General features: G+C 49.9%; 39 protein-coding genes (2 of these 39 running past the window's edge). 7 read left to right on the forward strand and 32 right to left on the reverse strand.

Features of this window, described 5'->3' with window-relative positions:
- From AC1DLI_RS09495 to AC1DLI_RS09525, 7 genes are all read right to left on the reverse strand, one after another.
- A protein-coding gene (locus AC1DLI_RS09495; RefSeq protein ID WP_477601827.1) for a zinc-dependent alcohol dehydrogenase crosses the window boundary here: on the reverse strand, positions 1–298 show its 5' end (the start). 710 nt of this gene lie to the left of the window's left edge; only the first 298 of its 1,008 coding nucleotides appear in the window; the start codon lies at positions 296–298; the stop codon falls past the left edge of the window.
- A gap of 19 nt (positions 299–317) precedes the next feature.
- Positions 318–1,202 (reverse strand): AraC family transcriptional regulator, encoded by an 885-nt coding sequence (locus tag AC1DLI_RS09500; protein ID WP_477601829.1) that lies wholly within the window; start codon positions 1,200–1,202, stop codon positions 318–320.
- 114 nt (positions 1,203–1,316) lie between these two features.
- Positions 1,317–2,180: a sugar phosphate isomerase/epimerase family protein gene (locus AC1DLI_RS09505; RefSeq protein ID WP_477602357.1), complete on the reverse strand. Its 864-nt coding sequence runs from the start codon at positions 2,178–2,180 to the stop codon at positions 1,317–1,319.
- A gap of 392 nt (positions 2,181–2,572) precedes the next feature.
- Positions 2,573–3,820, reverse strand: coding sequence for an MFS transporter (locus AC1DLI_RS09510; protein ID WP_477601831.1), 1,248 nt, complete (start codon positions 3,818–3,820; stop codon positions 2,573–2,575).
- 516 nt (positions 3,821–4,336) lie between these two features.
- Positions 4,337–5,761, reverse strand: a complete 1,425-nt coding sequence (araA, locus tag AC1DLI_RS09515) for an L-arabinose isomerase (protein ID WP_477601833.1) — start codon at positions 5,759–5,761, stop codon at positions 4,337–4,339.
- A 42-nt stretch (positions 5,762–5,803) separates the two neighbouring features.
- A complete protein-coding gene (locus tag AC1DLI_RS09520; protein ID WP_477601835.1) occupies positions 5,804–6,499 on the reverse strand; it encodes an L-ribulose-5-phosphate 4-epimerase in 696 nt (231 codons plus the stop codon).
- 2 nt (positions 6,500–6,501) lie between these two features.
- Positions 6,502–8,118 (reverse strand): xylulokinase, encoded by a 1,617-nt coding sequence (locus tag AC1DLI_RS09525; protein WP_477601837.1) that lies wholly within the window; start codon positions 8,116–8,118, stop codon positions 6,502–6,504.
- 420 nt (positions 8,119–8,538) lie between these two features.
- Here AC1DLI_RS09525 and AC1DLI_RS09530 point away from each other — a divergent pair, with 420 nt between their 5' ends.
- On the forward strand, positions 8,539–9,630 hold the full coding sequence (locus AC1DLI_RS09530; protein ID WP_477601839.1) for a substrate-binding domain-containing protein: 1,092 nt from the start codon (positions 8,539–8,541) through the stop codon (positions 9,628–9,630).
- 756 nt (positions 9,631–10,386) lie between these two features.
- On the opposite strand, the gene AC1DLI_RS09535 is transcribed toward AC1DLI_RS09530, so the two are convergent.
- The 9 genes from AC1DLI_RS09535 to AC1DLI_RS09575 all read right to left on the reverse strand — a co-directional run bounded on the left by AC1DLI_RS09535 (position 10,387) and on the right by AC1DLI_RS09575 (position 30,236).
- Positions 10,387–11,592: a hypothetical protein gene (locus AC1DLI_RS09535; protein ID WP_477601841.1), complete on the reverse strand. Its 1,206-nt coding sequence runs from the start codon at positions 11,590–11,592 to the stop codon at positions 10,387–10,389.
- A 544-nt stretch (positions 11,593–12,136) separates the two neighbouring features.
- The gene (locus AC1DLI_RS09540; protein WP_477601843.1) at positions 12,137–13,003 is read right to left on the reverse strand and encodes a sulfurtransferase; all 867 of its coding nucleotides are present in this window, start codon (positions 13,001–13,003) and stop codon (positions 12,137–12,139) included.
- A 30-nt stretch (positions 13,004–13,033) separates the two neighbouring features.
- Complete coding sequence (locus tag AC1DLI_RS09545) at positions 13,034–13,897, reverse strand: alpha/beta hydrolase family protein (protein WP_477601845.1); 864 nt, start codon at positions 13,895–13,897, stop codon at positions 13,034–13,036.
- 123 nt (positions 13,898–14,020) lie between these two features.
- Positions 14,021–15,265 carry a molybdopterin-dependent oxidoreductase gene (locus AC1DLI_RS09550; RefSeq protein ID WP_477601847.1) on the reverse strand — a complete coding sequence of 415 codons (1,245 nt, stop codon included), beginning with the start codon at positions 15,263–15,265 and terminating at the stop codon, positions 14,021–14,023.
- 1,423 nt (positions 15,266–16,688) lie between these two features.
- A complete protein-coding gene (locus AC1DLI_RS09555) occupies positions 16,689–24,158 on the reverse strand; it encodes an immunoglobulin-like domain-containing protein (protein WP_477601849.1) in 7,470 nt (2,489 codons plus the stop codon).
- A 173-nt stretch (positions 24,159–24,331) separates the two neighbouring features.
- Positions 24,332–25,936 (reverse strand): extracellular solute-binding protein, encoded by a 1,605-nt coding sequence (locus tag AC1DLI_RS09560; protein ID WP_477602359.1) that lies wholly within the window; start codon positions 25,934–25,936, stop codon positions 24,332–24,334.
- Positions 25,937–26,000: 64 nt separating this feature from the next.
- Positions 26,001–26,894 carry a carbohydrate ABC transporter permease gene (locus tag AC1DLI_RS09565; protein ID WP_477601851.1) on the reverse strand — a complete coding sequence of 298 codons (894 nt, stop codon included), beginning with the start codon at positions 26,892–26,894 and terminating at the stop codon, positions 26,001–26,003.
- Between the two features lie 48 nt (positions 26,895–26,942).
- Positions 26,943–27,866, reverse strand: coding sequence for an ABC transporter permease (locus tag AC1DLI_RS09570; protein WP_308997325.1), 924 nt, complete (start codon positions 27,864–27,866; stop codon positions 26,943–26,945).
- A gap of 354 nt (positions 27,867–28,220) precedes the next feature.
- A complete protein-coding gene (locus AC1DLI_RS09575; protein WP_477601854.1) occupies positions 28,221–30,236 on the reverse strand; it encodes a beta-galactosidase in 2,016 nt (671 codons plus the stop codon).
- Between the two features lie 345 nt (positions 30,237–30,581).
- Here AC1DLI_RS09575 and AC1DLI_RS09580 point away from each other — a divergent pair, with 345 nt between their 5' ends.
- The gene (locus AC1DLI_RS09580) at positions 30,582–32,825 is read left to right on the forward strand and encodes an AraC family transcriptional regulator (protein ID WP_477601856.1); all 2,244 of its coding nucleotides are present in this window, start codon (positions 30,582–30,584) and stop codon (positions 32,823–32,825) included.
- Between the two features lie 93 nt (positions 32,826–32,918).
- Here the strand turns inward: AC1DLI_RS09580 and map are convergent, their stop codons facing one another.
- Positions 32,919–33,671 carry a type I methionyl aminopeptidase gene (map, locus tag AC1DLI_RS09585; protein WP_477601858.1) on the reverse strand — a complete coding sequence of 251 codons (753 nt, stop codon included), beginning with the start codon at positions 33,669–33,671 and terminating at the stop codon, positions 32,919–32,921.
- Positions 33,672–34,638: 967 nt separating this feature from the next.
- Between map and AC1DLI_RS09590 the strand changes: the two genes are divergently transcribed.
- Complete coding sequence (locus tag AC1DLI_RS09590; protein ID WP_477601860.1) at positions 34,639–35,121, forward strand: hypothetical protein; 483 nt, start codon at positions 34,639–34,641, stop codon at positions 35,119–35,121.
- Positions 35,122–35,187: 66 nt separating this feature from the next.
- Here the strand turns inward: AC1DLI_RS09590 and AC1DLI_RS09595 are convergent, their stop codons facing one another.
- The 8 genes from AC1DLI_RS09595 to AC1DLI_RS09630 form a co-directional block, all read right to left on the reverse strand.
- Positions 35,188–35,376 (reverse strand): hypothetical protein, encoded by a 189-nt coding sequence (locus tag AC1DLI_RS09595; protein ID WP_054026245.1) that lies wholly within the window; start codon positions 35,374–35,376, stop codon positions 35,188–35,190.
- Between the two features lie 181 nt (positions 35,377–35,557).
- Positions 35,558–35,779 (reverse strand): hypothetical protein, encoded by a 222-nt coding sequence (locus AC1DLI_RS09600; protein WP_477601865.1) that lies wholly within the window; start codon positions 35,777–35,779, stop codon positions 35,558–35,560.
- A 144-nt stretch (positions 35,780–35,923) separates the two neighbouring features.
- Entirely contained in the window at positions 35,924–36,352 is a 429-nt protein-coding gene (locus AC1DLI_RS09605) for a PaaI family thioesterase (protein ID WP_477602361.1), read from the reverse strand.
- Positions 36,353–36,357: 5 nt separating this feature from the next.
- Positions 36,358–38,148 (reverse strand): long-chain-fatty-acid--CoA ligase, encoded by a 1,791-nt coding sequence (locus AC1DLI_RS09610; RefSeq protein ID WP_477601867.1) that lies wholly within the window; start codon positions 38,146–38,148, stop codon positions 36,358–36,360.
- A 15-nt stretch (positions 38,149–38,163) separates the two neighbouring features.
- Complete coding sequence (locus AC1DLI_RS09615) at positions 38,164–39,954, reverse strand: acyl-CoA dehydrogenase family protein (RefSeq protein ID WP_477601869.1); 1,791 nt, start codon at positions 39,952–39,954, stop codon at positions 38,164–38,166.
- Between the two features lie 89 nt (positions 39,955–40,043).
- Positions 40,044–41,258, reverse strand: coding sequence for an acetyl-CoA C-acyltransferase (locus AC1DLI_RS09620; protein WP_477601871.1), 1,215 nt, complete (start codon positions 41,256–41,258; stop codon positions 40,044–40,046).
- Positions 41,259–41,289: 31 nt separating this feature from the next.
- The gene (locus tag AC1DLI_RS09625; protein ID WP_477601873.1) at positions 41,290–43,731 is read right to left on the reverse strand and encodes a 3-hydroxyacyl-CoA dehydrogenase/enoyl-CoA hydratase family protein; all 2,442 of its coding nucleotides are present in this window, start codon (positions 43,729–43,731) and stop codon (positions 41,290–41,292) included.
- A gap of 96 nt (positions 43,732–43,827) precedes the next feature.
- On the reverse strand, positions 43,828–46,071 hold the full coding sequence (locus AC1DLI_RS09630; RefSeq protein ID WP_477601875.1) for a (Fe-S)-binding protein: 2,244 nt from the start codon (positions 46,069–46,071) through the stop codon (positions 43,828–43,830).
- A gap of 249 nt (positions 46,072–46,320) precedes the next feature.
- On the opposite strand from AC1DLI_RS09630, the gene AC1DLI_RS09635 reads away from it, so the two are divergent.
- Positions 46,321–47,169, forward strand: a complete 849-nt coding sequence (locus AC1DLI_RS09635) for an electron transfer flavoprotein subunit beta/FixA family protein (RefSeq protein ID WP_477602363.1) — start codon at positions 46,321–46,323, stop codon at positions 47,167–47,169.
- A gap of 1,468 nt (positions 47,170–48,637) precedes the next feature.
- Positions 48,638–49,630, forward strand: coding sequence for an electron transfer flavoprotein subunit alpha/FixB family protein (locus AC1DLI_RS09640; protein ID WP_477601877.1), 993 nt, complete (start codon positions 48,638–48,640; stop codon positions 49,628–49,630).
- A 158-nt stretch (positions 49,631–49,788) separates the two neighbouring features.
- On the opposite strand, the gene AC1DLI_RS09645 is transcribed toward AC1DLI_RS09640, so the two are convergent.
- The 6 genes from AC1DLI_RS09645 to AC1DLI_RS09670 form a co-directional block, all read right to left on the reverse strand.
- On the reverse strand, positions 49,789–50,460 hold the full coding sequence (locus AC1DLI_RS09645) for an SOS response-associated peptidase (RefSeq protein WP_308997316.1): 672 nt from the start codon (positions 50,458–50,460) through the stop codon (positions 49,789–49,791).
- A gap of 137 nt (positions 50,461–50,597) precedes the next feature.
- Positions 50,598–51,449, reverse strand: a complete 852-nt coding sequence (locus AC1DLI_RS09650; RefSeq protein ID WP_308997315.1) for an AraC family transcriptional regulator — start codon at positions 51,447–51,449, stop codon at positions 50,598–50,600.
- A 343-nt stretch (positions 51,450–51,792) separates the two neighbouring features.
- Positions 51,793–52,506, reverse strand: a complete 714-nt coding sequence (locus AC1DLI_RS09655) for a hypothetical protein (RefSeq protein ID WP_477601880.1) — start codon at positions 52,504–52,506, stop codon at positions 51,793–51,795.
- Positions 52,507–52,531: 25 nt separating this feature from the next.
- Positions 52,532–52,984: a flavodoxin gene (locus AC1DLI_RS09660; RefSeq protein WP_477601882.1), complete on the reverse strand. Its 453-nt coding sequence runs from the start codon at positions 52,982–52,984 to the stop codon at positions 52,532–52,534.
- Positions 52,985–53,016: 32 nt separating this feature from the next.
- On the reverse strand, positions 53,017–53,817 hold the full coding sequence (locus tag AC1DLI_RS09665) for a hypothetical protein (protein ID WP_477601884.1): 801 nt from the start codon (positions 53,815–53,817) through the stop codon (positions 53,017–53,019).
- A 587-nt stretch (positions 53,818–54,404) separates the two neighbouring features.
- Positions 54,405–54,995 (reverse strand): hypothetical protein, encoded by a 591-nt coding sequence (locus AC1DLI_RS09670; RefSeq protein WP_477601886.1) that lies wholly within the window; start codon positions 54,993–54,995, stop codon positions 54,405–54,407.
- A 121-nt stretch (positions 54,996–55,116) separates the two neighbouring features.
- On the opposite strand from AC1DLI_RS09670, the gene ilvA reads away from it, so the two are divergent.
- Positions 55,117–56,385 carry a threonine ammonia-lyase IlvA gene (gene ilvA / locus AC1DLI_RS09675; protein WP_477601888.1) on the forward strand — a complete coding sequence of 423 codons (1,269 nt, stop codon included), beginning with the start codon at positions 55,117–55,119 and terminating at the stop codon, positions 56,383–56,385.
- Positions 56,386–56,442: 57 nt separating this feature from the next.
- On the opposite strand, the gene AC1DLI_RS09680 is transcribed toward ilvA, so the two are convergent.
- Positions 56,443–57,420 (reverse strand): aldo/keto reductase, encoded by a 978-nt coding sequence (locus tag AC1DLI_RS09680; protein ID WP_477601890.1) that lies wholly within the window; start codon positions 57,418–57,420, stop codon positions 56,443–56,445.
- Positions 57,421–57,553: 133 nt separating this feature from the next.
- Here AC1DLI_RS09680 and AC1DLI_RS09685 point away from each other — a divergent pair, with 133 nt between their 5' ends.
- Positions 57,554–57,671: the beginning of an MGDG synthase family glycosyltransferase gene (locus AC1DLI_RS09685; RefSeq protein ID WP_477601892.1), read on the forward strand. It continues 1,046 nt past the right edge of the window; only the first 118 of its 1,164 coding nucleotides appear in the window; it begins with the start codon at positions 57,554–57,556; the stop codon falls past the right edge of the window.

Genomic DNA, 57,671 nt, shown 5'->3' on the forward strand with positions numbered 1-57,671 from the left:
TCGGAACGATTTGATAAGCGGAATGATCGCCGTAATGGAAAACAAGATCGCCGGGACTGAACTGCCGGGTGCCTTTGCCTACTTCTATAATTTCGCTCACCGAGGCGTACCCGGGCACCCCGGGCATGCCAAACCACCCTTCGTTTCCGGACAAGCATGCAAGCTCCGTACCCGGGCTGATTAATGTATATCTTTTTTTAACTAACGCCTCATGATCTCCAATGTGGGAAATGAATAACGGTGTATCATGCACCTCAACCTGCCATGGCGCCGCGAATACGATCTGTTTATTTTGCAATAGTAAAATGCTCCTCTTCTTATACGTCTTTGCGGATCGTGGAGTGGGCGGCGAAAAACTGACTAGGCGTAATGCCAACCGTCGTCTTGAAGGAACGGCTGAACAAATGAATGCTGGAGAAGCCTACCTCTTCCGCAATGGCCGTTAACGTTTTGTGTCCTTCGATAATTTTTGCTTTGGCTTGCTCGATCCGCACATGGGTTAAATATTTATGAATCGTTATATTCAATTGCTCCTTGAATAAAAAGGATAAATGATTGGTCGAGACACCGGCATGCTCGCTGATCGTCACATTATCGAGCCCCGTATCGGCGTAATGCTCATTGATGAAGTTGATTGATTTCTCAAGCACACCCCATCCTTTGGTCATCTTGCCTTCCTGCTCGTTGCTGCCGCTTTGTCCCTTGAGGAAAAAGTAAAGCAGCTCAATGCCTATCGCCTTGGCCATTAAATCGCGGTTGGACTTCTCGTCCAAGAAAATTTTTTGCATCAGCAGAAATCTTCTCTTCAAGTCGATACGGTCCACCTTACGCAAATGAGCGACAGGAAAAACGGCGTCCAAAGCTTTTTCCCTCTCGGGAACTTGTCTGGTCTGCTCATTGATGAGCCCCGTTTCCTTCCAGCCGCTCCGGATTTCGTCGTAATGAAGATCGAAATGCACAATGTATTGAATCAAGGGAACGTCTGACGTCGTTCGAATGATATGCGGAAGCAAGGGGGGCATCAGAAAGAGATCTCCTTCTTTTGCCAGATACTTTACCCCGTTTAAGACAAAATCCGCTTCTCCTTGCTCGATATAGGTAAAGACATGGTCAAAATCAATCCACTCGCCGGAGAGGGAAGAAGATTTTACGATTTTGACGACTCTCACATGTGGAGAAATGGTATTCATCCATGCTTCCATCATTCGTCCCCCAAATTTCCTTTATCGTCATCCGACACGAGCGCTTACAGCTTACTGCATGCCCGTTGGATTATGCACTAAATATAATCCATTATCGGCAACGATTACAGTCCCCTATCCACATCCTCTTACCGGTATACGAAGCCGTTGCTCCACGAAGTCTCTGCAAATTTCCAAACTGCGATAGGGCGTGCTTGTGGACCGGTCGATCTCGACTGTCACCCAGCCCTGATATTGAACCTCGTTCAACGCTTCGATAATAGAGTCGAAATCGATTTTACCAAGCCCCAGCTCGCAAAAGATCGGCACCTCGTTTCCGTCAAGCATCGGAAAATCTTCCGCAACGGCGCCGTCTTTCGTAACATCCTTCAGATGCACGTAAGCGACTCTATCTTTGTAGCGACGAATCAACTCGGCGGGATTCATTCCGGCTCCAGTCAATTGGGCCGTGTCCGGCGCAAAGAAAACGACATCGGAATCGCATAGTTCCATTATGGCATCCAGCTCATTCTCGTTCTGCACTTCAGTCCATAAATGCGGATGAAGGCAGGCTTTGACGCCTAGCTCGAAAGTGCGTTTCGCCGTCTCGATGATGGTTGCAGACGCCGTCTTCAGCTCATCCAAACTGGCCGGCCTTTGCCGGGGACCACCAGGGCCAAGCACCAAATGCCCTGCTCCGCATTGCGAAACAATTCGAGCCAGCCGCACATTATAATCCACAATCTCCTGCCTTTTGGACGGATCTGTAAATTTGCTGGACACCGCTCCCGTAACGCCTCCGTAGAGCGCCGCCAATTCCAAGTTGTACTGAGCCAGCAATTCTTTAAACTGCGCGATATTTTGTTCATATTGAAGCGCAAAAGAAGGCCATGGCTCGATCGCCCGATAACCGAGCTTGGAAGCTTCCTTAAGCGCCTGCAGATGGTTGTCGCCCCATGTTATGGCGTGTACCGCTATCTTCCCTTTAAATGCATTTATACGGTTTCACCCCCATAACAGAATAAAAAAATCCGGATATAACCCGATTATAGGGTTGTATCCGGATTTAATCTTTAGCTTAAACCATTAATTTTTATCTAAAACACGGCTAAGGGCCTTCGCTATGCCATCTCCCATAAATTAAAGAATTTATCTTGTCTGCTTCGAATACGAGCGTTCATCCAACTCAACCGCTCACGAAAGTATTTTCTGAGAGCGGATGTTGACTCCCTGTTGATTAGAGCGCCTTTTGATCGTCAAAGTCACTTGCCTCACACAGTGCTGCATCCGAACCTCGCATACTACCATGTTAATCTAAGACTTTTCCTCACCCGTAGCAACCGGGTTGCTTGGGCTGGAAATCCAATCGCTCCAGCTGCAAAATTCATCACTCACTCTTGCAATGCTTCCTTGGTTGCAGGCATTCCGGCTTCAATTAAGCGTTTGTTACCAGCGAAGAATATGGCCAGAATAACGATTAACAATCCGGTCCCAACAAGCAGCCATTCAATCTCAATCATATCCGCAAGCGGGCCAAAAATCAGCATGCCAATTGGCATCATCGAAGTCGATATCATACCGAATACGCCGAAAATGCGCCCCATATAATTCGGATCCACCTTTTCCTGCAGCAAGACGGTCGTTGGCGTATTCGCCAATGGTATTGCAACGCCGAATACAGCCATCACCATTAAGTAAATCCAGAATATCGGAACAATGCCCAAAACTAACGTGCATACGCCCATAATCAGGTTACCGAAAGTCATCGTATAAACTTTGTTGCGGAAGCCGCCCCATGATGCGATTATGGCTCCACCGGCCATCATCCCGATTGAAAACGCAATTTCAATGGCCGTCAATCGCCAATAGTCATCTCCGAAGCTGCGAGTGACTTGCAGCGGCGTTAAAAACGCGGCCGGAGCCATTAATACAAAGAAAAAGGCGAAAAAAATAAAAAAGGTTTTCAGAAAGCTATGATTCTTAATATAGTTTATTCCCTGCTTGAAGTCATCCAAATAACTTGTCGTTTGTTTATCCGACGCCTTTTGGTGCAAAGGTATTTTCAGAAAGAAAAATAACGTAAGGGTCGCGATCGCCGCCGTGATAACATCGATAAAGAAAATAACTTCGATGGTTGCCATGGAAAGCAGCGTTGCGCTGACAATAGGCGCAACGAACATCATCAGCGCCTGAAGTGTTCCGTTTGTTCCATTGATCTTTGTCAGCTTATCCTCAGGCACAATTTGCGGTAATATCGCTCCCACTGCAGGCGTTTGAATACCTGCTCCGAGCGCGCGGACGGCGGCAATGACAAACAACAACCAGGGCGCGTCATATCCCAGTAAAAATGTGAGAGCGAGCAGCAGCGTAACAATAGCGATCATGGCATCCGATATTATAATCAGATATTTTCGGTTGTATCGGTCCGCCCACACACCGGCAAACGGCGATAACAGAAAAGTAGGAATGAACCCGCAGACGATAAATAGCGCCATCATAAGACCTGATTTTGTAGTAAGCGTCACATGCCACATAATCGCATATTGAACTAATGCAGAACCAAATAACGATATGGTTTGACTGCTTAAAAAAAGAATAATATCCCTTTTCCATTTTTTTGTTTCTTTGGCATTTGTCATTTCTTACACCTTTCTGGAGCCAAATGGATTCATCATTGATTTCTCGGCTTCCTATAGTAAGTCATTGCCATATTCCGTGCAACTAATTCTATCCGCAGGCACAGATTAATTGCAAATATCGCTTTCTATACAACTTACTTCTCCCAGTAAATCAAATATGGTTCGCCCACTCTTATTATGACATGAACAAAAACGGTCGGTTTCTTATGGATTGCTGGTTTCACCTTTCCAATCATCTGACTATCACTATCAGGTCGCAGAGCATAACAAATACATCGCCCAGGGCAAGCTGCCCACATGGCAATGTATTCAGATCTTAGATACTTTAATATGTCTTTCGGCCTTTACTCATCCCCGCCGCAACCGGATTCATGAGGTTATTCTGAAAAACAAAAAAACCGTTTCTTGGTAAATAGAATTACCCATTTACGAAAGAAACGGTTTTTTACATTTGGCTCAAAGAAGCGGCCCCACGATTGTGTCCTGAGTCCGCATTCTTTTCACCTTAATAATGGATTACTTAATGACGACGTATTCCAAGTTAACCAGCTTAGCGTAGGTCACGATTTGGTCTGTCGTCAGGTTCAAAGAAACGACAGTATGGTGGCCGCCGCCATTCTCGATCCAAGCTTTCACTCCATCCTGGAAGTTCGGCTTCACAGCCCAGAGGACGCGAGCAACAGGAAGATTAGGAGCAGGAACCGTCGGCTCGAATGCGGAAACCTCGTTGATCAGCAATTTATAATGAGTGCCGAAGTCAGCCATGGATACAACGACGCCTTCGCCGGCTTTTCCGTCGAATACCAGACGCGCCGGATCTTCTTTACCGCCGATTCCGAGCGGGGAAACAATAATTTTCGGCTTGTTGCTTGCCAAGGACGGATCTACCTCGAGCATATGGGATTGCAGTATGGCTTCCTGACCGGCCGCCATCTCGTAGGTGTAATCCTCCATAAAGCCCGTGTTTTGATTGCGGCTCATCACTTTCAGCAAGCGATCGAGCGCGGCCGTCTTCCAGTCGCCCTCGCCAGCAAAACCGTAGCCTTGCGCCATCAGACGTTGGACAGAAAGACCAGGAAGCTGCTTCATTCCATGCAAATCTTCGAAGTTCGTCGTGAAGGCATTATAACCTTTCTCGTCCAAGAAACGTTTGATGGCAATTTCATAGCTCGCTTGGACTCTGACGCTTGCTTCCCAGGATTCTTTGCTGTTCGTGCCGTAATCGAATTCGTAGAGCTCCGCATATTGGCCTATCAGATCATCGATTTCTTGCTCTGTAACGGCATTCACGTATTGCACGAGGTCGCCGATGCCGTAATAGTCCACGGTCCATCCGAATTGAATTTGAGCCTCGACCTTGTCCCCGTCCGTTACGCCAACATTGCGCATGTTGTCGCCGAAACGGGCGACTTTGATATTGAAGCTTTCGTTATAGGCAACCGCTACGTCCATCCAATCCGCAATCTGCTGCTGCACTTCTGGACGTTCCCAGTAGCCTACGACGATTTTATTTTGTTTCTTCAGACGGGCATTGATGAAGCCGTATTCGCGGTCGCCGTGAGCGGCCTGATTCAGGTTCATGAAGTCCATATCGATCGTTGCCCAAGGAATGCTTTCATTGAACTGGGTTGCCAAGTGAAGCAGTGGCTTCTGCAGTAATTTCGTACCGCGAATCCACATTTTCGCAGGTGAGAACGTATGCATCCATGTGATGACACCCGCCACTTCGTCGCGAAAGTTGACCTCTTTCATGATGCTTGTAATTTTATCTGCGCTTATAGCAAGGTCCTGCAAGACAACCGGGTAAGGGAGGACACCGCTATTATTCAAGGCATCAGTCATCGTCTGCGCGTGAGCTTTTACTTCAGCCAACGCTTCTGCCCCGTACAAATGCTGCGAACCTACGACGAACCAAAACTGTTTATCTGCTGTTATTGACATCTTAATCATCCTCTTTTCTGTATTTTATAATGGCTAAGGCTATTACTTCTGCCCGTAGTAGGCATCTTTCCCGTGTTTCCGAAGGTAGTGCTTATCCAGAATGCCTTGCGGCAGTTCTTTGGCAAAATTGTTCAATTGCCGCGCGTACAGATTCATTTTGCACACTTCTTCCAGCACGACGCTGTTCACGACCGCCGACTTCACGTCTTTTCCCCAAGTAAAAGGCGCATGTCCCTGGAGCAGAACCGCCGGGATTGCCATGACATCCAATCCGCGTTTCTCGAAGGTTTCGATAATAACGTGACCCGTCTCTGCTTCGTAACCCCGGTCAACCTCCTCTTGGTTCAAGAACCGTGCGCAAGGCACGGCGCCGTAGAAGGTGTCCGCATGCGTCGTTCCCATGACGGGTACATCGAGTCCCGCTTGCGCCCAGATGGTTGCCCAGGTCGAATGAGTATGCACGATGCCGCCGATTTGTGGATAGTGCTTGTACAACACGGCGTGAGTCGCGGTATCGGAGGAAGGTCTCATCTCACCCTCGACCACCTTACCGTCTAAATCCACAACGACCATGTCGCTCGGTTTCATCTTCTCATAGCTAACGCCGCTCGGTTTGATCACGAACAGACCGCTTTCCCGATCCATGGCGCTCGCATTACCCCAAGTGAATTTCACGAGTCCGTGCTTCGGCAAATCTAAATTCGCTTGATATACCTCTTCTTTCAGTTGTTCTAACAACGTTAGTCCCTCCCGTTCTCTAGCAGATGGTCTACAGCGGCTTGTTCGATGGCTAGCCCTGCTTGGTATCGTTTGATGAATGCTTGGAACCCTTGGACATCCGTTGCATCCGGAGCAATCTCCTGTCCTTCGGCATCTTTAAAGACTTTCTGCTCGAGGAACTCCTCCAGACTCTCTTCTTGATCCTTGCCCGTCATGTACGAAGCCAGAAGCGCCATGCCCCATGCCCCGCCTTCGCCAGCCGTCGACATGACCGAGATCGGTACGTTCAGCGCAGCGGCTAAAGCTTTTTGTCCAACGACAGGGGTTTTGAAGAGGCCGCCATGACCCAAGATGCTGTCGATAGCCACCTGTTCGTTTTCGGTCAAAATGTCCATGCCAAGCTTCAACGCTCCGAAAGCCGTGAATAGATGCGTTCGCATGAAGTTAGCCAGATTAAAGTTGCTTTCAGGCGAGCGAACGAACAATGGTCGGCCTTTATCTATTCCCGTTATATTCTCGCCCGAAAGATAGCCGTAGCTAAGCAAGCCGCCGCCATCCGGGTCTGCTTCAAGAGACTTGCCCAGCAGCACGCTGAACAATTTGCCGGAATCCGCATTGAATCCCATCGCTTCGGAGAATTCACGGAACAGTCCCATCCAGGCGTTAAGATCGCTAGAGCAGTTGTTGGCATGCACCATGCCGACCGGACTGCCGTCCGGCGTAGTGACCATATCGATCTCCGGATAAACCTTGGACAATTCTTTCTCCAACACAATCATGGCAAAAACGGAAGTTCCCACGGATATATTTCCCGTCCGCTTCTTGACGCTATTCGTCGCAACCATGCCTGTGCCGGCATCGCCTTCCGGAGGACAGAGCGGAATTCCGGACTGCAGATCTCCGGCCGGGTCCAGAATAGCGGCTCCCGCCGCCGTTAGCTCGCCGGCTTGCTTGCCGGAGAGATATACCTTGGGAAGAATATCCTCAAGCTTCCACGCAAAGCCTTTGGCCGCGATTAATTCATCGAATTGCTTGACCATCGATGGATGGTAATTATGGGTTGATTCATCAATAGGGAAGATGCCGGAAGCATCCCCGATGCCGATCACTTTATTGCCGGTCAACAGCCAGTGGATGTATCCAGCCAGTGTCGTAACAAAATCAATGCGAGGCACATGCTCCTCTTGGTTCAATATCGCTTGGTACAAATGGGCGATACTCCAGCGCTCGGGGATATTAAATTGGAACAAGTCCGTTAATTCCCTAGCTGCCGCGCCGGTTGTTGCGTTGCGCCAATTCCGAAACGGCACTAGCAGGTCGCCCGTGCTGTCGAACGCCATATATCCGTGCATCATAGCGGAAAAACCGATCGAACCGACGGACCGAAGGGTGATTCCGTAATTCCGTTCCACTTCCTGCTTCAGTTCACGATACGCGGTTTGGAGGCCTCTTATAATATCCTCCTGGTTGTACGTCCAATATCCGTCTTTCAACAGATTCTCCCACTCAAAGCTTCCCGATGCGATGGTCTCGAAACGACGATCGATCAGTACCGCTTTGATCCGCGTAGAACCAAATTCGATACCCAGCGAAGTTTCTCCATTGGTTATCGCTTCCTTCAAGTCTACATGATTCATGATCACGTATATCCCCTCTCTGTTCGTGGTTTGCACAAAAATTAAATCGCTCCTATTGCAATCTAACTTCGTGATTTAACCCAACCGATGACGATTCCTATACTAGCTGCTTCCGATCGAATCGGTCACTCGGGTGAGACAACCGGAAGATTTCGACCGAAAGAAGACGCTTTCTTTCTCTTACTGACAGCCTTAGTATATTTTCTGTACGTACATTTGTCAATATAGTCTAATAGTTATACGAACATAAGTTGTTGTACTGTCCTTTTTCGTCTGATCACGGAGTTTTTCTAAGGAAAAACATGGAACTTGTACCATTTGGAATCGCAAATGATGTTACTACATTTGCATTTCATGCAATTCATGCTAAGATGTGTACGTACAACTTTATTTTGAACAACGATGAAAGAAGTGGACTGCATGAAGCCAAAGTACCAGCTCATTATTGAAGATATCAAAAGTTATATCCTCTCTGGAACGTACAAAGCAGGCGAGAAAATCCCTTCGGAGAACGTTTTGCAGGAAAGCTACAACGTTAGCCGGCAGACGGTTCGAAAGGCCATTCTAGAGTTATCGAACGAGGGGTTCCTGCGAAGCGAGAGGGGATCCGGCACGTACGTCAGCAGCCAATACCGGTCCAGAACGGGTACAAAAACCACGAATAAGACGATCGGCGTCATTACAACCTATATCTCGGATTACATCTTCCCCTCCATTATCCGCGGCATTGAAAGCCGATTAAATGAAGATAACTATTCATTACTGTTAGCCAGTACAAATAATGATATCTCCCAGGAAAAAAAGGCGTTGGAAATGATGCTATCCTACGGCGTGGATGGACTGATTATAGAACCGACCAGAAGCAGTGTATACAACCCCAATATCGCTTACTACCTATCTTTTAAGGAACAGGAGGTTCCGTTCGCGATGATCAATGCCTATTATGAAGAGTTGGAAGTTCCTTTCTTCTGTCTGGATGACGTGCAGTCCAGCTATCTCGCAACCCGGGAGCTGATTACCAAAGGACATACCCAGATCGGCATCATCGCGAAAATGGATGATTTGCAAGGGAAGTATAGAATGAAGGGATTTATCAAGGCTCTAGGGGAAGCCAAATTACGGTTCCAGCAAGAGCATGTGCTTTCTTTCGATACATCCACAAAGCCGGACCTGTCAGCTAACTTGGAAGTGTATCTGAACGACAATCGGGATGAATTGACTGCGCTTGTGTGTTACAACGACGAGGTAGGCTTGGAAGTCGTACATGTCTGCAGAAAACTGGGAATCTCCATTCCGGACGAACTATCTATAATTGGCCAGGACAATTCCTATATCGCCAAAAACGCCAATATTAAACTAACGACACTGACGCACCCCCAAGAACAAATGGGACGCGACGCAGCGGACTGGGTCATTAAAAATTTACAAGGCAAAAAAGACTTGCCCACCAACAACTACTACCAGCCCGTATTAATTGAGGGCGAAACAGTAAAAGCGATCGAAGTGGAATAGTCACGGCGAAACGTGCGAAGGAAAAGCCGGAATCAGAAAAGTGATCATACTGGCCCTGGTTCATGTCAAGCACAGAAGAGGATCTTTTCGTTTTTAGAGAAGATCCTAATTGTGCTGATGGAAAGCTTATTATGTAAGGGTTTCTGACTCATAGTCCCATGAAAATTGATGTTATGAGCAATTGTTGACTCCTTGTTGACTTCGACGCCCCCGAGCACAACGCAAAGAAGTACATCGCCATATGAACGATGTACTCCAAGTCGTATACTACTATGCGACTTAAACCTTCTCCTCGGAGCCAATGGCTACTGGATTTTACGGGTTAGAACTCCAATCGCTCCAGCTGTCATCTGTCGTACGAAAATGATTTCAAGCAAGGCACATTGTGGTGTTTACAGATACATGAACCTGAACGCCCGTCTGACGGGGTTTCTCAACTCTTACTCATCCCCCGTAGCAACCGGGTTGTCAGGACTGGAACTCCAATCACTCCAGCTGTGGAACTAGCTGCGGAAGCCGTTCATCGGGATATACATTAAGGAGTAACGAGAATGGCCACCCCATGGATGCTGGTCTCGTGGACTTGTTGGGTCCATTGGTCAAACCAACAGCAACCATCAACCGGCACTTTAACTCTGGGAGAGCCATGATCTGAGCGATGAAACGGTGCTTTCCTTTGTTTAAAATAGTAGCCTAAATGTATTAATTCATAAATATCTGTCGATAATTCGTAGTTCAGTTCAGTTAATAACAATACTACTCTCTTTGATCAGGAAACAAATTTAAATAAATTTCATCCATTATTTGATCTATATAAGAGTAAATAATATTCTTTAGCCTTTCATTCCAATTCTCTCCTATGTATTCACGATAATAATATGGAAAGAGGTAAAATACTATTTTACCCGGATCAGATAGTATAATGTCACTCATGTAACTCAAGGTATCTTTTCCAACTGGAATATCACTTTTATCTTTAACTTCTTGTGAAATACTACAACCTGTCAGATCCTTATAGTTATAATCCAAAGTGAGTACATATCCTTTATTTTTGGTAAACCCTTCTTCTATTATAGGTTCTAAAAATTCTATTGTGTCACTCTCTATTTTTCTTCGAATATCACAATAATTATCTAAAACACCAATCTCTTTTAAGCAGTTATGCTTTGCCTCATGTTCCTTTGCTGCTAACTCTATTTGTTCTAGGTTGTCAATTGGATAATCAAAAAGTCCATGTTCTTTCAATAGATCTTTTATTACCCCTATTGTATCTAGTGGGTTTGTTGTTTCTAAAGCAACTTTTATTTTATCGGAAACTTCTTCAACTTCGAAAATAATAGAAGATAACTGTCGCTTTAGCTTCCTAAATGCATTTGGGATATCAATACCCTCATTAGTAGGTAGAGGTCGGGTGAAATCATAATCAATTTCCTCTTTTGTAAAAAGTGATGGTACAGTACGGAATAAAAAAGTTCTGTTGCTGGCAAAGTCAGCTAATCTTATTGTATGCTCAATACGGTCTAGTGCCCCTTTATTATTAGTTACTTCATATTTTGATGAGCGTAGTACAGTTCCTGGTATATAATACTTTCCACTATTTTTACCGACCGAGCAAACTTTAAAATCATTTTTGATTTCATCAGCTGAAATTAAATATTTTTTGTTATTCGTTTCATCCCCTGTATGAATCATCAAAAAAAATTCACGCCGAGGCTCGCCACCTACATTTAAAACATAGTCACTATGTATATAGTGGGACGTATTTTCATCCTGCATAAATTTAACCTGTACTACCCCAAAACGAGGTGGAATTTTATCTAAAATATTTTGTTCACTCAATTTCCTCTGAATTATATAATCTGCTCCGTGTATATCAATTGATCGTTCTAAGATCCAGAACCGGTCAATTAGGAAAGCTTTTGTACGAATTTCACCTATCGAACCATTATCAACATTTTTCATTATTTTTCCTCACATATTATATAATATTTTCCTACTTTTTAGCATTCTACGACGAAAACGCTAGGTTCTTTGTAGCCCCTCAACAATACATTGAAAAGAAGCAAGTCTGCCAGAGGTGGTATCTTGTTTCTTTTCGCTTGATATCTTTACTGGCTATTCATTTCCTCATCGATTTCCTGTCTAAAGGATATAGGCTCCATAGGCATCTTGTTTTACAATGAAGTTAAAGCAAATGAAGGAATGGATCTAGTAGCTGTCATAATTCTATCCAAGACTTCGGCTAACCAGCCGAGGTATAGAATCAAATAATCTTTGCTGTGTGTTGATTTGCCGTTGATTGTTGGTCAAATCGAAATCCATTGTTGACCTGAATACAAAGACGGCAGGATAGCTATCGTAAGTTGGTGGCTAACTCGGCCTTTTTCTCTCTGCACTGAAAATGTTTTCTGGAATGTCTTGTTGACTCCGTGTTGACTTCGAATATAGAGAAACACATCGCCAAAGTGCATAAGCCCTTGGCGATGTGTTTAAGAAATGCATACTGCTATTTGTCACTCGGCACTTCTTCATCCCCCACCGCAACCGGGTTCCCGCTATCCGAACTCCAATCACTCCAACTCCCCGCATAAAGCTTCACATTGCGAAATCCCGCTTCCTGCAAAGCAAACACATTCGGCGTAGCCGTCACGCCTGAGCCGCAGTAGACGATGATTTCATCATCCTGCGACAAGCCCGCGAAGCGCTCAGCCTGCTCTTCGGGCGATTTCCAGCTACCGTCAGCGCGTTTGCCTTCATTCCAGAAGCGGTTGATCGCGCCTGGAATATGTCCGGCCGCCGGATCAAGCGGCTCGACCTCGCCGCGGTAGCGCGGGGCTTGTCTGGAATCAATCAGCACGGTGCCGGCTTTGCCGATACGTGCTTTAACCTCATCCCGGCTAACCAGCATGTCCTCCTGAACGGCAGGCGTGAAGGTTACTCCTTCCGCTGAAGCAGGCACTTCCGTGCTAACCGGATGACCGGCTGCTTGCCAGCCGGCAAAGCCGCCCTCCAACAGATAGACTTGTCCATCATGCCCGAGCCACTGCAGCAGCCAGCGCAAACGGGAGGACATCGCGCCGCCTTGATCATCGTAGGCGATGACCGTCGTATTTTGACCGATGCCCATGCGCTCAAAAATAGCCGCCAGCTCCTGCGGCTCCGGGAGCGGATGGCGTCCGCCTTCTCCATTCGGACGTTTGGGACCCGAGAGGTCACGGCTTAAATCTGCATAATAAGCACCTGGAATATGCGCTTCCGCATACGCCCTTTTGCCCGCTTCAGTATCGTTTAACGCATACCGCGTATCGACGATAACCGTGCCTTCCTTGCCCAATTGCTCCAGCACCCAGTCCGCTTTTTGATAATAAGTCATATTAATTAGCTCCCCTAACATTTTAGATTATTAATCCTTAGTGGATTGCCGCTCCAGCAGCGGAGCAAAGAAAGCTCCCGTAATGGCAATCGCCCGCTCCAAATCATCCGTCGTTCCTGCAAAAGGATGTACCGTCCCGAAAGTATGCGTCGCTCCTTCCAGCGTCGCAAAGCGATGATGAGGCGCAGCCTCCTTCAAGGCACGGAAACCCGCAAGCAGCCGCTCTGAATCCTGCAATCCTTGAATAAACAGCACCGGCGTCTTCAGCGACGCGGCTCGATCCGTAATGTCGAAGCGCTCCCGATTGCGATCCAAGTCCTCGAAAAATATAGCGTTGATCGGCATCTCCTGCTTCGTTCTGGCATTAGCTACATAACCTACGCCATCCTGCAAGACCTGCTTGCGGAACTCCTCGCCGAATAGATTCACATTCGCTATGCCGTTCCATGACACGACACCGCGTATGTCGGGATGCTCCGCTGCGAACAGCACGCTGTTCCCTCCGCCGCGGCTATGCCCTACCAAGAGAATTTGCTCCTTATCCAGTCGCTCCGCCAGTGGAAATCTATCCTCCAGCACAGCTGCAAGTACGGCAGAAAGATCCATCTGCTCCTGCGAGTAGGTGTTCCGGCCGAATTTCTCCAGCTCGTCGAAGTCCTGCTCATTCACGCCGTTATGTGAGAAATTAAACGTAATGACCGCAAAATCCTGCTGAGCGAACCGCTCAGAAGCATAAGGGAAGAACCCCCAATCCTTAAACCCTTTAAAACCATGCGCAAAAAGGAGGACCGGCATGCGTCCTCCCTCTTCCTTCACCCTAATATCGCCTTTAATAGATACATCCGGTTCCAGCTCCAGCGTAAACGCCTGATGCAAAATGCTCGTTTTACTCACCAGCAGCACCTTCCCCATCGCTATTTTTTGATAAAATAAAGCCCATTTGCTAAGCAGTCTTTATTATCATATCACTAAAACTGAGTATGAAGGTGGGTTTACATATTCATCATCAAAGGATAGCTACACCCATGCGTCATTCGCATATCCACGCGCTTCCCAATAGCCCACATGCTCGCCTTTAATCAGCTCGATCCGGTTTAACCATTTCACCGATTTGTAGGCATACATTTTCGGTACGATAAGCCGGACGGGTCCGCCGAGATCACTCGGTATCGGCTTGCCGTCATGCATAACGGCAACCATAACGTCGTCCAAATCCGCTTGTTCAAGCGTCAGCGTATCCGTATAGACGCCATCCCCCGAGTAAAGCTTCACCGTTTCCGCGCCAGACTGCACGCCCGCCATCTTAAGCAGCTCTTTGAGCGGTATGCCCTCCCAGGTGTTTTTGTACACCGACCAGCCGGTCACGCAGTGAAAATCACTCACTTGAACCGTGCGCTTCAGCGCCACAAACTGCTCCCAATCCCATTTAAACGTTTTGTTCACAAGCCCGTCTATCGTAAACGACCAATCCGCGTTTGTAAAAGAAGGAATCGGCGTTACCGTATAAACACGGAATTGCCCGATTGCGCCTCCCCCAAGCGGCGGAGCGGAGGCCGGAAGCGGCTGCGGTGCCGGAAGCAGCATATTTGTATTCTTTTCGATAAGCTTATCGATGGTTTCACTTCCGCCTACGCTTCCTAGCGAGGTGCCGAGCCATTTTAGAAAAGAAGGCCCTACTGTGACCGCGAGACCGAGGCCAATCGCGCCGCGAATGAACGCTTTACGCGTATACACCGCCTGAGGTGCCCCCGCTGGATGGATAACGTCGGCATCCTTCTGTTGTTCGTTTCTGATCGTCCGCCGATTCGGCTCTTTCAGCCATTTGACCCGCGTGATGGAATGGTAAATGATATAAGGCAGACCGATCCACGTTAACAGATCATGGATGACTAACGCGACATTCGAAACGCCGGGCCCTACCGCTCTAAACTGCCACAAGAGTACGCCTGAGCCGAACCAGCCCAACAATAATCCAAGCACCACAAGCACGTTAAATCGCTGCCAAGGCTTTTGCTTCAGCTGCTTCCAGTGCTTGCCCGCGAGCAGCAGGTAGTAGACGACTGGCAAAATGGAGGCAATGCCGACAACAATATGGGCCCACTTGATCCAGACACGGCCCTCACCTAGAAAACCGCGCCAGAAGCCGCCGATCAGGATAAGCCCGGTCAATACCAAAATCACCACAATCCATCCGTTCCAAGCATGAAGCGAAACGAGCTTTTTCCCATAGCCCTTGCGCAGCCGATCGATCAGTCCGCTCATTCAGGCAACCTCCCTCTTCTCCCCTAGTAACCCTAAACCGCTTCATTCACATTCAGCTCTCACGTTGCAAAAAAAGGAAGCTAACCATTTTGCCATGCGATAACACGCTCTCATCGCTCATCGCGCGCAACGCTCCAGCTTCTAACTTCCAATAGTTTCTTTTCTTCTATTATAACGCCGATTGGAGATAGATACGACTCCGAGACCCATCCACAAGGTAACCACTCTTTCCTCACACTCCCCGCATAATTTCAGCAGCAAAATAAGGCTCAAAGCAAGCACACACCTCATTCCCGTTCCATACCGCTGCACAGCAGTAAGCATCGTATACGGATCATTTGGGTTACTCTGATAGCTATCCTCCTCCCCCCACTGATGCAGCAGCAAGCATCGTTTACGGGTCAGTATAGTTACTCCAATAACCATCCTACTCCCAACTAATACAATACCAAGCATCACTACGGATCAATTTAGTTACTCCAATAACCGTCCTCCATCTCCACAGATCCAGCACCAAGCATCGCTTACGGATCAATTTAGTTACTCCAATAGCCATTCCTCCATCCCCACAAATCCAGCAGCAAGCATCGAAAACGCATCAATTTAGTTACTCCAATAACCATCCTACTCCCAACTGATACGGCACCAAGCATCGCATACGGATCAATTTAGTTACTCCAATAACCCATTCTCCATCCCCACAGATCCAGCAGCAAGCATCGCATACAGATCATTTTGGTTACTCCAATAACCATCCTACTCCCCACTGATGCGGCACCAAGCATCGCTACGGATCAATTTAGTTACACCAATAACCAACCTACTCCCAACGGATACAGCAGCAAGCATCGCATTCAGATCATTTTTGTTACTCCAATAACCATCCTACTCCCAACTAATACAGCACCAAGCATCACTACGGATCAATTTAGTTACTCCAATAGCCATTCCTCCATCCCCACAGATCCAGCAGCTAACTTAAGTTCTTTTCACCTTAGCAGCTTAACTACCTTTAGCTACGTTGCACTTTGTACAGCAGAAGAGGCGCTTGAGCCGAGCCCCTAGATGTACAGTGCAGTTAGTGCAACAGAATGATGCCCTCCCACTGCAATATGATCTCTTTTGATTAAATCTATTGTATTTTCTACAGCGTAGCCCACTAAAAACTCCCCCCATCCCCTTTCAATTGTATAAACTGCAGCGTAGCCACAATCAAAGCTCCATCAAGGCATCATCTTGGCATCATCAAAGCCCCATCAAGGCACCTTCCCATCCCCCTCCCCACTCCTCAATCTATGAAAGCCCACCAAGCTCAAGCTGCCGTTACCTGTATATCCACTATCACGTCGAAAACAAAAAAAACAGATCACCCTCCATTGAAGGATGATCTGCCATCTGCCATCTGTCTTTTAAAGCCTCGAATTTACAGCTTAAGCAATTTGAAAATAACGGACGCAGCCTGCGCACGAGTAGTGTGCTGTTTAGGCTGGTAGCTTCCGTCCGTGAAGCCATTGATGAAGCCGGCCTCCTGCATCGCAGCTACCGCTTCAACCGCATAGGCTGAAATCGCGGCTTGATCCTTAAAGGCTTGCCCCTCAGTGCCAGCACCATTGCCGCTAATGCCAGCAAGGACTGCTGCTCGGGACAGCATGACCGCCATGTCTTCTCTCGTAATGGATTCGTTGACGCCAAAAGAGCCGTCCGATTTTCCTTTTACGATACCGAGCTTTTCTGCGGAAGCAACTGCCGCGTAATACCAAGCGCCTTCTTTCGCGTCGCTGAAGCTGCTGCTTGCTTGGTCATCAAGAAGTCCAAGCGAGCTTACGAGCAGCTGGATAAACTCTGCTCTCGTTACCGCTCTGGCTGGTTCAAAAATACCCTCGCCAGTCCCGCGAACGATTTCTCTTGCAGCCAAGGCTTCAATCATCGTTTGCGCCCATGCTGCTTTTTGGAGATCGGTAAAAGCAACATTCGCATAACCTGCCGCATACCGGCTGAAATGCTTCGGATTAAAGCTAATCATGCCTGAAGCCGCATCGTACTGCACATTGCGTACGACCTCTAGCTTGCCGTCATCGCCAATGTAATAGACAACGATTTTATGGGCTTTCTCGCCTGGTTGGAGTTTATATTTCATCTCGACGGTAACAGGCTGGCTTACATTGAAATTGCTGACCTTTTTGCCGTCTACGCTCAGCGTAAAGTCGAACACAGGATGACCGTTTACTTTCTTCTTCACGTTCTCTGGAATCTCAGAAGCATCCACCTGGCCTACAGCCACTTCAACCTGCTGAGAGCTAGCAGTCAAAATGCCTGCCGAACCTGCTGTGCCAAAGGAAACCGTAACATCACCCGTGGTCACCGCAACTTGAGTGATACCTTGAGAGCTGTTCAGCAGCTGCTGAACAGGAATCGTTACCTTTGCTCCGCCATTCGCGGTTCCAACGCTTGGTTGAACATTAATGTTCAGCGTAGCGGATGTTGTTGTTTCCAATGCTTTCTTCAAGTCAGCCTCTGTCACGCTGGCATGCAATACGCCATTTGCATCCACAGAGGTTTTGACCAAGATGCTGCCTTCGACAACCTGAACCGAATCACCATTCGAGCCCGTTCCGCCGTTATTGCCCGGGTTCGTCGGCGTTCCAGGATCTACCGGCTCTTCTGCTTTCGTTTTTATCTGCAATGCGGAAGAGAGCTCGGATCCGCCAGCACTGTTAGCCGATGATACTTTGTAATAGTACGTTGTGTCTGCGCGGAGTCCAGTATCGGTAAACGACGGCTCGACCAGCTCATCCACGTTGATTTTGATATATACGCCATCCGCTGCATCCGAGCGATATACGTTGTACGTTACGGTCTGGCCGACAGGCTCCCATGCCAGCTTCACCGAAGTAATAGCTGTCTCGACTGCCTGCAGACCGCCCGGCACACCTGCCGGAAGCTCCTTCGTCTTCACCGCAGCGCTCTCAGATAATGCCGATTCATTCACGCCGCCATACAGAGCTGAAACTTTATAGAAATAAGCCGTATTGGCAGCCAAGCTTGTATCGGTATACGTATTCGTCAAAATACCAGAACCATTCACTTTGACATAGGTCCCACCTACCGTGCCGGAGCGATAAACGTTATAGCTTGTTGCATGTGGAATATCTTTCCATGACAGCGTCGTGGCGCTTTCCGTCACGTCACTGGCAGCCAGTTGTACAGGCGCGTTAATTTCATGTCCGTACACCTTCACTTCGCCAAGCTGAGGCGTGTACCAGTTGCTTGGATTGTTGTGAAGAACCGCATCCACCAGCTGAACTCTAACATACCTTGCGGAACCCGTAAGGGCATCCGAAGTAAAGCCGTACCGCGTATTTTCCATCTGATCGAGCGCGACCGTATAATGTACGCCGTCCATGCTCGTTTCAACTTTGTATTTGTGGTAGGCCTCGGAGCCGTTGTACAGAAACCAGGAAATCTGGATACTGCTCAAGCTGTAGACTTTGCCCAAATCGACCTGCCACCATTTGGGCCACGTATTATTTTCGCCGATCCAGCTTGTCGTGTAATCGCCGTCGTTCGCGTATTGCGGGCGATTCACGCCGCTCCAATCCGTTGCGGATGCAGGCTTGCCTGCGGATAGAAGCTGCCCATCGGTTATTGCAGCTACGATGCCTGTTGCAGGGTCTACCGTAATATGATCCGCGTAGTCATAGGATGCCGTCGTTCCGCTGAAGCTGATCGGCAGCCAAACGCGCTTCGATAGCTTAAGGTCGGCAGGCTTCCATTGGTTCGACATCATGATATAAGAGGTCGTTTCCGTGCCTTGAATCGTCAGCACGCCGCCAGATTGTCCGCCAAACGTGGAAGCATTGCCGATCTTTTGCGGCTCCGTCCAAGGTCCTGTAATCGACGTTGCGGTTGAGTACGTTCCTTGCGAAGGCCGCCAGCCTGCCGCTCCAGAGGAGAACAGGAAGTATACACCGTCATGCTTCACCATGGCAGGTGCTTCGCGATGCTTGCCGGTATAGATTGTGATCGCTCCCGCGGATTCATCTACCGTCAAATAATCGCTGGAGAGCTTATACATTTTCAGATCCGAATTCGTATTCGTTGATGAGATCAAATAAGCTGATCCGTCTTCGTCCACGAAGGTCGTAAGATCCCTGGAGTCATTGCCGAGCGGACGGAAGCTGCCTTGGAACACGAAAGGTCCCGTCGGCGAATCCGATACAGCTGCTGCAACTCTCGCCACCGTATAATCCACTGCATTCTCATAGTGGAACCACGCGACGTATTTACCGGTAGATTGGTTGTAAATGACGCTCATCGCTTCCAGCTTGCTTGCGGCAAGCTCTTCATGTGATTCATCGCTCAGCAGCACCTGCTCCTGCAGCGTCCAGTTTTTGAAGTCATTCGATGTATAGACGATCATATCCGTGAAGTGGAAGCCGTCTCCCACCGTCGTATAGTAATACCAGGTATCCCCTACTTTAAGGTAGCTTCCGATCGGCATTACATTGCCGTCCGTATCGTACCAAATGTTGTTGCGGTTATCGAAAGTAATGGATGATGCCGGCACAACAAAGGTTTTGGCGCTGACCGCCTCCGACAGCTCAGAGCCGCCGCCAGCGTGAATCGCTTTTACCTTGTAATAGTACGTATTGCCAGAGGAAACGCCAAGATCCTCATAAGCGGATGCTCTTCCGCTATACACCTGCGTGTATTCGCCGTCTAAGCGATCGGAACGATAAAGCGTATAAGAAGCTGCATTCGGCACCGCCTGCCAGCTAACTTTGATGCTGGTTGATTCTGCCGATGATTGAACCGCCTCGGCCGTTAAGCCCAGCGGCGCTGTCAACGCCATATCCGAGGTAAATACCTTCAGCTCATGCAAGCCTCTGTACCAGGTAACCAAGTTATTCGCGTTGTTCGTGTGACCGTATTGCCCAAGAATCGTCAGCTTCACATAACGGTACTTCCCAATCAGCTTATGACTGTTGAAAGAAGGCGTCCGATTCGCGCTTTGATCGATTAGAACCGTATAGGTTTGATCATCATTGCTGCCCTCGATTTTGTAAGTGTAATAAACCTCTGATCCATTCCACTCTCTCCAGCTCAAATCGATACGGCTCAGATCATACTCCCGCTCCAAATCAACCCGCCATGTCGTTGGGAAGGAGGTGCTGCCGGAGTCAAAATAAGTATCATAATTGCCGTCGTTTGCAGCCAATGCCCCAAAGCCTGATGCCTGGGAGCTTGCTGCAGCAGGTTTGCCTTGCGACACAAGCAAGTCCTTAGGTGTCTCAAAATGTCCCGTAGCCGCATCCAAATCCCATTCACCGGAATAGCTCAGCTCCGCTAATCCGTTATCCAATTGCAGCGGAAGCCAAATATATTGGGATTCCATTAGCGCGGTCGGAGTCCAGCGGTCTCCCACATAAACATAGGATGTCGTATCCGATCCGTACACGCTTACAATAAAGGATGATTGCGTGTAAAACGTTGCCGGGTCCCCGAACTTTTTCAATGACGACCATGCATTTTTATCAGCTAGATTTGTTGTTGTTGCGTACATGCCCTGATTCGGATACCAGCCCGATAAGCCGGAGGTGAACATGTAGTAGATTCCATCCTTCTTCACGATAGCCGGGGATTCGCGCTTTCCGCCCGGGAATGCGGTATACATGAACTCATCGACATACCGATAGTCATCCGTAAGACTGAAAATATTCATATCGGCATTATTATTCGAAGAGGAGAATAGATAAGCCTGACCGTCATCATCCTGGAATACCGTGAAATCTCTCGACTGCATGCCTCCAGGCTGAAACCGGTTCACGTACGTATAGTCACCGTCGACGGTGTCGGATACCGCGACCACAACATTCGCTTGGTTATAGTTGCCGGATTCTTCCCAGTGTCCCCAAAGGACGTACTTGCCTGTTTTTGCATTATAGAGCACTTTAGGTCGCTCAATCTTAGCGGATGCCAGCTCCGGATGGGCAGCAGGCGTCAGCACCGTGTTGCGGTACTCCCATGACTTCAAATCCTTGGAAGCATAGATCGATACGCCCTTCAGCACCGCTGAATTATGGCCCTTATCCTCACCGAACCAATAATAAGTATCCTCGACCTTAATGATATGGCCGCCATGCGCCTGAATCATGCCGCCCTCGTCGTTATACCAAAATTCACCGTTACGAATGGTGTCGCTGCTTGCATTATCATTCATGACAGTGACAGCTGCTTGCACGCGCGTGCTTGCGCCTTTAACGGTACCTGCCGCTGTAAAAGAGCCCGCTGCCGCATACTTAGCCGCGTCAATGGCATCCCATTCGACTTCCACGGTTGTATACAAATTGTTGGTGTAGTCGATCTTCACCTGCTCGGGAAGCCTTGGCTCAAAACCAACCTTCGTCGACACCTTCAGTACATCAAGCGTTCTTGGCGTAGACAAGCGGTTAACCAGCTCGCTCCACTCTGTTTCCGTAATTGTCTTAAAGCTGCCGGATATCGCGCCTGCCGGCAGTGTAACGCTCGCCGAATCCTTCGTCCAGCCGCTAGGCCCGTTTGTGCTGGAGTACAATGACCAAACGCCGTTTACATACTCATATTTGTACCATTTGTCCTCGGAAATCAGCTTGAAAATGCTCTGCGGAGCGATATCCGTTATTCCTGCGTTGCTGCTAAGCTCCGTCCACGTTCTGCCGTTGCGGCTCACCGCATAATACAGCGTATCCACGCCCGACACGGTTTTCTTGAACGCCAGCAAATACCCGGAAGACGCGTCCTGCTCCAAAATAGTCACTGTGAACTCTCTCGTTTCAGAAACCGTGCCCCGCGAGATCGTTGCGGTCAGCTTCACATCCAGATCACCCTGGCCTATTGCCGGACGGCTGACCATGCCATCAGGTCTGAGATTCACCGGATAATCGGATTTCCAGCTGATGACGGTCTGATTCGCGCCGGCTTTCGGCAGCGTAAGCTTAGCTGTTACCGCATCGGCATGCTCAACCGTAAGTGCGTCTTTAACAACCGCCACCGCATCCTCATCCGACAGCTGTGCCAGCACCTGAACCGTGAACGTTTTTACATCGGTCGCATTGCCTCGTTTTATCGTGGCAGTCAGCACAACCTCCGCATCCTGTTCGCCGAGCACTGGACGGGTAACGACACCGCTCGTACTAACAACTGCTGCGTTAGCTGATTCCCAAGTGATTTTCGTCCCGCTTGCCCCTTGTGCAGGAAGCTTCAAATCCGACATAACCACGCTCGTATCGCCCAGCGTTAAAGCATCCTTATCAGCCGCTACCTTAGCGGTATCTTCAGGCGCCGTGAACAATGCGATCTCAGCAGGTCCGAGACTGCGGTTGAATACATAGAAATCGTCGATCTTGGCATCCATATACGGGTCCGCACTAAACATCGAGCGGCCAATATAGTTGAGTGTCGTGTTGCCGAGATCCTTTGGCCGGATCGTCACGCTGTTGTTGCGCGCAACCTCCGCTCCATTTACATACAGCGTCGCCGTGCTGCCGGACAGCGTGACCGCATAATGCACCCATTCATTAGCCGTCTGCTGTGCCGGGCTAACCGTTGCATACTGCTCGCTGCCGCCGTTCTTGAATACGAAACGGCTTGCGTCGCCGTCCGTGCTTGCCGTTAAGAAAATATAGTTATTGGTGCCGAGGCCGATATCGAAGATCCGTCCCCATTTCTTGAGCGTGTCCTGCTTCACCCAAGTTGTAATCGTCATATCGTTTAATCCGTTCAAAATGCCGCTTGGCAGCGTAACGTGATCGTTGACGCCGTCGAGATCAACCGCACCGCCTGTCCGGCCTGTCGTCCAAGCCGCTCCGTTCACCAGATTCGCCTTCGTCTGATTGCTGCTTGCGGCAATCGGCGTTGCGGTCGTCCCGGAGGACTCATCGAACGTATAGGCTGCAATGATGCCCGGCAGCAAAGCCGGCGTTGCAGGCAATACCAATATCGTCGTCACGCTGAGCGTAGGCGCCACCGCTTCATATTTATCCAGCTCAGAGGAAACGCGGTAATAATAAGTCACGCCAGAAGCGAGGCCCGTGTCCGCAAAGGTCGTCTCCGTTCCGCTGTACACCTGCGCGAAGTTGGTGTCCGGCTGGGTCGAGCGATAAACGCGGTAAGTCGATGCTCCTACCGTACTCTCCCACGTAATCGTTGCTGCCGTGGACGTTACGTCTAGGGCCTGCACATTTGCTGGAGCCGCAGGCACTGGATTGGCAAGGCTCCGAAGCTGGACGTCATCCAGGCCAGACTTCTCCCATCTGGAACGGAAGCCCGCTTTGCCTGAGGTTAGAGAAGTATCCGTAACCTGTGCAATCAGCTTATTGTCTACATACCCTTTAATGATGCTGCCCTCTACGACCAAACGCATCGTATACCACTGGCCTGCCGTAACGGCGGCCGAATAGTCAAGAAGCGTCGTAACGGTTCCGCCTACTTTTTTGGACAGCGAGAACTTGCCGTCGCCAAGTTGAAACAAGTAATAGTTGTTCGCGTCCGTGTAACGGGCCACTATGCCCGGGAAAGACCCGCTTGCTACCTTCTTAACCTTTGCCTCATAAATATAGTTGCTGCCTGAGCTGCTATCAATGGAAGCAATAGCTTCATCGCCGCTGCTTACGTTTAGCATTTTGTTGCTGGCATTCGCGGGATCATTCGCAACGGTCAAAATGGATGTGTTGTTTAGCGTCCACCCCGTCGTATTTCCATCCTGGAAATCATCCTCGAATAACACGGCCGAAGGCTGTGAAACCTGCGGTTCAGCATGAGTCTCCTCCGCCGCAGAAGCATAGGCCGGCACAACGCTGGAAAATACGATTAAAAAGGCCAGCAGCAATCTTGATAAGGCAGGTACGGATTTCATTATGTATTTTTCCTCCATTCGATGGAATTGGAACGCTTACGGAAGGAGCTTCCCTCCTTCGACTTGTCATAGCTTCAAAATCCCAGATGTCTGAAAGCGCTGTCTTTCATCTTTATAATCAAGGCTGCCTCATCAGTAGTAACTCTACCTCTGAGACAGCCAGCTTAAAACGATTATTTAATTCCTTGCGCCTCTACATAAGCAAGCCATTGTTTTGTATATTCAGCTTGGATTTTCTCAAGACCCGCTTGCTTCGCTTTTTCCATAAACGTGTTCACACCGTCATCCACGTTTTTCACAAGACCAGCATTAAGCGGGAACAGGTACTGCTTCTCCACTTGCTCAAGCGCTGCTCTCTCTGCTTGGTAAGCAGTGTAGTCTTCAGCAAAGCCTGTGAATTTATCAGGCACTTGAATTTTATCAAGCTTTTCGAAGATTGCTTTTACACCGTCATAGTTTTTATCGAACAGCATGTACTCAGGGTTTCTCCAAGCCCAACCGTTCATGCCCTCGCGAGGGAAGCCGTTGGTATTCGAATCGCCGATCATGGAGTAGTAGCCGTCTTTCACTTCATAGTTTTTGCCTTCTACGCCGTATTGCGTAAGCAGGTTGTAACGTTTATCCGTAACAAGCTTCTCGTAGAACGCAAGAGCGCGCTCTGCGTTTTTGCTGCTAGCTGGAATAGCGAAACCGTTGTGAATCGGGTGAACCGGTGTTGCGATTCCGTTTGTTTCCGGGAACGGGTGGTAGCCAAGCTTCCAGTCCGGGTGAGTCGATTGAATTTTGATAACCATATCGTTGAAACGAGTCGGGTTGTCGCCAAGAATAGCAGCAGCTTTACCGCTTGTCATTTGATCTTGCAAAGTATCTTTAACGGCTAGAACGTTTTTCACCATGTAGCCGTTGTCCTGCCAACGCTTCAATACAGTCAGATCTTGTTTTTGCTCATCGGAACCCCAGTAGCTGTATACTTCGCCAGGTGTTGCGTAGTTCACGCCGATACCGTAAGGAAGAGCGCCGATTGGAGCGCGTGCAATGCCTTTGAAACGGTCCATCAGGTTTGTTTTCACATCAGAGTTCATCGAAAGCGGTGTTACAGTTGGCTCGTTTTTCTTGATGCCGTCCAAATATTGCTCGAACGTTGCGATATCAACCGGTGTAGGCAGATTGTATTTCTCGCGAAGATCTTCGCGCCATACAAAGCCGTCTGTTACGTACTCTTTATAAGTAGCGGGTACAGTGAAAATTTTACCGTCGATTTTTACAGCTTCCCACATATCTTTTGGCACAAAAGAATTAAGCGTAGGTGCCGCTACAGGAAGAATTTCGTCAAGCGCTTGGAAAGCGCCTTTCTTTGCATAGGATTGGTATTGCGTCCATTCAGCTGTGAAGATCAAGTCAACTTGTTGGCCTGAACCAAGAAGAAGCTTATACTTTTGATCCCAATCCGTCCAAGAAGTATAGTTGAATTTAACTGTGGCATTCAAATCTTCCAAAGCCATTTTGTTCACTTGTTCTTGTATAGAAGCGATGTCTTTCGGAGCATCACCCAGCATGTAAAATTGCAATTCCACTTTTTTTGAAGTATCAATAGCTGGTTTTTCCGCGCCTTCGTTTGTCGTGCCTTCGTTCGTTGTGCCCTCTGTCTCTTTTGGAGCATTTGTAGCATTGCCGCTATTTCCATTGTTGTTCGATCCGCAAGCTGCTAATACCGTGATAAGAACGATGATCGATAGAAACATGGAGACCGCTTTTGCTGCTTTCTTAGTCATGTGAATCCTCCCTTTAATAAGTACTTATCTATGTTAGCTACACGTGGAATTATAAATCCCTTGTCTAGTTCTAACCTTTAACCGCGCCAATCGTCAATCCTTTTACAAAATAACGCTGTACGAATGGGTATAGGAACAGAATCGGTCCCGTAACGATAATGGACATTGCCATCTTCGTTGATTCGGTCGGCATGTCGGAGCCCAAGGAAACGCCGGTGCCCGAGCCCATTTGTGCGATAAAGCTCATAGCATTAATGACGTTGTACAAGTAATACTGCAGCTGGTACTTGGTCGTATCGTTGATGAACAACGAGGAAGTAAACCAATCATTCCAATAATGCAGCGCCAGGAACAAGCCTACTGTTGCGATACCCGGCATCGAGAGCTGAAGCACAATCCGGCTGTAGATCGTGAAGTCGTTTGCTCCGTCGATTTTTGCGGATTCGATAACCTCATCCGGCACAGCCGAGCGAATGAAGTTTTTCATCAATATAATGAGGAAGGGCGTCATAAGGCCCGGCAAAATCAACACCTCAAGCTTGTCAGTCAGCTTCAAGTACTTGGTCATCAGGATGTACCAAGGCACAAGACCGCCGCCAAACAAAGTTGTGAAATAAATCATGAAGGAGAAGAAGTTACGGTATTTAAAATCCTTGCGCTGCAGCACGTAACCCGCCATCGTCATGAGAAACAGACCAAGCGTCGTGCCGATAACGGTTGTCAGCGTCGTTACGCCGTAAGCCGTTAATACCTGCTTTGGAAAGCGGAACACCGTCTCATATCCCTCGAAAGAGAATACCGTCGGGATTAGATGGTAGCCATCCCGTATGATCGCCTCATTTTGCGTAAAGGAAGCAGAAATGATGAGCAGGAACGGAAACAAGCAGGCAACGGTCGATACTAGTATGACTACGAAAGCAATGAGCCTAAACCACTTCATATAATTGTCGTCTTTGATTTTCATGGGAACCTCCTACAGTAAGCTGGGCTGGTAGCGTATGCTTCATATCGTTTAGAACAATGCGTACTCGTCGTTGATTTTCTTGATGATGTAGTTAACGGTCATGATAAGCACGAAACCGAACAGCGATTGATAAAGGCCTGCCGCCGTCGACATCCCGATATCGAACGTTACTTTCAGGGAGCGGTACACATACGTATCGAGAATATCCGTCGTATTGTAGAGCACACCGTTGTTGCCGATCAGCTGGTAGAACAAGTCGAACTGGCCTTTCATGATGCTGCCTAGTGCGAACAGCAGGAGCATGACGAATGTCGTCTTCAGCATCGGAACCGTAATGTACCAGATCCGCTGGAAAATGTTCGCGCCGTCAATTTTGGCTGCCTCATAATACTCTTCGCTGATTCCCGTAATCGATGCCAGGTAGATAACCATGCTGTACCCGATATTTTTCCACAGGTAGAAGATGATAATAAGGAAGATCCAAACCCAAGGCGTATTGTATACGTCAACCGATTCGTATCCGAATGACTTAAGCGTCGAGTTCAGGAATCCGCTTTCGAAGTTGAACACGTTATATACGATAACGCTCAGAATGACGAAGGAAACAAAGTATGGAAGAAACATGATCGATTGCGTCAGCTTCTTGAACCACTGCAAGCGCAGCTCGCTTAGCAGAATCGCCAGTGCAATCGCGAGTACGTTTCCTAATAGAATGAATACGACGTTGTAGCCGACCGTATTTAAGGTGAGTCTAGCGAGAACCCCCGATTTCCATAAAAACTTAAAATTGTCGAGCCCGACAAATTGACTGTTGAACAAGCTCGTGTTGAAGTCGAATCGGGTAAAGGCGTAGTAGACGCCCACCATAGGTACATACGAGTTAATAAGGAAGAAGATAAGCGCCGGCAGCAACATAAGGAAGAGCAGGCGGTTCGTCACGAGTTCCTTAAGCAGTCCATTTTTTTTCAACATGCAGATGATGTCTCCTCTCACAGCGTTCGTTTCTTTTTAGTGTTGTCTGGTCTGCTCTCACTGTACGACCCCGGCATTTTCAGCGAAAGAGTAAGAATGCAAAGTCAGTGAACGAAATAGCGAAATGAACAGTGAACGATTTAAACTTTTATGGATAAACAGGCCATTTCATAGGGATAACGCACTAGCGTTAACGGCTGTCGCAGTCCTTTTTGGCGGCAAAAGCTCGTTTCACGGTGAAATATAAGAACACCGATAAGCCTCGAAAACTTATATATTCAGAAAAAAACCGCAAACCCGTTTGCTCGAATAGGTATTCGAGACTAACGAAGCCGCGGTTTTCTGGGTAAGGCCTTACACTTTTTGTAGAATCATGACGCCGTGGGGCTCGATTTCCACTGTCGCGCTCACCTGACGGTTCGTTAATAGATCATGATAGACCGTATTTTCGAGGGAGATAGTCGCTTGATGGCTGTTATGATTCAAAACAAACGTATAGATTTGATCATCCTTGACGCGCTGAGCGAGTTCAATGCCCGCATCCGCCGTAAACGGTGCAGCAATCTGGTGTTTTTCGCAGAGGGTCCGGATCAGGTCGCCAAGCAGCTTTTGCTCGGGAGCCGTTGCCACGTAATAAGCCTCTCCCATGCCAAAATCATTCACCGTCAGCGCCGGCATGCCCGCATAGAAATCTGTACCATATGTACCGATCACTCTTGCTCCCTCCAAATGAAGAAGGTCGCATAACAAGCCGCATTCGTACGAGCCTTGTATATGACCATAAGCCCCGCCAATCTCGATGCTGTTGCGCATTTCAGGCAGCAGGCTGTCGATTTCCTCGACCCATAAGCCAAGAAGGCTGCGAAGCTTGCCCGGATAGCCGCCGAGCGTAACCAAGTCATTCTCGTTTACGATGCCGCTGAAGAAGGTCGTTATAAAGATCCCGCCATCGCGCACAAACGCTTCAATCCGCTCGGCCACGCCTGGCTTCAACATATACAGCACAGGAGCGACGAGTATTTTGTATTTGGAGAAATCGCTGAGCGGACTGCGTACATCCACAGCCACATTCTGGTCGTAAAAGGCTTTGTAATACTTTTGCGCCTGATCCAAATAGTTTAGATCCACGCTGGGCCCGCTCGTAATCTCTACCGCATTCCATGTATCGATATCAAATAAAAGAGCGACTTCGGCATGAACCTCCGAATCCAGCAAACGATCGCCAAGCTCACCGAGCTCTCGTCCAAGCGCCGCACATTCCCGGAATACGCGTGTATCCTCATGCCCGACATGCTCGATCACGGCGCCGTGATATTTCTCGCATGCCCCGAAGGAACGGCGAAGCTGGAAGAACATGACCGTATCCGCGCCATGCGCAACCGCTTGATAGCTCCAAAGACGCATGACACCGGGGCGCTTTAAGCTGTTATAGGGCTGCCAGTTCTGCTGGCTCGGCGTCTGCTCCATCAGCATGAACGGCTTGCCGTCCTTCAAGCCGCGCATATAGTCGTGGCGCATAGCCACGTTGGCCATCGGTTCATTCATTTGCGGATAGCTGTCCCAGGAGACGACATCCATCGCTTCTCCCCATTTTTTCAGATCTAGGCCATTAAATAGGCCCCAAATGTTCGTCGTAATCGGAATATCCGGCGTAACCGCCTTCAGCTCCTCGTATTCTCCTTGATAACAGCCGAGAATCGAATCGGACATAAACCTCTTATAATCGATAGCCATCGGCTGAAAGTTGCGATTGTCGCCGTTCAGGTTGGATGGCGGTACGATTTCTTCCCATTCATAGACGGTATGGCCCCAGAAGCTCATATTCCATTCGGCGTTCAGCCTGTCGATCGTCTCATATTTCACCTTCAGCCACCCGCGGAACTCCTCCGCGCAATGATTGCAGTAGCAATGCGTACCGTATTCATTGTTAATATGCCAGATGAGCAGCGCTGGATGGTCTTTATACCGTTCAGCTAATGTACGCGCAAGCTGGCTTGACAGCCGGCGGTACGTCTTGCTGTTTGGGCAAAAGTTTGTGCGCGCCCCATGCGTCCGCTTCCTTCCGTCTACATCAACCGGCAGCACATCGTCATATTTGCGCGACATCCATGCCGGCTGGGCCGCTGTCGATGTGGCTAGACACGCGTAAATCCCATTTTCGGATATTAGATCCAGGAGCTTATCAAGCCATTCAAATTGAAAAACATCCTCTGAAGGCTGCAGCTTGGCCCAGCTAAAAACAGGAAGCGTGACCACATTGATTCCCGCTTCCTTAAATAAACGCATATCCTCATGCCATATTTCCTCCGGCCATTGATCCGGATTATAGTCTCCTCCATACCAAATCTGTTGCAGCTTTGAATTAATCATTTCTAGAAGGCCCCTTCCGCTATTATCATGGAATTCCGTGACATTCTAACGGATGAAACGGCGCTTTGTCATCTAAAATAGGGCGTTTCGCCAATATGTTCACTCCTGTACGGATTGTTCACTTTTATAAAATCAGGTTCATTCACCTTCTTTTATTTGGTTCATTGCACCCAGAGTCAAGTGAAGATTATAATGATGAATGTATTAACGGGTAACCGAGTGAAATATTCAAACTAATTGCGCGAGTCCTAGGCTTAATCGCAAATGATAATGGGAAACGCTTTCGCTTAGGTCAGTGAATCATATGCTTATATAAGCTTCATACATAATAGAGGGGGAACGAGCATGCCAGCCGTACAATTGAAAAACAACGGAAAATTATACAGTAAGCTGCTGTTCACAATCACCTTGTGCATTGTACTTACCTTACTAGTATCCTCCTTGTTTTACTTTTTCACTTATATGCAAATCGATTTGAAGAAAGCTTACCAATCCGATGTCAGCAATCTCACCCAAACCAGCAAAGAAGTTATCAGCATGACTGAGAGCGCGCAGTCCGTCTCCTTCCAAATCTATCGAACCTTCACCGTCTCCAAGCTCATGTTCTATAATGAGCCTAATATTTATGATGTCACGGCAGCAATGAACGAATTGGACAATTATTTAAGTTCCATGCCTTTTATTGAATCCATCTATGTGTACAATTCGGCGAATGGCCAGTTCTACACGGCCAGCCGTCAAGGAGAAAGCGGTACATTCAATAAAGAGGATCTCGCGGACCAAGGAATTCTTGATATTCTCGACAACTTTCAGGAATATCGTCCGTTCACTCCTATTCCAAGAACCTACACCACGGTTAGTTTAGCCGGTGAACAGGTTACGAAGGCCTATACCTATTTAGGTTATGATGCCATCGGTAAAGCACAGAAAATCAATTCCGCCGTCATTATCAATATTTCGTCCGCATGGATTAACAAGGACATTGGCGCTAACAAAAATGATAACGAAGGAAAATCGTATATTTTGGATAATCAAGACCGCCTGCTATCTGGTGATACCCTTGTGTCCAAAAAATTAAACGATGAGGACGCCGCCTTCTTCAATGAACAAATTAAAAACCAGGACTCCGGTTATGCCGTGACGAACTTTGAGGGAAAGAAATCGCTTATTTCGTATACCTCGCCCGATTCGCTGGAATGGCAATATGTGCGCGTTACACCGTATAAACAAGTAACCAATGCCATCTACTCTATCCGCAATACGACGATCCTAATCGCTGTTGTTATTCTCGTCATTGGTTTGTTTATTTCATGGCTGCTGTCTCGTATGCTCTATCGCCCTATTCATCAAATTATGAACAAAATGAACATTCTCGAGACCGAGAAGCGTAACAGCTCCTATACGATTAGGCAAAATATGCTGCGCAGCCTTATCCAAGGCTCGCAATCGCTGCAGACGAGCTCTCAGCAGCAGAAGCTGTCGCAAAGCGGGATTACCTTTGATTTCAATTCACGTTACCGGGTCGTCATGCTGAAAATAGACCAGCTTGCCGCCTTGAAGCAAACCCGCGGCGATGATCTGCATGTGTACAAGTTCGCCGTCATGAACATTGCCTGGGAGATCGGATTAAAAAACTACCGCGTAGAAACCGTCGATATGGACGCCGATTATGTGATCATGCTGCTTAACCGTCTCGATGATGCCGAGGAACCCGATGATGAGCTGCTGCGTTCCATGCTTGAACAAATTCAGCAGTCCTCCATGGATTATTTAAAAATCGGACTTTCCGTTACCTACAGTCCGGAAGGCTTCCAAGCCCAGCAGCTGTCCAACCTTTATAAGCTGGTGAAGGAAGCCTCACAGCATCGTTTATTTTACGGGCTCGGCTCCCTCATTGACGCACAGGATATCATTTGCTTGAAATCGAAGGAGTATATTTTCCCGGTCGACAAAGAGCGGAAATTAACCGATGCGTTAATGACCTCGAAAACCGAGGAAGCGAAAAAGCTGTTCGCGGAAATCGTTCAGGAAACCGCGCTTTATCCGATTCATGTCGTCCAGCTCGCGATTTCGCATTTGACGATGACGGTGAACAACATTCTGTTCACCATTCAGAAAAACAACAGCTTGGACGTTGAAGCAAGCCTAAGCATCCATATTCCGTCGCCGGACCATTTTGAAACCATTCAGGAGCTGAATGAGGTTTTCTTCTCATTGTTCGATGACATTCAAACGAAGCTGTCGATGAAACGCTCCACGAAGCAGGGCGATTTGATCCGCAAAATCAATGAACTAATTCACAAGGAATATGCGAATCCAAACCTCAGCCTCAACTGGATTGCTGATGAACTAGACATGTCCTCTATTTACTTGAGCCGTGTTTACAAGCAGCAAACGTTAGCCGCCATCGTTGATGTCATTAACAACGTTCGCCTGGAAAGAGCCAAGGAATATTTGGAGAGCACCGATTGCTCTATCGTAGATATCGCCGTGAAAAGCGGATATACGAGCAGCTCTTACTTCCATCGCATGTTCAAAAAAAGCTTTGGCGTCACGCCCACCGACTATCGCAAAATGAAAATTAGCTAAACCTTTTTCGTTAACAAATAAAAGCCGAACAGCAGCAGAATCACTCTGCAAATGCTCGGCTTTTTGTTATGTTAGGTATAAAAAATGCCCCGCTCAGTCCCAACGGGTTAAAATAATCGGACCATCTTTCGTTATGGCCACCGTATGTTCGAATTGAGCAGCCCAAGCTCCGTCCCGGGTACGTGCGGTCCACCCGTCTTGGGCAATGTAGACATCTGCTCTGCCTGCCGTAATAATGGGCTCAATCGTTATGACCATGCCTTCTTCAAGGGCGATCCCTTGACCCGGTATGCCGTGGTGTATGACCTCAGGAAATTCATGCATGCTTCTGCCAATGCCATGACCAACGAATGCCGTCACGACCTCGAAGCCTGCCCTCTCCGCTCTCGCTTGCACAGCATAGCCGATGTCGCCTAGCCGATTGCCAAGCACAGCTTGCTTAATGCCGTCGAGCATGGATTGCTCTGCCGCCAGCAGCAGCTTTTCCGTAGCCGTATTCGTCCTGCCAATTGCGTAAGTCCATGCTGAATCGGCTTTCCACCCATCCACATCCGCAACCATATCAATGGTGACGATATCGCCGGTTTCCAGCGGCTCCGAATCCGGAAATCCGTGACAAACCACCTCATTCACGGAGGCACACGTAGCAAACGGATAACCCTTATAACCCTTCTGGGCAGGAGTGGCCCCTCGGTCAAGCATAAACCGTTCTACAAAACGATCAATTTCCTGCGTGGTGACGCCTGGCGCTATTCGCTTCGAAAGCGCTTTGTGACAGGCAGCGACAATACGGCCAGCCTTGCGAATTCCTCGAATATGTTCCTTCGATTTCAAATCCACTGCCATGTGTGTACTAACCTCCTTAAGGTTTTGCGGTAGCAAAAATCCACTTCGAAAGCATTGACTTAGGTTTTGCGGAAGCAAAATCCACTTCGCCAACAAAAATATAGCTACACTAACGAGTAGATTTGTCTATGTATAACTTATTCGCGAAAAAGGAGACACATTCCGATCAGATATGGCGAATTTATAGATAAATGACTGAGAGGAAGCAGCAGGAATGATGCGTAATAGCGTGAGGTACCCTTCTAAGGGGTTTATCTGATAAAACCGAGGGATAACGTACATGTGGACAAGAATTAGTAACAAAACTAGAGAGCTGTATAGGGTCACCGAGGCTGATTTCACCACTTGGCCCTTTGCTATTTTATCTTTATTACTGCCTGATGCTACACGCTTGCTATTTTATCGTTATTACCACCTGATGCGACACACTTGCTATTTTATCTTATTACTGCCTGATGTGACACACTTGCTATTTTATCTTTATTACTGCCTAATGCGACACGCTACGTTGCAGAAACTGCAACGTAATTAAGAATTATCGGCATGGATCAGAGCTACAGTGTAGAAAATACAATCCCATTAAGCAATTTAGCAGACGATTGCCATTATATCGTCGATGCTGCGGATTATCATTGCAGAAACTACACTGTAGCTGAGTAAACTCATCTTTAAGCAGCATTACATTGTAAAAACTACATTGTAGCCTCTGACCTTTCGTTCGAGGTGAGGACTAATAATTTAATTGATTAATTGATCGCAGGAAGATGGCCTGTAACCTGCTAATTTACAAGATAACTGATGGAATGTGTTTTAGGTATGCGATTGGTTGGTTGGTTGGTTGGTTGGTGATTAGTGATTAGTGATTAGTGATTGGTGATTGGTGATTGGTGATTGGTGATTGGTAATTGTACTTGGTGCTGGTGCTTGGTGCTTGGTGCTTGTGCTCGGTGGTTGGTGCTTGTGATTGGTGCTTGGTACTCGGTGCTGGTGCTTGGTGCTGGTGCTTGGTGCTTGGTGCTTGGAGATTGGTGCTTGGTGCTTGTACTTGGTGCTCGGTGGTTGTGCTTGTGCTTGGTGCTTGGTGCTTGTGCTTGGTGCTTGGTGCTTGGTGCTTGTGCTTGGTGCTTGGTGCTTGGTGCTTGTGCTTGGTGCATGGTGCTTGGTGCTTGTGCTTGTGCTTGGTGCTTGGTGCTTGGTGCTTGTGCTTGGTGCATGGTGCTTGGTGCTTGTGCTTGTGCTTGGTGCTTGGTGCTTGGTGCTTGGTGCTTGGTGCTTGTGCTTGGTGATTGTGCTTGTGTTTGGTGCTTGTGTTTGGTGCTTGTGCTTGGTGCTTGTGCTTGTGCTTGTGCTTGTGCTTGTGCTTGTGCTTGTGCTTGTGCTTGTGCTTGTGCTTGTGCTTGTGCTTGTGCTTGTGCTTGTGCTTGTGCTTGGTGATTGTGCTCGTGCTTAGTGAAAAACAAAAAGACTTTGCATCCTGCCGTATGACAGTTTACAAAGTCGTATTCTACATATTCTGCTAACTGACCGAGGAGTTGATTCTGCCTAACTCATTTTCCACCAATGTCGTCAATTCATCCTCGTAGCCCCCGGTAATCCGGTACTTACGAATATACTCTTTAACAAATTTACGTGGGTCCTTGGGTTGAAAAATTCTCGTGAGTTCCTTCAGGCTTTCCTTGACTTCATTCTGGCTGTGTTTCGCCATGAAATCTCCTCCCCTTTACGTTGGATGGTCGTCCTAAACAGCATTATACGAGACCGCATGCGGTTATTACTCCGCAAGAACCCCCATTTGGTGCAGGCAACTCCATGGCCAATGAGTCACAATCTTCACATTTTTCTTACTATTATAACATTTTGATTTCGAATAGGAAAGTTAACATTTATTAATCTCGCGGCGGTGCTTGTTCGGATTTAACATCCTTATTGTGCCCGCCATCCATTGGTTTTGCTGCAATAAATACGTTTGGAGGCGAGACATCGTCTGGTTGGTGAGAAGCTCCAGAGAGCCTGTCTTTACGAAACATTCTTAAATATGCAATGACGCCAATGATCGCGACCACTATACCGAACCCTAACACCAAATTCGTCACCCAGCCTTGAACCATGTCCTCGCCTCCTTTCCCTTACTACATTTATCGGTATAAAACCGTTAATTATTAATCCTTTCGAAAAGCAATAAACTTTCCATATATTAGGTATTATCATTATAACGAATCAGAAGCAGGCAAGCAACTTGAGCATGAGTCTGCCTAAATAATGCGGTATGCGCCGGTTCCGATACCCAGCAGCCTGCCGCTGTCATCCTTGACCCTCGCCTCCAGCGTCAGTGTTCGATCTGTGCGATGCACCAGCTCCGCCTCGCAAAGCAGTACGCCTCCCTTGCTGCTGGCGAGAAACTGCGTATTAAGATTCGCGGTTACCGCACGCTCATCCGGTACGGCCAGCATCACAACGAGTCCCATTGCATTATCGAGAAGCGACATCAGCACGCCGCCGTGAACGATGCCGAGCAAATTACTGTGCCGCTCCGAAGCATCGAGGCAAATCGTCGCTTTGCTTGCATTTGCCTGCACCACCTCGCAGCCGAGCACGCCCCAAAACGTTGCTTGCGCACGCTCGGCAAGCCTTGTCAGGTGACCAGCCTGATCAGCCTGCTGCACAAACCAATCCTCATCCATGCCGTTCACTCTCCCTTATCCTCCTTGGCCTGCTTCTGCTCCGCCGCCGCAGCCGCTTCCTCCTCCTGAAGCTTGCGACGAAGCACTTTGCCAATAATCGTTTTTGGAAGCGTTTCCCTAAAGGAATAGTGATGCGGCACCTTGTAAGCTGCTAATCGTTCTCGGCACCAACGGTCAAGCTGGCTTCGCGATACCTGCCAGCCTTCCTTGAATACGATAAACGCTTTTACCGATTCCCCCCTATATTCATCCTTCACACCGATGACAGCCGCTTCTCTAACGGCAGGATGCTCGAACAGCACCTCTTCCACCTCTCGTGGATAAATATTAAACCCTCCAGCGATAATGACATCCTTAATCCGATCCATGATCGTAAAATATCCGTCCTCATCCATCGTCGCAAGATCGCCTGTATACAGCCAGCCATCACGCAGCACTTGATCGGTTTCTGCCTGTTTGTTCCAGTAGCCTTTCATGACCTGCGGACCGCGCACGATAAGCTCTCCAAGCTCGCCAACAGGCAATCGCGCTCCTGTTTCCGGGTCGATCACTGCTGCTTCCGTATCGGGAAAAGGTACACCGATTGTACCGATTTTGCGCTTCCCCCATATCGGATTGGCATGCGTGACCGGCGATGCCTCCGACAAGCCGTAGCCTTCGATGAGCCGGCCTCCCGTTAAAGCCTCGAACTTCTCCTGTACCTCGAGCGGCAAAGCGGCCGATCCGCTTATGCACACATTAATAGAGGAGAGATCTGTTTTGGCAGCCAGCTTATGATGGATAAGTGCCACATACATCGTAGGCGCCCCTGGAAAAATGGTAGGCTTCTGCTGGCTGATCGTCTGCAGCACCGTTTCAACCTCGAACCGCGGCAATAAAATAAGCGTGCCTGACCGGAGCACCGACATATTCATTAATACCGTTAATCCAAACACATGAAACAGAGGCAGCGCCGCAAGAAACCGCTCCTTCGCATCCTCCGCCTTATAGCACCAAGCCGAGGTTTGCATCGTATTGGCAACCAGATTGCGATGAGTCAGCATGACGCCTTTAGGCGTCCCGGTCGTGCCCCCGGTATATTGAAGCGCTGCAAGGTCAGCCCCCTTAGCAGGCTCGGGCAGCCGGTCAGCCAAGCTCTTCCCTGCCAGCAGTTTTTTATAGGCGATAACACCAATGCTTCCGTAAGGAATCTCTGCGCGGAAGCCTTCTTTTCGCTGCTTAAGCGGATAAAGCAGACTCTTCGGAAACGGAAGTCCATCCTTAATCGACGTGACGATTGCATGGCGCAGCTGCGGCAGAGGACCTGTCTCCGGCCGTTCGCCCCGTACCCGTGCTAGGCGCGGATAAAGCAGGTCAACGGTTATGATCGCGACGGCTCCGCTATCCGTAAGCTGAAGCTCCAGCTCACGCTCCACGTACAGCGGGTTCGTCTGTACCACAACACCGCCTGCAAGCAGCACGCCGTAATAAGCGATGACGGTCTGGGGACAATTCGGCAGCATGATTGCCACGCGGTCTCCTTTGGAGATGCCAAGGGAAAGGAGACCGGAGGCCAGGCGTATGGCAGATTCATACAGCTCGCGGTAGGTTACTATTTTTCCAAGAAAATGTACGGCAGGATGGTTCGGATGATTCAAGGCGGCGTTGATTAGGAATTGGACGATGCTCTGATCGGGATAGCTCTGCGAAGGAGAAACCTCCTTCGGATAATGACGAAGCCATGGGCGTGCGAGCTCTTCGGCTTCGCCGGAGGGCTGCCCTTGTAAAGACGGGTCTTCCGGTCTGAGCGGTTCCATTCATGCTCTCCCCCTTCACACGACATAATGCTCATTGCGAATGACACGAGCGGCAATGGACCGCTTCAAAGCAACCGTATCCGAAAGCGGAGCGCGCATCAGCTTCTTCAGAATGGAGAGCTGCATTTGCAGCCCGTCTCCCTGCTCCAGTGCGGTGAGCGCAAGCTTCGCCAGCGAATCGACCCGCTCCATCGTCTCCTGCACGAACACCGTAGTCATCGCAATCACATTTTCCGTCTTATCCGAGTTGACGCCGCCGCTGGCCTTGCATATTTTTTGTGAGCGCAGCAGCGCGCTTTCCATTGCAAAAATATTAATCATGAGATCGGCAAGCGAGCACAGCACCTCCTGCTCCTGTTCGAGCCGTAATCCCAGCTTCTGAACTGCAAGCCCGCCGATGGCAAGAAAGGTTTTCTTCGCTTGCGCAACGCGGAACGCTTCCTTGCTTAGCGGCTTTTCGAGCGGCGGAATCGGCATCGGCTGCACCAGCTCCGCTTGCAGCGAGCGCACCTTGCGCAGCAGCGGCAGCTCTCCTTTTAGCGCTTTTTTCATCAGCGTGCCCGGAATGAGCATCCGGTTAATTTCATTCGTTCCTTCAAAAATCCGGTTAATCCGCGAATCCCGATATATTCTCTCCACTTTATAATCGCGGATGTAGCCGTAGCCGCCGTGAATCTGCACCCCTTCATCCGCCACAAAATCCAAGGCCTCGGATGCAAAAACCTTAATAATCGAGCATTCTATGGCATACTCTCCAATCGCCTTCGCCATTGTCACGCCATCTCCGGCTGTTCCGTCTGCGGCTTCCGTTGACCGCAGCATCGCATCGATCCAGCCGGCAGTCCGATATACCATGCTCTCCAGCACGTACGTGCGAATGTTCATATCGGCAAGCTTGGCGCCAATGAGCGGATACGAGGAAATCGCCCGCCCAAACTGTTTTCGCGTGTTCGCGTAGGACGAAGCGAGCTCAATCGTCTCCTTGGATGAACCGAGGCAGGCAGCACCAAGCTTGAAGCGGCCAATGTTCAAAATATTAAAGGCAATCTGATGCCCTTTCCCAACCTCCCCAAGCACGTTTTCAACCGGCACCGCTACATCTTCAAAAAACAAAGGGCGTGTTGAAGAACCCTTGATGCCCATCTTATGCTCCTCCGGTCCGATACTGAACCCCGGCATCCCCTTCTCGACGATAAAAGCAGTAAAATATTCTCCGTCTACCTTTGCGTATACGATAAACACATCCGCAAAACCGGCGTTTGTAATATACAATTTCGAGCCGTTAAGTACATAATGCTTCCCGTTCGGCGACAATCTGGCTGTGGTCTTCGCCCCTAAAGCATCGGAGCCGGAGGCTGGCTCGGTTAAGCAGTATGCGGCAATCCGCTCCCCGGTAGCAAGCGCAGGCAGGTAGGCCTGCTTTTGCGCGGGTGTACCGAAAAATACGATAGGCAGCGTCCCGATGCCTGTATGTGCGCCAACCGATAGCGCAAACGACGAGGCGCGGGCCAAGGTTTCCGCGAGCAGCGTCGTACTTACCTTATCCAGCCCAAGACCGCCGTAAGCCTCGGGCACATCGGCTCCAAGCAGGCCAAGCTCACCAGCCTTGCGCATCAGCTCTACCGTCAAATCGTAGTTCAGCGCTTCCAGCTCCGCATCGCGCGGCGTAATTTCCGCATCCATGAACTGCTGAGCCGCTTCTCCCATCATCCGCTGCTCTTCCGTAAAATCCTCAGGCGTCACGACCGATTCCGGCGCACTATCCTCCACGACAAACCGACCGCCAAAACGTATCGTTTCCGTCATGCCGCAGGTCTCCCTTCAGTCAAACGATTATTAGGAACATTAACTTTATCCGTCATAAACCATTAATGCCGTGCAGCTATCCTCATAGACTAGCTGCCGTATACCTCAATTACTCCAGCTGCTCCCATTCCTCCGCCTACGCACATCGTGACAACGCCGATTCCGCCTCCTCGTCTTCCCAGCTCATGAATAAGCGACACCGTCAGCTTGGTTCCCGTGCAGCCAAGCGGATGCCCTAGCGCAATGGCTCCGCCGTTCACATTGACCCGTTCGGGATCGATGCCAAGCTCTCTAATAATGGGCACGCACTGGGCGGCGAAAGCTTCATTCAGTTCAAACAAATCTACCTGTTCTATCGTGATACCCGCTTTCCGCAGCGCCTTAGGGACTGCTTCAATCGGACCGATGCCCATGACCTCGGGAGCGACACCTGCAACGCAAAAGCTGCGAAATGCAGCAAGCGGACGCAGCCCCAGCTCCTCAGCCCGCGCTCGGCTCATTACGATTACAGCCGCTGCGCCATCGCTCATTTGCGAGGTATTGCCTGCCGTGACCGTCCCTTCGCGTGCAAAGGAAGGCTTAAGCGGCGCCAAGGTTTGAACGGTCGTCTCCGGCCGCACTCCCTCATCCGTATCAAATTGAAACACCTTCGACCAGGGGCGTCCCGCATCGTTTACACCGGAACGGCTTGCCGTGATCGGTACGATCTCCGCTTTGAAACGCCCTGCCTCAATCGCCGCTGCCGCCTTGCGGTGACTGGACGCCGCGAACGCATCCTGCTCCCCGCGCGATACGCCATAGCGGCGGGCCACCTCCTCGGCGGTATGCCCCATGCCCATATATACTTCTGGCCGTGCGTCTACAATAGCGGGATGCGGCGACAGCTTGAATCCGGTCATCGGCACATGACTCATGCTCTCTACTCCGCCGGCGGCGATAATTTCCGCATCCCCAAGCCGGATGCGCTCCGCAGCGTAAGCGATCGCTTGCAGCCCCGATGCGCAAAAGCGGTTAATCGTAACGGCCGGCGTCGTCACCGGCAGCCCCGCGTAAAGTGAAATGGTCCGGGCCATGTTGAGTCCCTGTTCGCCTTCGGGCATCGCGCAGCCGATAATCACATCCTCAACGAGCTCTGGCGCTAAGCCCGGCACGCGTTCAAGCGCGCCTTGCAGAACAGCCCGCCCCAGATCCTCCGCCCTCGTCTCGGCCAAGCTGCCCTTCGATGCTTTGCCGACCGCCGTCCTCACCGCAGCAACGATAACGGCATCGCGATCGTGACTCTCAAACGGTGATGAAGCTGACATTTCGCTCTCCTCCTTCGGATAATAATAGCGTTTAGTTACGCAGCGGCTTGCCTGTTGCAAGCATATGGCTCATGCGCTCCTGCGTTTTGCGTTCGCCGCACAGGCTGAGGAACGCTTCGCATTCCAAATCGAGTAAATATTGCTCGCTTACCTCCGCGCCTGCCTGAATATCGCCGCCGGCAAGCACGGCACCGAGCTTACCGGCAATAAGCGCGTCATGCTCGCTAATATGGCCGCCTAGCTGCATGGCCTGCACCGCGACCTTCAGCACCGCTTTGCCTTCTCGGCCAGCGACGCGAATGCGCCCCTCCGCCTGCGGCGCATAACCCGCGCGGTCCAGCTCAAGCACTGCCCGCTTCGCTTCGGCGATGCGCGCCTCCTGACGCATAATGACGCGGTCCTGAGGCCTCATAAGCCCTAATCGGCTGACCTCGAAGCCGCTGGAGGATGCTTTGGCCAGCGCTATCGTCTCAAACAACAAATTTAAATGCGGCTGCAGGTCTCCGCCCGGCTTGCCGCTGCTGGCGGCTAAGGCCCGCTCGGCCGCCATTGCAGCAGCTTCCTTGCAGCCTCCGCCCGCAGGAATCAGGCCAACCCCCGTTTCCACGAGTCCAAAATAAGTTTCCGGCGAATAAATAATTTGATCCGCAGGCAAGCAGGCCTCCACGCCGCCGCCAAGCGTCATGCGATGCGGTGCCGCCACGACGGGCCGGTCAAGCCGCTTCAGCTGCAGCATGCTGCTTTGGAAGAAGCGGATGATATCTTCAACCTCATCCCATTCGCCGCTCTGCGCCTCCATAAGCAGCAGCATTAAATTCGCGCCGACGCAAAAGTTTCGTCCTTCGTTTGCGAGCACCAGCCCGCGCCAATTTTGCGATACCTCCTTCGCGCTTTGCGTAATGGCGGATAAAATATCGCCTCCGATGGCATTGTTCTGCGAATGAAATTCGAGCAGCGCCACATCGTCGCCGATATCGATCAGACTCGCTCCTGGAGTGGAGAACACGGTTTTCCCAGAAGCCTTTAACGCCGCAATCGAGATCGAATCCGCCTCTGCTTCTTCCAGCTTATAGGCTCCGCTCGCTGCGTAGACCCGTTCATTGCCCTGCGACTTATAGAAGCTTTCGTTACCCGCGGCAAGTAAGGCCGATACCCATGCCGGTATCGTATCTCCCTCCTTCTGCATGCGCTGCACCGAATCGCGCAGCCCAATCGCATCCCACAGCTCAAATGGACCCAGCTCCCAGTTAAAGCCCCAGCGCATCGCGCGGTCGATATCCGAGATGGAATCCGCGATTACCCCTACCTGAGCGGCTGCGTAAAGCAAGGTTTTTTTGATCGTTGACCAAGCGAATTTCGCGTAACGGTCACGAGGATCGGTGCGCAGCAGCGCATTCACCTTGCCGGCAGCACCTTTGGCAGCCTTTGAAGCGTCGATGACGGGAGAGCTCACTGGACGCTTTGGCCCGTATTCGAGCGTATCGAGCCGGAGCGACTCGATTTCGCTGCCTCCTTTTCCCTTCACCTTCCGGTAAAACCCAGCCCCCGTTTTCTCGCCGAGCCGTCCCGACGCAGCGAGCTGCTCGAGCAGCGGCGGCCTTGCAAATATCGCCTGCTCCGCAGGATCGCTGCTCCGCTCGCGCACATTTTCCACAACATGCAGCAGCGTATCCAGGCCAACCAGATCAAGCATGCGCAGCGTCGCCGTCTTTGGCCTGCCCATCGCCGGGCCGGTCAAGGCATCCGCCTCCTCCACCGTCAGCCCGAATGCCAGCGTATCTTCAAGCGTGATCAGCATGCCATAGGTGCCGATTCGGTTTGCGATGAAGTTCGGCGTGTCCTTCGCCAGCACGACGCCTTTGCCCAGCCGTTTCTCGCAAATCTCCGTTAAGAGCCTCACGACCTCGGGCGACGTATCCTTCGTGCCTACAATTTCAACAAGCTTCATATAGCGGGGCGGGTTAAAAAAATGCGTCACTCCAAAATGCTGCCGAAACTCCTCGCTCCGCCCTTCAACCATCGAAGCTGCGGATAAGCCCGACGTGTTTGTCGACACGATGGTTCCCGGGCTGCGGGCAGCTTCGATTTTGGCCAACACCTCCCGTTTAATGTCCAGCCGCTCGACCACGGCTTCAACAATCCAGTCCGCCTCGCTAATCGCAGCAAAATGATCATCTAAGTTACCTGGCGTAATTCGCGACGTCCAGCTCGGATCGTAGAGCTGTGCCGGCGATGCTTTGCTCATTCGGGCTACCGCGGCGGCAGCAAGCCTATTTCGCACCTTTGCATCCGCCAGCGTCAAACCTTGCCGTTCCTCCTCCGCTGTCAGTTTTTGCGGAACAACGTCCAGCAGCACGACGCGCATGCCCGCATTGGCCAGGTGAGCCGCAATACCCGCACCCATTACGCCGGAGCCGATCACTGCGGCTTTGCGTATGCCGCTTGCATTTTTTTGCGACGATTGTATCGCCATATACAGCCTCCTTTTTTGAGTCATCCACATGCTAAACGGCTTAGACCGTTCTCTGCGGCAAACGCTCATTTCCCGTCACGTTCCCCGTTTTCCCCGTTACTCGCCAAATACGCTCTCGGCCAGCAGCTCCGCCACATCACGTGCAATAACCTTCTCCTCTGCGGATAAGGCTTTCAAGCCGTCCTCTAACATCGTTAGGCAGTACGGGCAGGCCGAGCTGATGACAGACGGCTTTACCTCTAATGCCTGCGCGGTTCTTGCATGGTTGACGCGGGTGCCCGAATGCTCCTCCATCCACATCAGTCCGCCGCCCGCGCCGCAGCACATTCCGTTGGAGCGCGAACGCTCCATCTCTTCGATCGTTACGCCCGGAATGGCTCGCAGCAGACTGCGCGGCGCTTCATAGGTATCGTTGTAGCGGCCTAAATAGCAGGAATCATGTACGGTTACCCGCTCATCAATCGTATGCAGCGGCTTCAAGGAGCCGTCCGCCAGCAGACGCGCCAGCAGCTCGGTATGATGCTCGACGAGGATGTCTTGGCGCAGGCCAAAGTCAGGATATTCATTTTTGAGCGTGTTATAGGTATGCGGGCACGCCGTCACGATATGAGCAATCTCATATTTGTTGATGGTCTCGATATTTTCGCGGCACAGCTCTTGGAAAAGCAATTCATTGCCAATCCGCCTTGCGGTATCGCCGGAGCTTTTTTCCTCCAGGCCAAGCGTTGCAAAGCTTACGCCCGCATGATTCAGCAGCCGCACCACATCGTACAGCACACGCCTGCTGCGCATATCGTATGCCCCCATCGAGCCTGCCCATAGCAGCACGTCAGCCTTTTTGCCCTGCTGTCTCAGCTCCTGCATCGTGGAAACCCGAATGCCTGTGCGGCTCTCGCATTCGCTAATCCAAGCCGCTCGTTCAGCGCGCGGCAGGCCCCACGGGTTGCTCTGACGCTCAATGTTCTGCAGTGCGCGCTGTCCATCTGACGGAAGCCTGCCCTCCATCAGGACAAGGTAGCGGCGCATATCGATGATTTTATCGACATGCTCGTTGCCGACCGGGCATTGCTCCTCGCAGTTGCGGCAGGTCGTGCACGCCCATAGCTCCTCCTCCGTCAATACCTCGCCAATAAGCTCCACCTCCTCCGGCTTAACACCTTCCTTAATACTCCATGCTCCTGCTTGCGCAGCCATCGTCGGCTCAATGTTGGTTATCCCATCAGATGAAGCCTCCCAGGCTGGAATCACCCCTCCCATTACATGGGCGTTAGGCCCATTTGCTTTGGATTGCCACAGACTGGCAGGAAGCCAAGGCGACTTGGATGTGATCGCTGCGCCTTTTTCCGTTAAATGATCCCTCAGCTTCACGATGAGATGCATCGGTGAGAGCAGCTTGCCGGTGCTTGCAGCCGGGCAGACATTCGTACAACGGCCGCATTCGACGCAGGCATACAAATCGAGCATCTGCTTTTGCGTGAAATGCTCCACCTTCCCTGCGCCGAAGGTTTCTGCCTCCTCATCCTCCAGATTAAGCGGCGTAAGCCGTCCTGGGGGCGTGCTGCGCCTAAACCAAAGATTGACCGGGGCCGTCAACAAATGAAAATGCTTCGACTGCGGCACGTACACCAGAAAGCTCAGCAGCACCAAGAGATGCAGCCACCAAAATAATTCAAAGCCGGCATGCGCCGCCGCGCTTTCCGGTCGTATGCCAGCGCTTTGAAGCAGCTGGACCAGCAAAACGCTTACCGGTGCGTAGCCTGCTTCAACCAGATGAACGGCAGGATCCGCTTTTGCCGCAGCCAGCCGCTCGAAAGCCAAAGAAAATAAAATCGTGAGCATCAGCGAGCCGATAAACCACATGACAAGTGACGGCTTCCACCCGCGCTTAAGCCGCGGCAGCCTCTCCCCATAACGGCGAAAAGCACCGTACAGCACAGCTGCAAAGACGAGCGTAACAGTCATTTCCTGCGTCAATGAAAACCAGCTATAATAGGGCAGCGGCAGCGGAGCGCCGTCATTCAGCCCCTTCCAAATCAAATCCGCTGCACCAAACTGAAGCACAATAAAGCCGTAAAAATAAACCAAATGCATAATACCGCTTCTCACATCGTTCAGCAGCTTGCGATGACCGAGCACTTGAGCGCTGAAGCTGGATTTGCTTTTAAGCTTACGTTGATAACGCGCAAAAACAGCAGGCACCCCAAGCCTCATATACAAAATGCGCCTCTGCACGACCATCGCGAACATTGAAACGGCAATCAGCACAACGGCCGCAAACAATGCCCATCTTCCCCAAAATAACCATTGACCGACAGATCCAGCTGCCAATAACGATGGCATACGCCCCGCCCCCCTTAAATGCCCGCTCCTTAATCAGAGCAGCTGTGCGCAAAGCAGTCGGACAAGCATTAAAGCGCTTCCAAAAATAGCCGCGGTGATTCCATGTATATGTCCTTTTTAACGCGAACATGCCGCACGCCGGGCGATAGAAAACGGTCTAATCCTTTTAGAAAAAACATATCGTAGCAATGATGGACAGTATCTTCAACATGTCTTCAAAATGTCGGTATAAGTGAGGGAGCTTCTATGCTGAAAATAGTGGTGCTTCTCAAGCAAACGTTTGATACCGAGGAGAAAATCATAGTAACTGCTGCTGGCGTCGACGAGAAAGACGCCAAATTCGTCATTAATCCTTACGATGAATATGCGCTCGAGGAGGCGCTCCGCCAGCGGGAACGGCTGGGGGGCGAGGTCATTGCCGTCACTTGCGGCCCAGAGCGTTCCCAGGATGCGCTCCGCACCGCGCTCGCTATCGGTGCGGATGAAGCGATACGGCTCGACAGCGGGTCCTTGCCGGATGACGGAAGCGCGGTTGCCGCTGCGCTCGCTGCCATCATCAAGCCGCTCTCCCCTGACCTGCTGCTGGCCGGCTTATTTGCGGTAGACAGCGGCGCTGGCAGCGTCGCTTTGCAGATCGCGGAGCGGCTGGGTCTGCCCCATGCCTCCTCCGCCGTTAAACTCACGATCCTGACCGCTGACGAGCTCAGCTCTCTGCCAAAGGAGGGCTTACTGCTTGAAGCTAGCGCATCAAGCGCCATGCGTTATGCGCTCGTTGAGCGTGATATCGAAGGCGATACCGAAACCGTATCGCTCCCGCTGCCTGCGCTCGTTACGGCCCAGCAGGGCTTAAACGAGCCGCGCTATCCGTCTCTGCCGGGCATCATGAAAGCGAAACGAAAGCCGCTTCGCACCGTCACGCTCCAAGAGCTGGTGAGCAGCGGCGCGCTCTCCGCGGAAAGCGTCTCGCCACGCACCTCTCGCTCGCAGCTGCTCCCGCCTCCGCCGCGCGCAGCAGGCAAACGCCTGCCAGGCGCACCAGCGGAGCAGGCCGCATCGCTGGTGTCGCTGCTGCGGGAGGAAGCGAAGCTTCCTCTTTGAGCGGAGGAGTGATAGGAGCTGGCGGGGCTCGGCGAGTGGGATAGAACTGAAAAACACACTAATGCTGAGCTGGGCTAATATCAGCGCTTTTGCACACCGGTCAGCTTCCCCACATTCTACACTGCAGTTTGTGCAATAGAATGCCCCTAAGGACCGGAAGAAACGCGCTACGCTGCAGTTTGTACAGTAGAATCAGCAGCAAATCGGCTCCAACGGCGCTTATTAGGCTATTCCGTTGTATAAACTGCAATGTAGCTCACCATTGGGCCTCGAATGTAAGGTTTCTGTTGCATAAAATGCAGCGCAGGCAAAGAACACGGTAGGTAGTTAAGGGACTTAACTACCTACCAGGAGCGAAAGTACGGAAAAACACACTAATATTGGTTTGTTAGAGGCTTCTGCAAACCCGACAGCTTATCCATACTCTACTCTGCAGTTTGAGCAACAGAATGACATCTTGAGCGAATACGCAGCCCTAAACTGCCGTTTGTGCAACAAAATGACATAAGGAGAAAAAGAGCAGCGCTACGCTGCAGTTTGTGCAATAGAATGCCCCTAAGGACCGGAAGAAACGCGCTACGCTGCAGTTTGTGCAATAGAATCAGCAGCTAATCGGCTCCGACGGCACTTATTGGGCTATCCCATTGTATAAACTGCAATGTAACTCACCATTGGTGCTCGAATGTAAGGTTTCTGTTGCACAATATGCAGCGTACTCAATGAACACTGATGGTAGTTAAGGGACTTAACTACCTACCAGGAGCGAAAGTACGGAAAAACACACTAATATTGGTTTGTTAGAGGCTTCTGCAAACCCGACAGCTTATCCATACTCTACAATGCAGTTTGTGCAATAGAATGACATCTTGAGCGAAAGTGCAGCGCTACGCTGCAGTTTGTGCAATAGAATGCCCATAAGGACCGGAAGAACCGCGCTACACTGCAGTTTGTACAGCAGAATCAGCAGCTAATCGGCTACAACGGCGCTAAATTGGCTATACGTTGTATAAACTGCAATGTAGCTCACCATTGGAGCTCTTATGTAAGGTTTCTGTTGCACAATATGCAGCGTAGGCACGGAACACTGATGGTAGTTAAGGGACTTAACTACCAGGAGCGATAGCACATCGAATGATAGTTAAGATACTTAAATATAAGGAGTTAGTCTAACCGTGCTAGCTGAGTGAGTTTTTTTCGCGAGGCTATGATACAACTCAGACGAAGCCGCCGCAGCCAACCTCAACTACTGAGGCCTTCCCATTACAGTAGGCAAAAGAAGACGCACAGCAACATAGTCTAACGTATTTTCCTGCTGCAAGCTGCCTAGTTACTGGTTCGTGGATATAGTTACGGCAGCGGGCATCCCTCCTTTCGATGAGTTGGTGTCGTGCAGTACAGCAGAGGTTGAATTAGTTGTAATGAGCAAGCTTGGTTTGTCGTAAAAGTAACGGGAGAGGAGCAGCATCCAATGTCCAAAACCATTCTTGTTTTTGCCGAAAGCCGGAACGGTACGCTCCGCCGGGTGGCGCTGGAGGCACTCGGCGCAGCTCGGCGGCTTGCAGGCAAGGACGGCGCTGTCCATGCCGTCCTTGCCTGCTCCGGCGGCGCGGCGGAAGAAGCCGCCGCGCTAATCGCGCGGGGGGCGGCCGTCGTGCATATCGCCGACGACCCTTCCCTCCGCGCCTTTGCGCCCGAGGCGTACATCGCCGCCCTCGGCGCAGCCATGGCTGCGGTGCAGCCTGACGCGCTATTGCTCGGCCACACCGCTATGGGGCGCGAGCTCGCGCCCCGAGTGGCCGCAGCCATTGGCGCCGGCCACATCGCCGACGTCATCGCCATCGAAGCATCTGACGATGGCGACGACGTCGGCTTCACCCGCCCGCTCTACGCCGGCAAGGCGTTCGAGCGGCGCAGCTTTGTGCCGGGCCATCCGTGGGTCATCACGGTGCGCCCGAACAATTTGCCGGCGGCAGAGCCTTTGGACGCCGCCGAAGCTGCAGGTACCGTCGCGGAGCTTCCGTTCACGGTGCCGCCGCTCTACACCGCCGTGCGCAGCCTCGTGCGCCGCGCCGGCGGCCAGCTTGATCTGGCCGAAGCCGACGTCGTCGTTTCCGGCGGGCGAGGCGTGCGCAGCGCAGCCGGCTTCGAGCCGCTGCAAGCTATGGCCGCAGCACTCGGGGGCGCGGTTGGAGCCTCGCGCGGTGCCTGCGATGCCGGCTATTGTGATTATGCGCTGCAAATTGGGCAAACCGGGAAAGTCGTCACTCCGCAGCTTTATATTGCATGCGGAATAAGCGGCGCCATCCAGCATCTGGCTGGCATGAGCCAATCCCGCGTCATTGTCGCGATCAACAAAGATCCCGAGGCCCCTATTTTCGGTATTGCCGACTATGGAATCGTAGGCGATTTATTCGAGGTCGTTCCCTTGTTAACGACAGAACTTCAGCGCGAACGCGCTTGATCTTCAATTCGGAGCTGTAAGCTCACGAATAAGCATGAACGCAAAGTGACCCCATCAAAAAAGGTGCCTGTGTTGTAGAAAATACAACACCGGCACCTTTTTACGTAAATGTATGCTTCTAGGATTCGCATCTCCAGCTCGACGCCGGGAAGTCTTCTCTAAGCAAAATCAGGACGGATCTCACGGATGCAATCCGGCGACTCGAACAGATCGTCATGCACAGCATTCGTAACCGGATACGCGCGCATCAGATAGGAATCCATGGCCTCTAAATGCTTGCGCAGTCCGCTGAATTCCGTAATTCGAGGATTGAGCCAGTCCTCAATGCCCTCCTCGTCCAAAATAACCGGAACACGCGGCTGCCACACCGACATCGCTCCCGTCGAAGCTGCGGTAATCATCGTGAAGGCACGCACCTCTTTGCCGCTCACGTTTCTCCAGCAATCATAAATCCCGGCAATGCCGAACAGCTGCTGGCTTGGAACGACGATGTGCATCGCTCTCGGGTCGCGTTCTTTTCCAAATTGCTTTTGGCCAAAAAAACCGCTGCAAGGCAGCACGCATCTTTGTCTCCGCAGCATACGTGCCAAAAACGGCTTATCGGACAGTGTCTTGTGATCAGCATTTACGGCATCCTTCGCCCAGAAAGGAAACAAGCCCCATCGTGACTCCTGAATCGTCCTTTGATCAAATCGATCATTCATGACAATCGACACCGTCTGCGTAGGTGCTACATTAAATCGGTTTGTATGCCCCTGAATAACCTTTCCTACTTGAAACATTTCAACAATATCACCAATTTCTGCCGTTAACGAAAACCGTTCAATCATCGCGACCACCCTTTACACGTTGTTTGAATCCAGTTTCTGTTAAAGACAATAAAATTATGCAATGTCCTGAGCAAAATAAACAAATGGCGGGAAATGAAGCCTTAGCTCCGTTTCCCGCCATTTTGTCCTGCTATGGCCTACATCGTAAATCTTTTGCGGAATTTCAGCGGCGGCATACCAGTATGCGACGCAAAAAGTCTCGAGAAATGCGGCGTCTGCCGGAAGCCTGTTTCCTCCGCTACCCGCGCGATCGTCCAATCGGTTTTGATGAGCAGAAGCTTTGCCTGATCTAATCTGTAATAAAGTAAATATTGCTGCGGCGTACAATCGAATACCTCCGTCATACAGCGCGTGATGTAATTAGTATGAAGTTGAAGAACATCGCTGAGCATCGTGTTGCTGATCGGGCTCCGATAATTCAGCTTCAAATAGGCGGCTGCCCGCTCCGCGACCGATACAGCTGCTTTGGCAGCATCCGAGCGCCAACCCTCGTCCAGCATTTGCAGCAAATGCAAAAACCGCTGCTGACGATCCCAGAATGCGCCATGCGACGAGCTTTTAGCCGCTTCATGCAGCTGGGAGAAGATCAGCTTGGCTTCATCCGGATAGGTAAGCTTCATCTGCTTGGGTAAACGTATAGCATACGTATAATAATCGCCTCGCAGCGAGCCGCTTTGGTTGCCGACCGTTTCCTCCCAAGCTCCGACCGTTTGGAAATGAATCCAGTCAAAAACCGTATCCACCTCGCACGGACGCGTGGAATAATGCCAACGGTCTGGTCTCAGAATCAGGACATCGCCCGGACCGAGTGTCCATCTTCGGTTATCCTCAGCCACATGCAGCGACCCTTCATTCACAAACAGCAAATCAAAAACGCCTAGATTCGTCCGATTCGGATGCTCCTCGCCAGCGCGATAGGTTAAACGGTTTGATTCTATGAAAAACGGCAGCGGCGGTGAACGGAATGTTAGTAATAGCTCCTCTGACAATCGAATCTCTCTCCTTCTAAAGTTTTGCGAAGCAAAACTTACTTCGTAAGCATAAGCTTTGTTTTGCGAAGCAAAACTTACTTCGTAAGCATAAGCTTTGTTTTGCGAAGCAACACTGACTTCGTAAGCAGATGCTTAATCTCGTGAAGCAAAACTCACTTCGTTGCCTATGTTTTTTTGCTCAACAAAATTAGATTCCCATGTGTAAATATGCAAAAAATGACTACTGCCCATGTTACTTGAAAACCGTTTCATTTGTCTACAACAAAACAAAACCCCCAACTCTTCCGCAATCGGAAATCATTTGGGGCTTAACGTAAATTCTATTCATTTATTAGTCTATTCACATTACGAATTGGACCGCCGACCCTGGATTGACCTTGAAAAAGTCGACCTCAGGCAGCAGGCTTTTTATCAAATACATATAATCATAGGAACGTTCCAGCGATTCCTCATCAGGCACATAGACAATCCTTTTACCGCTGAGAAGGGATAGCACTTCAATTCGTGTCGGAAGCTTCTCAAAGGCGCTCATGCAAAACACCGATGTCATATGAAAGAGCAAATCGAGAGAATCCTCATCCACATCGACCGCCAGCTTCTGCACGATATAATCATCTGCGGCGCCTTCTTGGTCCACGGAAACCAAATGGAAAATTTGCGATATTTCCAAATCAAGCTCATCCACGTAAGCAGTTAGCTGTTCATAAAAAATAATAGGCATGCTCGGGCATGAACCGCCAAGTAAAAAAACGGTCAATTGCTCCTTAACGGTCTGCTTCATTTGTAAAAAATGCTCATCAGAATGGAACTTATAATTCCGATTCGTCCACCAATGCTCAACGGATGCTTCAATCGTCGCTTGCGTACGAGCCCCTTCAGGAAGTCCGTAGAAATCATTTACGCTGTGGCTGGCTGCGTATTGTACCATTTGTCTCCAGTTGACGTCGCTTTCCCGCTTGCGGCCCTTCTTGCTGCTCGCAAAACGGTCGGGGCAGCGCAGCAGCTCTTCCAGCTTATAATCTTCAACTCTTAATACCGTGGGAATCTGCTCCATTATAAAGGCCGCCCCTCTCTCATGATTATCCTGCTACCGCTACAAGTCCCGCAATTTGACGCCCAAGGCTTCGGCCTTGCTCTTTCTCATCTTCAGACGCATTGTATTCAAACTTAATGCATTCAGCGGAAATGGCTGCGCCAAGCCCCTTGAGCTTCGTCTCAATCATATCCACCGCGGCGCAATAAATCGGATACGAGGTATCTCCCGAACCAAAAGCGGCAGCTATCTTTCCGCTAAGATTAAGCGAGCTCATCTCGTCGTAAAAATCAATAAATTCATCCGGCAGCTCGCCGTCTCCCCATGTGTATGCTCCAATGATGATGCCATCATAATCATTAAGCTCCGCTGCGCTAGCATCAAAGGCTTCTTTTAGAACAACCTCCGCTCCCGCTTGCTTAACCCCCTCTGCAATGGCCTCTGCCATTTCTTCCGTATTTCCCGTCATGCTTGCATAAACGACAAGTACTTTCGGCATCTGTCATTCCTCCGCTTCCTGCTTTTATATTTTTAAATATTCATGGTTTGAATACCTTCGAAGAGTGTCGCCATGTACAGGTTGCCGCCCTGCATATCGATGTCTGTCACCGGGCATCCCAGCTTAATAGACAGCAGCGTGATTTGATTGCAGATGTAGGCGAGTTGGAACAGTCCGCGGTCCGTGCATACATAAATATCATTTCCTTTGGCAAGCACCGAAAAAATAAACGGCTTGCCGAATCGGATTCGATCGAATCTGCCTTTCTTATCTCCAATGAGGAGCTCGCCTTTGTCACTCGTGCCGATCAAATGACCTCTGAAAACAGCTAAGCTCGTAACACTCGTTTCCAGTTCAAAATGCGCCCAGTCATCCATAAAACGATCATAGAGCGAAATACCGCTCTCATGCGCGATGATTAAATACTGAGGCAAATTGATAAAATCGTAGACCTTCTTGTCTTCGCATGCGATTTGCTCCCATTTGCTACCCGATTTGGACCAAAGTCCATATTCAGTAGCCGCATAGCTGGTCCCGCCGATTTTGCGATATTGATAGCATGGGATCGATAAACCGTCATTGTCCCATGCTTCGCCATTCCATTCGTAAAGCCCGCTGCTTGTGCAGGCATGCAGCAAGTCATGCTGCAGCTGCAAGCGATTCACATTGGTGTTATCGTCCAACCCAAGGCTCAGCTTCTCCCAGCTTCCTTCTGCATCGATTTGATAAATACCGTGACCGACTGAAGCGGCAAACAAGCAGTCAGGTCCTGCCTTTACCGATGAGAAGGGAAAGAGCAGCCAATTCCAAGGTTTACTTTTTTCAATTTGCATATCTCTTGCTCCTTCAAAAAGATTTTTTAGTCTGTTGTATGTTGAAGCTGCTGTGCAATATATTTGCTCCCGTGCTCGGGCATTATTTGGCGTATGTTTTCATTTAGAAGCTGATTTCTTTTACTTTGTTTTTGTAAAAGGAACGCCGATTTCCGTTTTTTTAAAACCATTTCATAAAGCAAGCCCATAAGCTTTGCCTCCCGCTTTAGGTCAATATGTAATTGCCTCTTCATAAGTGATAATGATTATCACTTTCGAATATATGATAACTATTCTCAATACGAATGTCAATTCATTTATTCATCTCCTTCTTTCCTGCAAATTCTTTAAGTTTTAAAATATTCCAAATATCCACTTCCGAATCGATTCACATATTTACTAAAATATAGTTGATATTTCAAAGTTAAACCTGTTAATTACCCAATCAATAGATAGAGTACAAACATAGGATGACGTATCAAACAACAGCAGCCGGTATATCGTTAATAAATACAGCTACAGGCTATCCAAGCGTCAAAAACAACGAGAAAACGGCAGGCCAAGGTTTATACCTTGACCTGCCGTTTCTTATCTGCCTCTATTCCAAACTATAAACGTAATTCCAATTGCAGCTTAAACAGTACCTTAATCTGATCCTTCAAAAACTGCATATCCCGCACCGTGACAATGTCCTGAGCAGGCAAATCAAGCGGAACGTTAATGGTCTCTAGCATGTTGACGGGCAAGCTAGTATTTTTTAAGGATAACGACTGCGGCTTTAGTACAATGTTTGGAGACTGCCATTCCAGTGAATATTCCGCTTCAAGCGCTGCAGGAATTCGCCCCATATAGGTAACGTTCATGTGCGCGATCAGCTTCTTCTCTTCCAGCTCGAAGCTGGCTCCGTCCAGCTGAGTATCCTGCGCGATTACCACGGATGATGATCCCGCTTCCCCGCTTGCGTACTTTTCTTTCAGATGCTTTTTGATCAAATCGTTAATATCTGCCTCCGTAAGGACAAGTTCAGGCTTTAATTTCTTGACCATAGCAAGCACCTTTTCGTTTACATCAATCGGCTCATAGCTTAGATCAAGCTGCTCATCCGGCGCAATATAGGACAGCATCCACCAGGCAGTGCCACCAAGCAGCAAAAGAATGACAATAAAGAGCAGAAGCAGTCTTTTTATAATTCTCCCCATTTCTTACCCCTCCTTGCAATATTAATTAGTGATTTTCGATACGTTTACTTGCGATGATAATGCTATAATGAATCCATTCATTTATGTTGCTGATCCACGAAAGCCGAAAGGAAGGTCACCTATGAACACGAACAATTTACCGCTGCAACGTATTGGACTTGAAGATATCGTGCAAGCGCAGATGCACTTAAAGGATGTCATAACGCGTACGCCGCTTCAATATAACCGCGTGCTGTCCGAGCGCTACAACTGCAATTTGCTTTTAAAACGAGAGGATCTGCAAATCGTTCGCTCGTTCAAAATACGCGGCGCCTATCACTTGATGCGTTCACTCGGACAAGAAACCTTAGCCAAAGGCGTTGTATGCGCAAGCGCAGGCAACCACGCGCAGGGCGTAGCTTACTCCTGCCAAACGCTCGGTATTCCCGGTAAAATCTATATGCCCAGCACGACCCCACGCCAAAAGGTGACGCAGGTCAGCTTCTTTGGCGGCTCTCAGGTTGAGGTCATTCTGACCGGCGATACCTTTGACGATGCTTATGCGGAAGCTGTGGCCGAGAGCAATCGCAGCGGCATGGCCTTTATTCATCCGTTCGACGATCCCAAAATCATCGCAGGAAACGGTACAGTAGGTCAAGAGCTCATGGAAGCGGCCGATTCTGTACCCGATTTCGTATTCGTCACCGTCGGCGGCGGAGGACTTGCAGCAGGCGTTTCTTCCTATACCAAAATCGTCTCGCCGTCCACAAAGGTGATCGGCGTAGAGCCCGAAGGCGCTCAGTCGTTAAGAGCTTCGCTCGACGCAGGCGAAGTCACCCCGCTCGACCAAATCGATAAGTTCGTAGACGGCGCAGCCGTTAAGCGAATCGGCGATTTGACGTTTGAGATCTGCCGGGAGCTCCTCGACGATGTAATAGCCGTGCCAGAAGGAAAAGTATGTACAACCATGCTGGACCTGTACAATGAGAATGCGATTGTAGCCGAGCCGGCCGGTGCGCTGCCGATTGCCGCGCTGGAAGCCTACCGCGACCAAATTAAAGGAAAAACAGTCGTCTGCGTGGTGAGCGGCGGCAACAACGATGTCGACCGTATGCAGGAAATCAAAGAACGCTCCCTCATTTACGAAGGCTACAAGCACTACTTTATGGTGAGCTTTCCTCAACGTGCAGGAGCGCTCCGGGAATTTCTCGACCGCGTGCTCGGGCCTAATGATGATATTACACGCTTTGAGTATACAAAGAAATCGAACAAGGACAACGGCCCCGCACTCGTTGGCATCGAGCTCAAGCACAGAGAGGATTACACTCCGCTCGTCGATCGGATGACCAAGAAGGGCTTTCAATTTCTAGAGCTGAACAAGGACCCCGTGCTGTTTAATTTATTGATTTGATCCGCTGCTTAATCGAATACGCCCCGCTTCCACTTATGGAAACGGGGCGTTTTACATTTACCAGGCGTAAGCGCGAGGCGCGTCTCCGCCGGGGCCGGGGAATATTTCATCGATACGTTTGAGAGCCGATTCATCCAAGGAAATTTCTACTGCGCGAAGAGAACGCTCGAATTGATCCAGCGTACGAACGCCGATAATTGGTGCCGTCACAGCCGGATTGGCGAGAAGCCATGCCAGCGATACAAGATCCTCGGGCTCGCCAAGCTCATCGCAAAACGCCGCGTAAGCATCGAGCTGATCACGGTGCTGCTCCAGACGCTTTGAATCGCCGCTGCGGCGGCCTCCGTCCTTGCGGCGATGATTGCCCGCAAGCAAACCGCCGTCTAGCGGGCTCCATGGGATTACGCCAAGACCCAGCTCCTTCGAAGCCGGCAGCACTTCAAGCTCCGGCAAACGGCATAACAGGTTGTATTTATGCTGCTCGGACACAAGGCCAATGGAGCCCCTTGCCTTGGCTTCGCCCTGTGCAACCGCAATATCCCAACCTGCAAAATTACTTGAGCCTATGTAGCCGACCTTCCCTTGCGAAACAGCCGTTTCAAAAGCTCCCCAAAGCTCACTCCAATTTACGCTGCGGTCAACGTGATGCATTTGATATAGTTCTATATGATCCGTTTGAAGGCGCTTAAGCGAACCTTCCAAATGTCTGCGAATTTTGTAAGCGGATAAGCCTGCGTCGCGGTTAGGTCCGTCATGAGCGTCATGCATATCACCATATACTTTTGTAGCCAAAACCGTACGTTCGCGGCGTCCGTCACCTTTTTGAAACCATTTTCCGATGATTTCTTCGGTACGGCCTGCATTTTCGCCCCATCCGTAAATATTTGCGGTATCGATAAAATTAATGCCTGCATCCAATGCTGCATCTAAAATACGAAATGATTCCTTTTCGTCTGTGTCTACGCCAAAATTCATCGTACCCAGACATAATCGACTTACTCGAAGACCTGATCTTCCCAATTTCGTATACTGCACTCTAATCATCGCTCCTTCAATTTTGAAATAGGATGGATTGCTTATCTATTATACAAAAATTACACAAAGTAACCAAATTCCGTTCACGTTCGCATAACAATCATCCGCTACACTACCTTCAGGAGGTGTATCCATGATTCGTTTCGAAAGCAATCCACAGCCGAAATGCCTAATTTTGTATGCATCTTACGGTGAAGGCCACCTGCAGGTTGCCCGTGCGATTAAGAGCTCCTTGGAGGAGCATGGCAATC

The sequence above is a fragment of the Paenibacillus sp. 01T443 genome (genome assembly GCF_056398325.1).

What these genes read in the sequence shown, in the direction of transcription:
- AC1DLI_RS09500 (WP_477601829.1), bottom strand. Translation starts at nt 1,202, where the DNA reads ATGGAAGCATGGATGAATACCATTTCTCCACATGTGAGAGTCGTCAAA.
- AC1DLI_RS09510 (WP_477601831.1), bottom strand. Translation starts at nt 3,820, where the DNA reads ATGACAAATGCCAAAGAAACAAAAAAATGGAAAAGGGATATTATTCTT.
- araA (WP_477601833.1), bottom strand. Translation starts at nt 5,761, where the DNA reads ATGTCAATAACAGCAGATAAACAGTTTTGGTTCGTCGTAGGTTCGCAG.
- AC1DLI_RS09525 (WP_477601837.1), bottom strand. Translation starts at nt 8,118, where the DNA reads ATGAATCATGTAGACTTGAAGGAAGCGATAACCAATGGAGAAACTTCG.
- AC1DLI_RS09530 (WP_477601839.1), top strand. Translation starts at nt 8,539, where the DNA reads ATGAAGCCAAAGTACCAGCTCATTATTGAAGATATCAAAAGTTATATC.
- AC1DLI_RS09535 (WP_477601841.1), bottom strand. Translation starts at nt 11,592, where the DNA reads ATGAAAAATGTTGATAATGGTTCGATAGGTGAAATTCGTACAAAAGCT.
- AC1DLI_RS09540 (WP_477601843.1), bottom strand. Translation starts at nt 13,003, where the DNA reads ATGACTTATTATCAAAAAGCGGACTGGGTGCTGGAGCAATTGGGCAAG.
- AC1DLI_RS09550 (WP_477601847.1), bottom strand. Translation starts at nt 15,265, where the DNA reads ATGAGCGGACTGATCGATCGGCTGCGCAAGGGCTATGGGAAAAAGCTC.
- AC1DLI_RS09555 (WP_477601849.1), bottom strand. Translation starts at nt 24,158, where the DNA reads ATGAAATCCGTACCTGCCTTATCAAGATTGCTGCTGGCCTTTTTAATC.
- AC1DLI_RS09565 (WP_477601851.1), bottom strand. Translation starts at nt 26,894, where the DNA reads ATGAAAATCAAAGACGACAATTATATGAAGTGGTTTAGGCTCATTGCT.
- AC1DLI_RS09570 (WP_308997325.1), bottom strand. Translation starts at nt 27,866, where the DNA reads ATGTTGAAAAAAAATGGACTGCTTAAGGAACTCGTGACGAACCGCCTG.
- AC1DLI_RS09575 (WP_477601854.1), bottom strand. Translation starts at nt 30,236, where the DNA reads ATGATTAATTCAAAGCTGCAACAGATTTGGTATGGAGGAGACTATAAT.
- AC1DLI_RS09580 (WP_477601856.1), top strand. Translation starts at nt 30,582, where the DNA reads ATGCCAGCCGTACAATTGAAAAACAACGGAAAATTATACAGTAAGCTG.
- map (WP_477601858.1), bottom strand. Translation starts at nt 33,671, where the DNA reads ATGGCAGTGGATTTGAAATCGAAGGAACATATTCGAGGAATTCGCAAG.
- AC1DLI_RS09595 (WP_054026245.1), bottom strand. Translation starts at nt 35,376, where the DNA reads ATGGCGAAACACAGCCAGAATGAAGTCAAGGAAAGCCTGAAGGAACTC.
- AC1DLI_RS09600 (WP_477601865.1), bottom strand. Translation starts at nt 35,779, where the DNA reads ATGGTTCAAGGCTGGGTGACGAATTTGGTGTTAGGGTTCGGTATAGTG.
- AC1DLI_RS09605 (WP_477602361.1), bottom strand. Translation starts at nt 36,352, where the DNA reads ATGGATGAGGATTGGTTTGTGCAGCAGGCTGATCAGGCTGGTCACCTG.
- AC1DLI_RS09610 (WP_477601867.1), bottom strand. Translation starts at nt 38,148, where the DNA reads ATGGAACCGCTCAGACCGGAAGACCCGTCTTTACAAGGGCAGCCCTCC.
- AC1DLI_RS09615 (WP_477601869.1), bottom strand. Translation starts at nt 39,954, where the DNA reads ATGACGGAAACGATACGTTTTGGCGGTCGGTTTGTCGTGGAGGATAGT.
- AC1DLI_RS09620 (WP_477601871.1), bottom strand. Translation starts at nt 41,258, where the DNA reads ATGTCAGCTTCATCACCGTTTGAGAGTCACGATCGCGATGCCGTTATC.
- AC1DLI_RS09625 (WP_477601873.1), bottom strand. Translation starts at nt 43,731, where the DNA reads ATGGCGATACAATCGTCGCAAAAAAATGCAAGCGGCATACGCAAAGCC.
- AC1DLI_RS09630 (WP_477601875.1), bottom strand. Translation starts at nt 46,071, where the DNA reads ATGCCATCGTTATTGGCAGCTGGATCTGTCGGTCAATGGTTATTTTGG.
- AC1DLI_RS09640 (WP_477601877.1), top strand. Translation starts at nt 48,638, where the DNA reads ATGTCCAAAACCATTCTTGTTTTTGCCGAAAGCCGGAACGGTACGCTC.
- AC1DLI_RS09645 (WP_308997316.1), bottom strand. Translation starts at nt 50,460, where the DNA reads ATGATTGAACGGTTTTCGTTAACGGCAGAAATTGGTGATATTGTTGAA.
- AC1DLI_RS09655 (WP_477601880.1), bottom strand. Translation starts at nt 52,506, where the DNA reads ATGGAGCAGATTCCCACGGTATTAAGAGTTGAAGATTATAAGCTGGAA.
- AC1DLI_RS09660 (WP_477601882.1), bottom strand. Translation starts at nt 52,984, where the DNA reads ATGCCGAAAGTACTTGTCGTTTATGCAAGCATGACGGGAAATACGGAA.
- AC1DLI_RS09665 (WP_477601884.1), bottom strand. Translation starts at nt 53,817, where the DNA reads ATGCAAATTGAAAAAAGTAAACCTTGGAATTGGCTGCTCTTTCCCTTC.
- AC1DLI_RS09670 (WP_477601886.1), bottom strand. Translation starts at nt 54,995, where the DNA reads ATGGGGAGAATTATAAAAAGACTGCTTCTGCTCTTTATTGTCATTCTT.
- ilvA (WP_477601888.1), top strand. Translation starts at nt 55,117, where the DNA reads ATGAACACGAACAATTTACCGCTGCAACGTATTGGACTTGAAGATATC.